This window comes from Yimella sp. RIT 621 (assembly GCF_004146205.1).
Lineage (GTDB): Bacteria > Actinomycetota > Actinomycetes > Actinomycetales > Dermatophilaceae > Yimella > Yimella lutea.
Map to the genome: position 1 here is coordinate 1 of NZ_SEIP01000008.1, position 57,671 is coordinate 57,671.

The following is a 57,671-nucleotide window of genomic DNA, read 5'->3' on the forward strand; positions in this document are numbered from 1 at the left end:
GGCACGAAGCCGCGTCCGACGGTTCCCGTGCCGGTGGGCGATCTTCAACTACTGGCGCTGGGTGAACGGCGTCGAATCCTTCGGGACGAATCTGACTGCGTACCGGCAGTACCTGATCAACCACGAGGTCGGACACCTGCTCGGCTTCCCGCACGTCACCTGCGGCGGCAAGGGTGAGCCCGCACCGTTGATGAGCCAGCAGACCCTCGGCCTCGGCGGATGCACCCCGAACGCCTGGCCCGAGAAACCCGCCGCGAAGTAGTCAGGGCACCGGCAGCAGCCTGACGCGCGACGGACGCAACAGCGTCAGCGGATCGCGGTACTCGCGCTTGCCGACGAGCAATCCCCAGTGCAGGCAGGCGCGCGGTGCGCAGTGACTCCCGTCCGATGACAGTGTTCCGACTAGGTCGCCCGCAGAAACCCGCGTCCCGGCAGCGATCCGGGCTTCCAGCGGCTCGTATGTGGTTCGCCGTCCGTCGGGGTGGGTGATGCTCACCGTTCCGCGGCCCGCGATCACTGCGGAGTGACTGATCAAACCGTCTCCGGCGGCGAGCACACCGACCGATGGGGCGGCGAGCAGGTCGACTCCGCGATGTCCGGCTGCCCAACGCTGCGGCGGCGCTTCGAACCGGCGGACCACGGACGGTTCGGGGGACAGCGGCCATCGGTAATCACCGACCGGCGTCGCCGGAACCACGACCTGCGGGGACGAGGCGGGGGCGGTCAGTCCGAACGTCGAGGTCAGCCAGACCATCGCCAGGAGAGTCTTCATCCCTGCACCGTGGGCCCGCACCACGTCGTCGTCCACCGCTGCGACAATGCGTGTGGACGAACGGGAGGGCAACCGTCAGGCTGTGGAGAACGTACGACGCAGACGGTCGATGCCCTCGGTGATGACGGCGGGCTGCTTGCAGAACGCGAACCGCACCAAGGTGGCGCCTGCCGCAGGATCATCGTGGAAAGCGGACACCGGAACAGCGGCGACGCCGGCCTTGGCCGGGAGTTCCCGGCACACAGTCAGGCCGTCCGGCCCCCATGCCGAGCAGTCGGCCACGACGAAGTAGCCGCCGGACGGAACAGCGACGGGCAGGCCGATCTCGCGCAACCCGTCGACCAGCAGATCGCGTCGGGCGCGCATGACATCGCGCAACTCGGCGAAGAAGGTGTCGGGCAGTCGCAGGCCGGTGGCGATCGCGGGCTGGAAGGGTGCGCCGCCGGAGAAAGTCACGAATTGCTTGACGGTCCGCACCGCCGTGATCAGTTCGGCAGGGCCGGTGATCCAACCGATCTTCCACCCGGTCGTCGCGAACGTCTTGCCGGCCGAGGAAATCGTCAGCGTGCGGTCGGCCATCCCCGGCAGCGACGCCATCGCGATGTGCTCTGCGTCGTAGACCAGGTGCTCGTACACCTCGTCGGTCACGACCACTGCGTCGTGTTCACGAGCGAGTTCGGCGATGAGGTCCATCTCGGTCCGGCTGAACACCTTGCCGGTCGGATTGTGCGGGGTGTTGAGCAGCACCAGCCGGGTGCGTTCGCTGAACGCGGCGCGCAGCGAGGCCTCGTCGACCGTGAAGTCGGGGAACCGCAGGACGCTGGTGCGCCGAACCGCCCCGGCGAGTGCGATCGACGCCGCGTAGGAGTCGTAGTACGGCTCGAAGGTGACGACCTCGTCTCCCTGCTCGCACAGGGCCAGGATGGTGGTCGCGATCGCCTCGGTTGCGCCGGCCGTCGCCATCACCTGGGTCGCCGGGTCGACCTCGACCCCGCGGAAGCGCCGTTGATGTTCGCTGACTGCCTCACGCAGGTCGGGAAATCCGGTCGAGGGTGGGTACTGATTGCGGCCCGCACGGATGGCGTCGACGGCGGCTTCGAGCACGGCGCTCGGCCCGTCGGCGTCCGGAAACCCCTGCCCGAGGTTCACGGCGTCGGCCGCCAGGGCCCGTTGGGTCATCTCGGCGAAGATGGTCTCGCCGAAGTCCTGCATGCGGTGCACGAGTGGGTTGCTCACCTTCGGCACCTTACGGGGGCCGCGCGATTCGGCGGTTCGTGGGCGGTGCCCCTACACTGGAAGTACGGCCCGAACTGTCGGGTCGAATTCGCGTGCTCGATCCGGCTCCGGCCGGGCGCATCCGTTCGGTCCCGTCGCTTCCGCGGCGGGTGGGAGGCGTCCGAGCACCAGGTTCACCGCAGGCACCCGTCCGTGGTGAAGAACAACTGGAAACCTCTACGAAAGGACTTCGGCATGGCCGTCGTCACCATGCGCCAGCTCCTCGAGAGCGGCGTCCACTTCGGACACCAGACCCGCCGCTGGAACCCGAAGATGAAGCGCTTCATCATGACCGAGCGCAATGGCATCTACATCATCGACCTGCAGCAGTCGCTCACCTACCTGAACGACGCGTTCGAGTTCATCAAGCAGACCGTCGCCCACGGTGGCACGATCCTGTTCGTCGGCACCAAGAAGCAGGCGCAGGAGTCGATCGCCGAGCAGGCGACCCGCGTCGGCATGCCGTACGTGAACTACCGCTGGCTCGGTGGAATGCTCACCAACTTCAACACCGTGCACAAGCGCCTTGCTCGCCTCAAGGAGCTCGAGGAGATCGACTTCGACGACGTCGCCGGTTCGGGACGCACCAAGAAGGAACTCCTGGTCCTCAAGCGCGAGAAGGACAAGCTGGAGCGCACCCTCGGCGGTATCCGCGACATGAACAAGGTGCCCTCGGCCGTCTGGGTCGTCGACACCAAGAAGGAGCACCTCGCGGTCACCGAGGCGCGCAAGCTGAACATCCCGGTCATCGCGATCCTCGACACCAACTGCGACCCGGACGAGGTCGACTACAAGATCCCGGGTAACGACGACGCCATCCGCGCGGTCACCCTGCTGACCCGCGTGGTCGCCGACGCCGTCGCCGAGGGACTCATTTCCCGTTCGGGCCAGAGCGGCGCGACCGAGGGTGCTGCGTCCGAGCCGATGGCCGAGTGGGAGCGCGAGCTGCTCGCCTCCGACGACACCACGGACAAGGACGAGGCCAAGGCGCTCGCGGAGGCCACCGAGGCAGCTGCCGCTCCGGCCGACGCTGCCGGTGCGGTCGAGGTCGAGGCACCCGCGTCCACCGACGCCCAGGCCTGACACAACCCTCGTTCAACTTCAATTCGCGAAGGAGCGAACAAACACATGGCGAACTACACCGCGGCCGACATCAAGGCGCTGCGTGAGTCGACCGGCGCCGGCATGCTCGACGTCAAGAAGGCACTCGACGAGGCCGACGGCGACCAGGCCAAGGCCACCGAGATCCTTCGGGTCAAGGGCCTGAAGGGTGTCACCAAGCGTGAGGGCCGCACGACGGAGAACGGCCTCGTCGCCGCCTCCGCCGAAGGATCGGTCGGCAACCTCGTCGAGGTGCTGTGCGAGACCGACTTCGTCGCCAAGGGCGAGAAGTTCGGTGCCCTCGCCGACCGCGTGCTGAAGCAGGCTGTCGCCGTCAACGCCAAGAACGCCGAGGAGCTGCTCAGCAGCGAACTCGACGGTCAGACCGTGCAGTCGATCCTCGACGAGGCGAACGCCACCATCGGCGAGAAGATCGAGATCAAGCGCGTCGCGAGCGTGGAGGGCGACACCGTCGTCTCCTACCTGCACAAGACGAGCCCCGACCTGCCCGCGCAGATCGGTGTCGTCCTGGCGGTCAAGGGTGACGACGCACAGACCGCTCGCGACGTCGCGATGCACATCGCAGCGTTCAGCCCGACCGTCCTGTCCCGTGAGGACGTCGACGCCGACACCGTCGCCAACGAGCGTCGTGTCGCCGAGGCGACCGCCCGCGAAGAGGGCAAGCCGGAAGCCGCGCTGCCGAAGATCATCGAGGGTCGCGTCAACGGCTTCTTCAAAGAGAACGTCCTGCTGGAGCAGGCGTTCGCCAAGGACGCCAAGAAGACCGTCGGCAAGGTCGCGGAGGAGGCCGGTCTGCAGATCACCGGTTTCGCTCGCTTCAAGGTCGGCGTCTGATCGCACAGCTTCAGCCGAAGGGGCCGGACACCGCATGTGGTGTCCGGCCCCTTCGTCATGCAATGCACCAGAATGTGTCGTCTCCGACCACGGGTACCCGACGGTGGCGAAGGTCAGCGGGCGACCTTGGTGGTGACGCGGGTCGGGCTGATCTTCAGGATCGCCTTCTCGAAGGTCTGGGTGGTGCCCGTGGAGTTCGTCACTGTCGCACCGACGGGGAACCCGACGGCGGCCTCGGCCCCGTACTTCACGAACGTCGACTGCATCGCCGGCATCACGGCGTGGGACCTGGTCTTGGACGACCAGTAGATCCATCCCCGCTGGAAGCCCTGAGTCAAGCCACTGGTTCCCGTGGGGGACACCGCGGCCCGCTTCGGCAACATTGTGGGCAGGCCGTAGGTTGCCAAGCCGCCCCCGGCAGCCCAGTAGCGGTAGTTGTCACCCCAGACGGCGAACGTGCCGCGGCTGTACTTCACAGCGATCCCGTTGGAGAACGGCACGTACCGAACACCGGATGCGTAATCGGTCTCTGCGGCCAGGGGACCGCCGAGGGACCCATTGACCCCACCGAGCTTGGTCCACAACGTCAGGATGGTGCCGTACGGGCGTGCTGCCTCGTTGATGTACTTCTGCGCGGTGGCCTGCGCCTGGTCGTACCGGTAGGGATACCCGGAACGTTCGACGGCTTGCGCCAGTTGACCCGCGGTGGAGTACCGGCTCTCGAGGGGGAGCGCGACATTGATGAACTTGTTCACCTGGTACGTCACGTCGCGCAGTTGCTCGTAGGTGCCCCACCCCATGCTCGGACGCATCTGGAAGATGCCGATGGAATCGCGGTCACCGCAGTTGAGGTTGTTGAGCCAGGACTCGACCCAGCCCGCCTCGAACATCGCGAGCATCACCTTCGCGGAGATCTTCCGGTTCTGCCCGATCTCGTACATCTTGCGAGTCACGTTGATGTCACGACCCGACGGGTAGGTGCTGCAGGCGGCCTTGGAGATTCCGGGGCTCCGCAGGCCGGTCGTCGGCGAGTAGGCGCCGACCTTGTCGTCCGTGGCAGCTGCGGATGCGGCGAAGGGGAGCAGGAGGGCGGCGGCCAGGAACGTTGACAAGCCGGCGCGGCGAGGGAAGAGGACAGTCATCGGCGGGGGCTCCGGTGGCTTCGGGGGACGGGGTCCTGGATGTGAATCGTGCGACACGCCGTGACAGTCGTTGACCAAAGTGGCTCTTGTGACTAAGGGACGGCTGGTACAGAGTGCCAGCCGTCCGCGCGGAAGGCAACCGTGGACTGAGCAGCGCTGCGAATGTGGAAGTATTTGTCGACCGCATCGTCAGGGACGGTCGCAGGATCTCCTCCGGGGGAACTCACCGACGCCCAGTCACGAACTCGGAGGCACGCATGACCGAACCCGCCATCAGCCGGACCTACAACCGAGTGCTGTTGAAGCTCTCCGGTGAAGTATTCGGAGGCGGGAGCATCGGCCTCGACCCGGACGTCGTCAAGGGCATTGCCGCTCAGATGGCGCAGGCCAACCGCGCCGGCGTCCAGATCGCCGTCGTCATCGGAGGAGGCAACTTCTTCCGTGGCGCCGAACTGCAGCAGCGCGGCATGGACCGGGTACGTGCCGACTACATGGGCATGCTCGGCATCGTGATGAATTGCCTTGCCCTGCAGGACTTCCTGGAGAAGGAAGGCATCGAGACCCGCGTCCAGACCGCCATCACCATGGGTCAGGTCGCCGAGTCGTACATCCCGCGTCGCGCGATCCGACACATGGAGAAGGGCCGCCTGGTCATCTTCGGCGCCGGAATGGGCATGCCGTTCTTCTCGACCGACACGGTCGCGGTCCAGCGCGCCCTGGAGAGCCGCTGCGACGCCGTCCTGATCGCCAAGAACGGCGTCGAGGGCGTCATGACCGCCGACCCGAAGAAGGACCCGAGCGCCACCCTCATCGACGAGGTCACCTACCAGGAGGCGATGGAGCGCGAGTTGCGGGTCATCGACCAGACCGCGTTCGCGCTCGGTGCCGAGAACAAGTTGCCGATGGTCGTCTTCGGGATGGAGGGCGAGGGCAACATCACCCGAGCCCTGCAAGGTGAGAGGATCGGGACGTTGGTGGTTCCGGCCTGACCGGACCACATCTGAGCATTGTCAGAACGACTTTCCGTACGAAGGAGCACGCGCGCGATGGACGGCAGTATCGAAGAGAGCCTGTTCGAGGCCGAGGAGAAGATGGACAAGGCCGTCGAGGTGGCCAAGGAGGACTTTTCCGCCATCCGCACCGGCCGGGCGAACGCCGCGATGTTCAACAAGCTCACCGTCGACTACTACGGTGCGCCGACCCCGCTGCAGCAGCTGGCGTCGTTCCAGACACCCGAGGCACGCACCATCCTCGTCCAGCCCTTCGACAAGGGCTCGATGGCCGCGATCGAGAAGGCGCTGCGCGAGTCCGACCTCGGCGTCAACCCCAGCAATGACGGAAACGTCATCCGCATCGTCCTGCCGCAGCTGACCGAGGAACGCCGCCGCGATTACATCAAGATCGCGCGCGACAAGGCCGAGCACGCGCGCGTCTCGGTGCGCAGCGTCCGCCGCAAGGCCAAGGAGGAGATGGATCGTCTGGTCAAGGACGGCGACATCGGTGAGGACGAGGGCAGCCGCGGCGAGAAGGACCTCGAAGCACTGACCAAGAAGCACGTCGACGTCATCGACGATCTGCTGAAGCGCAAGGAAGCCGAACTGCTGGAGGTCTGATCGACCTCCGCGTCCGCTCATGAGCCACACCGCACCGAAGCGTCCGCCGCAGCCCGACCAGGCTGCGGCGACGTCGGTCACCCGTCGCTCGGCGCGTGCCGGCCGGGGCGCCACGGTGGCTCACAACCCGACCCCGAAGGCCGGACGCAATCTCTACGCCGCGATCGGTGTGGGGCTCGGCCTGGCGGCGCTCGTTCTGGTGTCGTTGTTCGTTCGCAAGGAAGCCTTCGTCGTTCTGGCGACCGCCGCGGCGGTCGTCGGCACCTGGGAACTGCTGCGCGCAATGGCGCACGGCAACATCCACCCGCCGGCGGTCCCGACGCTTGCCGGCGCGGCGATCATCCCGCCGGTCGCGTACGCGTTCGGTCCGCAGGCTCTCGCAGCCGCAGTGGCGCTGACCTTCGTCGGGATTCTGGTCTGGCGCTCGATCGGGCGGGTGCGTGACAGCGCCGCCGATGTCGCGGGCGGCATCTTCACCACCTTGTACGTACCGACTCTCATCTCGTTCGCGATCCTGCTCGTCCACCCGGCCGACGGACCGCAACGCATTGTCGTGTTCATCCTGACCACTGTCTGCTCCGACATCGGTGGGTACGCGGTCGGGGTGGTGTTCGGCAAGCACCCGATGGCACCGACGGTGTCTCCCAAGAAGTCCTGGGAAGGGTTCGCAGGATCGTTCGCGTCCTGCGTCCTGGCCGGTTCGCTCGCCGTCCACTTCCTGCTCGATGGACGTTGGTGGATCGGCGCGCTGATGGGTTGTTGCCTGGTGGTCGCCGCCACCATAGGCGACCTGTGCGAGTCGATGATCAAGCGAGACCTCGGCATCAAGGACATGAGCAATCTCATCCCCGGTCACGGCGGTCTGATGGACCGTCTCGACTCCCTGGTGATCGCAGCACCCGTCACCTGGGCCATCCTCACTCCCTTCGTAGCGGTGAACTGAAACATGTCAACTGATCTGCCCACCCCCTCGACCCGCAAGCCGGTACCGGGGCAACTCACCTTTACCGCGCCCCGGCGCGGCAAGCCGCCGGTGCACCTGGCCGATCTCGACGAGGCCGGCCGCAAACAAGCGGTCGAAGCATTGGGGCATAAGGGTTTTCGTGCCAAGCAGCTCTCGACGCACTACTTCGAGCACCTGGTCACCGACCCGGAGCAGATGACCGACCTGCCCAAGGGCGGGCGCGACGAGCTCGTGTCGGCGATGCTCCCGCAGCTGCTCACGCCGGTGCGTTCGCTCGAAGCGGACAACGGCCGCACGATCAAGCAGGTCTTCCGGCTCTTCGACGGAGCACTCGTCGAGTCGGTCATCATGCGCTACCCGGGTCGCGTCACGATGTGCATCTCCAGCCAAGCCGGCTGTGGCATGAACTGCCCGTTCTGCGCCACCGGCCAGGAGGGGCTCACCCGCAACCTCACCACCGCCGAGATCGTGGAGCAGGTCGTCGCCGGTGCGCGCTACCTGCGCAGCGGACAGCTTGCCGGCGGCAACAGCGAGGACCGCGAAGCCCCGTTGCGCGTTTCCAACGTCGTCTTCATGGGTATGGGGGAGGCGCTGGCCAACTACCGGCAGGCGGTGAACGCGATCCGCCGCCTCACCGAGGCGCCGCCGTCCGGTCTCGGCATGAGTGCGCGCGGCCTGACGATGTCGACGGTCGGCCTGGTGCCCGCCATCGACAAACTGGCGGCCGAAGGCATCCCGGTCACCCTGGCGCTGAGTCTGCATGCCCCTGACGACGAACTGCGCAACGAACTCGTCCCGATCAACACGCGCTGGTCGGTGGACGAGGCGCTCGACGCCGCGTACCGCTACTACCAGACCACCGGTCGGCGGGTCTCGATCGAGTACGCGCTGATCAAGGACATCAATGATCACGCCTGGCGGGCCGACCTGCTGGGAGAAAAGCTGAACGCCCGCGGCAAGGGTTGGGTGCACGTCAACCCCATCCCGCTCAACCCCACGCCCGGTTCGAAGTGGACGGCATCCCGCAAGGGGGTCGAGCAGCAGTTCGTCGAGCGACTGCGTGCGCACGGTATCCCGACCACGGTGCGCGACACCCGCGGCTCCGACATCGACGGAGCCTGCGGACAGCTGGCGGCCTCGACCGCCTGAGCCGTACGGACGGGCACAGACGGGCACAGACGGGCACGGACGGGCACGGACGGGCACGGATGCCGCTAGCGTGGGCGTCATGTTGCCCCAGGATCTGCTCATCGACGGCATCGGACGCAGCCAGGAGGTCGCACACGGTCTCGTGGACGAACTCGACGCCGCGTCGCTCAACCGTCGTCCCACGGACGAAGCGAACTCGATCACCTGGCTGATCTGGCACCTGGCCCGTCAGCAGGATGTTCAGATCGCCGACCTCGCCGGCGCCGAACAGGTCTGGACCCGCGACGGTTGGGCGCAGCGGTTCGGTCTCGATCTGCCGGACGAGTCGATGGGGTACGGGCACACTGCGGCCGACGCCGCGAAGGTGCGGGTCGACGACCCGGCACTGCTGACCGGCTACCTGGATGCGGCCGTGGAGACAACGTGCGCTTACCTGCGTGACCTGGACGGGTCGAGCTGGGACGACGTCGTCGACGAAGCCTGGGACCCGCCGGTGACCCGTGCGTCCCGCCTGGTCAGCATCGTCGACGATGCTGCTCAGCACGCGGGCCAGGCCGCCTACGTCCGGGGACTCCTGGCCTGATCCAGCAGGATCGCCTGCGCTTCGTCGATGGTGTCGACGAGGTGGAGTGAGTCGCCCAGGGGCGACTTCGCGCCCAGTGCCTGCAGGGCGGGCCAGACCGGGATGGTCCGGGTCCACTGCTCGCGGCCGACCAGGACGAGGGGCGGGCCGGGCTCGGTGCCGTAGTAGAGCCGCGTCGTCACCTGGAAGATCTCCTGAACGGTGCCCGCTGCTCCCGCGAGCACGACGATGCCGGCGTTGCAGATCGCGAGGAGGATGTCCTCGCGCAACGCGTTGCTGAAGTACTTCGCGATCGCCGAGCCGAACAGGTTCGGCGGCTCGTGCCCGTAGAACCACGTCGGGACGCCGAGCGAGCGGTGGGTGTCGGTCGGCACGTGACGCTCGCGCACCTTCCACGCTGTCGACGCCCACCCGTCGATACTTTGTGCGAAGTCCGGTTCGTCGGCGAGGTCGATCAGCGCTTGTTGCAGTTCTTTCGAATCACCGAGCAGCGCACCGAGATTCGCGGCCTCCATGGCTCCGGGTCCGCCGCCGGTCACCACCGTGACCCCGGCGTCCGCGAGCCGGGCCCCGAGTCGCGCGGCATCCTCGAACTCAGGCGTCCCACGGCGCAGCGCGTGCCCACCCATCACGCCGACCACGTGACGTCCGTGCACCCACTCCTGCAACGCGTCGGTGATGCCGTCGTCGTGCATGGCGCGTTGCAGCGTGGCGTACGCGTCGTGAGCGGAGCGGGCGTCGCGGCTCCAGTGGTAGGCGCGAGCATCCGGTGTGTTCTCGTAACCGCGGGCAAGCAGGCCCTCGTACAACTCGGTGTAGTCGTACAGCGCAGGCCGGAAGGACGAGACGGGCAGCGACGGATCGTCGTGGAAGATGACAGCGCCGTGCCTGCGCAGATGCTCTTCCAGTTTCGGACCGATCACCCCACCGAGTACGACGACGCCTTCGAAGTCGTTGCGGCGCAGCAGATCTGACTCGCGCGTGGTCAGGTCGAGACCTTGCAAGCGGGCGTGGTGGAAGTGTCCGACAGGTTGCTCGAGCAGCCTGTCGAGCGCGGGGAGCGTTTCGACTTCGTGCGGGTTCACGTCGTCCATCCTGCGTGATCGAGCCCGCTCGGAGGTTGTTCCGCGCACGGCACGCCGGGATTCTGGGGCGGCTGCCCCAGGGGCTGAGCCAGAATGTCGGTATCGGCCAATAGCCTGCCGACATGATCTCCACCGTCGCGGTCGCCGGCTATCGCTCGCTGCGTGACATCGCCCTACCGCTGTCGCGGCTGACCGTCGTGACCGGCGGTAACGGCTCCGGTAAGAGTTCGCTGTATCGCGCCCTGCGTCTGCTGGCCGACTGCGGCACGGGTGATGTGGTGGGCTCACTTGCCCGGGAAGGGGGTCTGCAGTCGGCGCTGTGGGCCGGCCCGGCCACCCTCACCGCCGCGCGCCGGGGTGCACCGGTCGAGGGTCTGATGCGCAACGGCAAGCGAGTCAGTCTGCAACTCGGTTGCGCCACAGACGATTACGGTTACCTCGTCGATCTCGGCATTCCGCAACAGTCAGGATCATTCTTCGATCGCGACCCGGAGATCAAGCGTGAGGCCGTGTTCTCCGGGCCGGTCATGCGTCCGGCGACGACGGTCGTCCGGCGTCGCTGGCACACGGTCGAGCAGCGCGACGGACGGGTGTGGGCCGAGGTCGGTGAACTGCCGACCTACCGCTCGATGCTCACCGAGTTCGCCGATCCACGTCGGCATTTCGAACTCGCCGCGCTGCGCGCCCAACTGCGCACCTGGCGCTTCTACGACGGCTTCCGCTCGGACGCCGACGCCCCGGCCCGAGCACCGCAGGTCGGCACGCGCACCCGGGTGCTGGCCGGCGACGGCCACGACCTCGCGGCAACCGTGGCAACGACGCTCGAGGCGGGATTCGAGGACCTGCCTCGAGCCGTCGCCGACGCCTTCGACGACAGCACCATCGACGTCGAGGTCAACGACGGATTCTTCCGGTTGGTGCTGCAGCAACCCGGGATGCTGCGTCCGATGAGGGTCGGCGAACTGTCCGACGGCACCTTGCGATTTCTGCTCTGGGCGGCCGCGCTCACGAGCGTCGATCGGCCTTCGCTCATGGTGCTCAACGAGCCCGAAACCTCTCTGCATCCCTCGCTGATCCCAGCCCTGGGACGGTTGATCCGAGCCACGAGCCGGCACACTCAGGTCATCGTCGTCACCCACAGCGACCTGCTCCTCAAGGAACTCGATCCGACGCCGTTCGAGCCGGACGAACCGGTCGAGGAACGCGTGCTCATCGAGCTCTACAAGGACTTCGGTGAAACGTTGGTGCGCGGGTTCGGCCTGCTCAGTACACCCGCCTGGGAGTGGGGCAGCCGCTGAGCACGTCGCGCACCACGGCGGCCGGGTCGTCCGCGTCCATGATCGAGCGCACCAGCGCCACGCCGGCAACTCCAGCGCTCATGAGGGCCGGCACATCGGCCGGTGTGATGTCGCCGATCGCAACGACCGGCAGCGAGGTCGCCGCCACGATCGGCGGATAGCCCTCGACGCCCAGCGGGTCACGCCCGGAGTCCTTGGTCGGGGTCCGCCGGAAGGGTCCGGCACCGATGTAGTCGATCCACTCCTGCTGCTGCTGCGCCCACCGGGCGAGTTCGACGGTGCCGGTCGTCAGTCCGATGACGGCCTCGTCGCCGAGCATGGCCCGGGCCGCTTCGGCGGGCAGATCGTCCGTACCGAGGTGCACCCCGTGCACCGGCGCGCCGTGCAGGCGGGCGGCGTGCGCCACATCCGTGCGGTCGTCCACCAGAACCCTCGTCGCCGGCGCAACTGCGTGCACGGCGTCGGCCACCGCGATGGTGAGGTCGAGCAGTTGCCTGGTCGTGGCCTGTTTTGCCCGCACCTGCACGACGCCTACTCCTGCTGCTGCGGCGTCCGCAGCAATCTCGACCGTGCGACGCGAGGTGCCCGACGTCACCAGGTAGCATCGCAGATCCAGGGACGTGCTCAGCCGCTGCACCATCGGGTGCTCACCTCCAGATGAGTTGGTCCGATCCGGTCGAGAGCGTCCAGCAGCTCCACCTTGAAGCTGCCGGGGCCGGCGCTCTTGCGGGCGGCGTCCTCGGCGGCGGAGCTCATCAGGGCGACAGCGGTGAGGGCCGCATCGAGGGGGGTTGCCACCGTGATGAACGCCGTGACCAGCGCGCTCAGCAGGCAACCGGTTCCGGTCACCTGGGTGAGGCGTGCGTCGCCGCCGGTCGATCCGATGACCCGGTGCCCGTCGGTGATGACGTCCAACTCGCCGGACACGACCACGACACACCTTGCGTCGTGTGCCAATCGGGCCGCATCGTCGATGACGGCCCGGGAGGAGCACGTGGTGTCGGCGCCACGAGCGCCACCGTCCGCCCCGGCCAACGCGCGGATTTCGGACGCGTTGCCTCGGATCGCTCCCGGATGGTGGCGAACAAGGTTGCGCGCCAGGGGAGTTCGCACCGGAGTCGGTCCGACGACCGCAGGGTCGAGTACCCATGGACGGCCGCCGTCACGGGCAGCTGCGACCGTCGGCAGGATCGCTGCCGCGGTCTCCTCGCCCAGAGCAGCGAGGTTCACCAACAGCGCGTCCGCGCCCCGGACGAGGGTGGGTGCCTCGCCGATCGTGGCGGTCATCAGTGGACGGGCACCGGCGGCGAGCAAACCATCGGCGACGAACGGCGCGGATACGGCTCCGGTGAGGCAGTGGACCAACGGGGCCTTCACTCTCATTGCGTCCAGGATCGATGCAACATCAGGAGTGTGCATGGGCGGTCCCCTTCGCAGCAGGATGAAGGTCGAGTTGTCGGATGTCGTCGCGCGGCCCCAGGTGCCCGCAGGAAGCCACGAGCAGACCGGCGAGCACCAGCAGAGCAACGACAGCCGTCCGATGACCGATCGCGTGCTGCAGTTGCGGCAACCAGAAGGGATGCAGCGCGGGGACGATGATCGACAGGCTGTAGGCCGTGCCGTAACCGGTCGACCTGATGGCTGCCGGAAAACCTTCGGCGAGATAGGCGCCGACGGGTCCGTAGCCGCAGACCGTGATGACCTGCAACAGACAGGCGAGGGCCATCGCGCGCCCGATCTGGGAGGTGCCGACCAGCTCGAGCCAGACCAGCGGTCCACTCACCGCCGCCAGCAGACCCCACAGGACGAAGAACCGTCTGCGGCCCACTAGGGTCGACAGGTGACCGGTGCACGCCATGACCATCGCCTGCGCGACGGCGGCCGCGCCCATGATCCAGGCCGCGGTCGTGGTGTCCAGGCCGACGCTGCGACGCAGCTCGTCCGGCAACGCGATCACGACCAGGTTGGTCATGATCCACAGGCCGGTCATCAGCCCGAACAGTTGCCAGAACGAGCGGCGGTGCTGTCCGGTGAACAAGTCCCGCAACCCGATTCGTGAGCTTGCGGCCGCTGTTGCGCGGTCGGCGACCTGGCGTCGGTAGAAGTGCAGCAGAGTCAGGGAGGCAACGCCGCCGGCGACGAAGGGTACCCGCCAACCCCAGGTTTCGTAGGCGCCGGGATCAAGCAGCGACAGCAGCGCCCAGGTGGTGAAGGCGATCGTCGCCTGCGCCCACGGTGCCATCGACATGATCAGCCCTGAGTAGAGACCGCGCAGGCGCGGACGCGACCATTCCATCGCCAGCGGGATGGCGGCCGAGTACTCACCGGCGATGAACACGCCACCCAGGAAGCGCATCGCCAGGATCCACCAGATCGCCGCCGCGCCGATGACCTCATGGGTGGGGGTCACCGCGATACCGAGGGTGCACGTGGCGGTTCCACCGATCGCCACGGTCGCGGTTCGGGTACGTCCGAACCGGTCGCTGAGCCGGCCGAAGACGACGCCACCCACGGGTCGTCCCAGCAGCATCGCCATCACGACGATCGTCGCGCCGGCAGTGCCACCGTGCGGGCCGGTGATGGCCGGAAGGGCAGGGGCCAGCGCGACGAGGGGCAGGAAGATGTGGAGCTGATCCACGAAATTGCCGGCCACTCCGCCCCGCAGGGCGGCGCGGCCCTGCGGGGAGAGGGTGTCGGTGTGTTCGCGGTCGGTGGCCGCTGCGCTCACTGGGCCGCGTCGACGTAGACGCTGGCGCCGAGCTCGATGAACTCGCGCGACTTCTCCCGCATCCCAGCCATTGCCGACTTGTGTTGATCCCGGATGTCCTGGCTGATCCGCATCGAGCAGAACTTCGGTCCGCACATCGAGCAGAAGTGCGCCGTCTTGGCGCCTTCGGCCGGCAGCGTCTCGTCATGGAAGGCGATCGCTGTGTCGGGGTCGAGCGAGAGCGCGAACTGGTCGTGCCAGCGGAACTCGAAGCGTGCCTTCGACAAGGCGTCGTCGCGCACGCGCGCTCCGGGGTGTCCCTTGGCGACATCGGCCGCGTGCGCCGCGATCTTGTAGGTGATGACCCCGGTCTTCACGTCATCTCGGTTGGGCAAGCCCAGGTGCTCCTTGGGGGTGACGTAGCACAGCATCGCCGTGCCGTGCTGGGCGATGACTGCGGCACCGATCGCGGAGGTGATGTGGTCGTACCCCGGCGCGATGTCGGTGACCAGCGGACCGAGCGTGTAGAACGGCGCTCCGTGGCACCAGTCCTGTTGCAGTTCAACGTTTTCCGGCACGAGGTGCAGGGGCACGTGTCCCGGGCCCTCGACCATCACCTGCACGTCGTACTCCCAGGCGCGCTCGGTGAGTTCGGCCAGGGTGCGCAGTTCGGAGAACTGGGCCTCGTCGTTCGCATCGGCGACCGATCCGGGACGCAGTCCGTCGCCGAGGCTGAATGCGATGTCGTACTGGGCGAAGATCTCGCACAGCTCGTCGAAGTGGGTGTAGAGGAACGACTCCTCGTGGTGTGCCAGGCACCAGCCGGCCATGATCGACCCGCCACGACTGACGATTCCGGTCACGCGTTCGGCGGTCAGCGGGACGTACCGCAGGAGCACCCCGGCGTGGATCGTCATGTAGTCGACCCCCTGTTCGGCCTGCTCGATCACGGTGTCGCGGAAGATCTCCCAAGTCAGGGCCTCGGCGCGCCCGTCGACCTTCTCCAGGGCCTGGTAGATCGGCACCGTGCCGATCGGCACGGGGGAGTTGCGGACGATCCACTCGCGGGTGGTGTGGATGTCGTCGCCGGTCGACAGGTCCATGACCGTGTCGGCGCCCCAGCGCGTCGCCCAGCTGAGCTTGGAGACCTCTTCCTCGATGGAGGAGGTGACCGCCGAGTTGCCGATGTTCGCGTTCACCTTGGTGAGGAACCGGCGGCCGATGATCATCGGCTCCGACTCCGGATGATTGATGTTGGACGGGATGATCGCGCGACCCGCCGCCAACTCCTCGCGAACGACTGAGACGTCGACGTTCTCGCGCAGCGCGACGTAGCGCATCTCGGCCGTCACTTTGCCCTGACGCGCGTAGTGCATCTGGGTGACGGTGCGACCAGGCTTGGCGCGCAACGGATTTCGTCGCTCACCGCGCCATTCGTCGGAAGCTTTGCCGCGACGGACGGCGGAGCGTCCGTCGTCCTGCAGGGTGCGTTCGCGACCCTCGTAGGTCTCGACATCGTCGCGGCTTTGGATCCAGCCGGAACGAGTGGCGGGTAGGCCGGCGGCAGGATCGCTGCCGGGTCCCGCGGTGCGGTAGACATGCACATCGGGATTCGTTGTGCCGTCGGGGGATTCGTCGAGGCTGATCGCGGTGACGGGCACGCAGATGTCGCCGTCGACGAGGTGGTGCAGGCGGTGCTTGGGATGAATCTCGGACATCGAGATCTCCTCACTTCCTTCGCCGGAATGACCCGGGCAGGTTCGGACGGTCCGAGCGGCGTCAGCTCGATCTCAGCCCTCTGCCGAGGGCTCCCGTGTGGGTGTCGCCACCGTAACCCATGTCACTTACGGTGTCGCACATGGTCCGTCCACCAGCTGTCGTCTCGATCGCCGGAAGTGACCCGAGTGGAGGTGCGGGAATTCAGGCAGATCTGAAGACCTTCGGCGCACTCGGTGCGTACGGCATGAGCGTTCTCACGGCACTGACTGCGCAGAACACGATCGGTGTGCAGAAGGTGTTACCAATCGATTCGGAATTCGTTGCGGCACAGCTCGACTCGGTGACAAGTGACGTGCGTGTCGACGGTGTAAAGATCGGTGTTCTGGGCTCAGCGGGGGTCGCTGAGGTGATCCGCCCGACGCTCCTGCACATGCGTGATCGCGGGGTGCCGATCGTGCTCGATCCGGTGCTGGTCGCAACCTCCGGAGACCGCCTCGGCGACGCGTCGGTGACGTCTGTGCTGCGTGACCTGCTGCCCGTTGTCAGCGTTGTGACACCGAACCTGTCGGAGGCCGCCGCATTGACCGCCACCCCTGTTGCGACCGACGAGCGGGGGATGCGCGATCAAGCCAGGAGCCTGCTCGACCTCGGTGTGCCCGCGGTGCTCATCAAGGGTGGCCACCTCGACGGCGACGCGGTCGACCTGTGGGTCGACGCACACGGCTTCGAACGGTTCGCAGCCCCACGCATCCCCACGTCCAACACGCACGGCACGGGCTGCAGCTTGTCGTCCGCGCTGGTCGCCCTGCGTCCGCAGCGGCCCGATTGGCACACCACCGTGACCGACGCAAAGGTCTGGCTGACCGACGCGCTGCGCGCGGCCGACTCGCTCGAGATCGGCGCCGGTCACGGGCCGGTGCACCACTTCCACCGATGGTGGTGACCGCCGCTGAGCGACCGATTCGGGCCGTCCGGCGCGAGTCGCAGCGGCCGGAGTGTGGCCGATGACACACTCGCGCCATGGGTGCTTACAGCGACGAGTATCAGCGCAGCATGGCCGACCCCGAGGGCTTCTGGCTGGACGCGGCATCGGCAGTGCACTGGTTCAAGAAGCCGACCCAGGCGCTCGACGACACGAACCCTCCGTTCTACCGGTGGTACCCCGGCGCCCAGACCAACATCTGTTACAACGCGCTCGATCGCCACGTGATCGAGGGCCGGGCCGACCAGACGGCGTTGATCTACGACAGCCCGGTCACCGAGGTCCGGTGCAGCTACAGCTACGCCGAGCTGCTCGATCTGGTCGGGCGGGCGGCCGGCGTGCTGAAGGCGCTCGGTGTCGGCAAGGGCGATCGTGTGGTCGTGTACCTGCCGATGATTCCCGAAGCGGTGATCACGATGCTGGCCTGCGCCCGGATCGGTGCGGTGCACTCGGTCGTGTTCGGCGGTTTTGCGCCGGCCGAGCTCGCCGCCCGCATCGACGACGCGCGGCCCAAGGTCGTCGTCACCGCGTCGTGCGGCGTGGAGCGGACCCGCGTCATCCCGTACAAGCCGATGGTCGATGAGGCGATCGAGCGCGCCGAGCACAAGCCCGATCGCGTACTGCTGGTGCAGCGTCCGCACCTCCAGGCCGAGACGGGGGAGCGCGACATCGATTGGGCGGCGGCGATGAAACCGGGCGCCGTCGAGCCGGCGGGCTGTGAGACGGTCGCGGCAACCGACCCCCTCTACGTGCTGTACACCTCCGGCACGACCGGCAAGCCGAAGGGCATCGTGCGCGATCACGGTGGATACCAGGTTGCGCTGCAGTGGTCGATGACGAACGTCTACGGCATGGAACCGGGTGACGTATGGTTCACCGCGTCGGACGTGGGGTGGGTCGTCGGCCACTCCTACATCGTCTACGGACCCCTCATCGCCGGCTGCACGACGATCGTGTTCGAGGGCAAACCCGTTGGTACACCAGACGCTTCGACCTTCTGGCGGGTCATCGCCGAATACAGCGTGAAGGCGTTGTTCACCGCGCCGACCGCCTTCCGGGCGATCAAGAAGGAAGACCCGGATGCGGCGTTGATGGCCGGCCACGACCTGTCGTCGTTCCGCACCCTCTTCATGGCCGGCGAGCGTCTGGACCCCGACACCTGGCAGTGGGCCACCGACAAGCTCAGGGTGCCTGTGGTCGACAACTGGTGGCAGACCGAGACCGGCTGGCCGATCGCGTCCAACCAGATGGGGCTCGAGCAGTTGCCGATCAAGCCGGGATCAGCGGCGGTGCCGACCCCCGGCTACGACGTGCAGATCCTCGACTCGATGGGTGAACAGGTGCCGCCGGGCACCGAGGGCGCGGTCTGCATCAAGCTGCCGCTCCCGCCCGGCACACTTCCGACACTCTGGCAGGACGACGCCCGGTACGAGTCGTCGTACCTGTCGGCCTACCCGGGCTACTACCTCACCGGCGACGGCGGCTACATCGACGACGAGGGCTACCTGTTCGTGCTCGGCCGCACCGACGACGTGCTCAACGTGGCCGGCCACCGTTTGTCGACCGGCGGCATCGAAGCGGCGCTGGCCGGCCACCCTGCGGTCGCGGAGTGTGCGGTGATCGGTGTTGCCGATCCGTTGAAGGGTCAGGTGCCGCGGGCGCTGGTCGTGTTGAAGGCCGGCGACAAGTGGGCCAACCTCGACGATGCCGGGCTCGCACAGTTGCGCACCGAGCTCGGACAGCGGGTGCGCGAGGAGGTCGGCGCCATCGCCACCCTGCAGCAGGTCGACGTCGTCGCCGCACTGCCCAAGACCCGGTCGGGCAAGATCCTTCGCAAGACGATGCGCCAGATGGCCGACGGCCAGGACGCGCAGGTGCCCTCGACCATCGAGGACCCTTCCGTGCTCGACGCCCTCGCGAAAATCCTCGGGCGACAAGGCACTTCGCAGGGTTAAGGCACTTCGCAGGGTTATGGTCGCGGAGCGAGCCGTACCTCGGGTGAAGACGCAGGTCACCGCCCGGACGGTCGGGTCGCAGCGATCCTCTCGTTGCCCTCGGGGTCGGCGAAGATCCCCCGTGCACTGCGGGCCCGTGCACTGCGCGGTGCGGGCGCCGAACGGCAACGCAATTGTGAGTCAGCGAACCTCGCGCGGTTGCTCCATCGGGCCGAATCCTGTGTGCCACAACCGATCTGCGAGATCGAGTGCGGCTGCGGCCCACGGTGTCATCCGCTCCCCGTGCGCGAAGTCGATGGGAGTGAACCGCACCAACGCGCCCATCGCTGCGGGTCCGAGTTCGAGGGTGCCGACAGCGGTGGCGTCGTCGTCGCAGGGGCGTAGATCATCGGGGGTGCCGCACACGAACATCGCGGTCGTCGCCTGTGGCGTCACCGCGTCCGTCGCCAGATAGGCGGAGCCGGCGCGGTTCGCGTCGGCTGCGTCGAGCAGCTCGGTCTCGACGGCCTCGAGGTCGACGTCGAGGTTCGCGCCGGAGCGGACGGTCTGGTCGAGGAGGTTGAGTGGCACGTCGGCCGTGCCCTTGTTGATGGTGTTGATGCCGCCGGAGAAGCGGGGGTTGAGCTCATGCGGACGGAAACCGTCGGCCGTGAGGATGCCGTCGATGCCGAACGCGCCGCGGTAGCGATGTTCTCCAGCAAGCGCCTCACCGACGCGTCGTGCAGCGGTGCGCATCTCGTCGCGCTGCGCCGAGGTCGGATCCCACCACGTGGAAATGCCGGCTTGCACGAATCGGTGCCCGCCCGCTGGGCGCAACATGCACAGCTCCACCGGCCGCAGCACGAGCACGCCCCGGTCGGTGACGATGCCGTGAATGCTGCACGGCTGACCCTCCAGGAAAGGCATCACCCGCGCACGCTCGCCGGCTGCGGCCACCTCGCGGAAGACGGTTGACGGGTCGGTCCCAGGACGCACCCACCACACTTTGGCGGCGCCGCCGTTCATGCCCTGCGACGCGTCCGCCGAAATCACCACGCCGGCGCCGCGGTCCAGACGAAGAACGCTGTCGCGCAGCGATTTCGAGTCCGCGGAGACCACCTCCTCGGGAGGTGTCCGGAGACCGGCAGCCTCGAAGATCGCGCCGCACAACGTCTTGTCCTCGAGCGACTCGTCGGCCAGGGATCTGCCGCCGATGACGTCGCGTCCGAAGACCTTCGCGTCACTCGCCGTCGGAGTCGCGTTGAGCACGAGCGCGGTGCCCTCCGGGTCGAAGCTGTCGACCGCAGCGAGCACGTGAGCGGGCGGGTTGTTGAGCACGTGTCGCCACCCTGCCAACTCATCCATCACCGACAGCACAGGCGCTTCGTAGGTCGCGCGGACGACGGTGAGGTCGTCGCCGCTGGGGAGGAGGCCGGTCCCGTCACCGAAGGTGACGATCAGCTGTTCGGTCACCCCGAGGGTGCGGTAGTGCTCGACCCGCGGGGTCGCGGATGCCAGCACCGGCGCGAACACCACGAGCTTGCGTCCGCGCAGTCGCTCGGCCTCTTGCGTTCGCAGCAGGTTGACCAGTCGGGTGAGTGCCTCGTTCACACCAGCGGCTCGGCCTCGATGGTGAACCCCTGCGCGCGCAGCCGCTCGACGTAGGGCATGCCCAATGCCGTTGCGGGAGTGAGCAATCCACCCTGGCGTCCATCCGGGAGTGGGAGTTCGTCGCGCTGCAGTGCCAAGGCGAGGCCGGCCTCGCCGAGCATCACGCACGTCGCCGCGTACCCGGGGTCACCCTGCGCGGCGACGATCGAGTGCCACTTCTTACCGGTGGTCGTCGTGGTGCGGATATCCATCTTGAAGAAGCCCTCGTTGCGGGCCTTCTCGCTCGGTCCGGTGCCGGGCGCCGGCACAACCTTCTTGACCACCGGTCGAAGCACGCCGACGTTCATCGCGGCGAGCGCACCGCCGAGGCCGGCTGCGACGGCGTACCCGGTCAGGCGTCCGTTGATGCCCTTGCCGGTCTTCATCACCTCGCGGTAACGGAACGACCGGCCGTACGGGTAGCCGGCCAGGGCGTTGCTGCGGCGCACGATGCGGGTGTTGTAGGTGGCCATGACGAAGGGGGCGGTCCACGCACCGAGGTCCTTGTCCTCACGAACGGCAGCCGAGTCGCTCCACTCGCCTGACGGTTCGTTGCCGCGTTCAGGGGAGAGGCCGAACTTGTCGGTGACCACCTTGCGGCGTTCCTTGTCACCCTTGATCGCGTCGACCTGACCCATCATCGAGGCAACGGTGCCACCGCTGACGCCACCCTTCATCGACGCGTACGTGGTGGTGTCACCGAGTTCGCCGTCGCCGGCTTCACGCACGGCGTTCGCCAGTACGAACACACCGATGTCGGAGGGCACCGAGTCATATCCGCAGGAGGGGACGATGCGCGCTCCGGAGCCATTGGCGCGCTCGTCGAAGGCGTCGATCGCGTCGCGGTGGAAGAGCACCTCGCCGGTCAGGTCCACGTAGTCGGTGCCGGCATCGGCGCAGGCCTCGACCAGCGGCAGGCCGTAGGAGGCGTACGGTCCCACGGTCGTGATGACGACCTTCGTCCGCTCCACCATCGCCTTCAGCGACGCCGGGTCGGAGGAGTCGGCGGTGAGCAACGGCCACTCGCGCGCTGCTGCGGGCAGGTCGCCGCGACTGTCGGCGAGCTTGGTCTCGCTGCGGCCGGCGAGGCCGATGCGGGTGCCTTCCGGGGCGTGCTTGGCCAGGTGGGCGGCGGTGAGCTCACCGACGAAACCGGTGGCGCCGAACAGGACGATGTCGAACTCGCGGGTACGGGAATCCATGGCCCAACCGTAAGGTGTGCGCCCGGCCCGGTTGTCGAACCGGCGCCTAGGATGGCATGACGCAGGCCTCATCAACCATCAAGTCTGCGGACAATCCCGTCACCTCGAGGAGCCGACACCCATGGCGCTCAGCGCTTTCGACCTGTATTCCATCGGCATCGGACCGTCGTCCTCTCACACGGTCGGTCCCATGCGCGCGGCGAGGATGTTCGTCGACGCACTGGAGCAGGACGGCCGGTTGGACGATGTCGTCCGGGTACACGCCCAGTTGTTCGGTTCGCTCGGTGCCACCGGACACGGCCACGGTTCCGGCAAGGCCGTGCTGCTCGGCCTGGAGGGGGAGGACCCCGAGACGATCGATGTCGACACAGCCGATGCACGCGTCCAGAACATGAAGGTGCGCCGCATCGTCCGGCTCGGCGGCACCCACGTGGTCGCGTTCGACGCGGACAAGGACCTCGTCCTGCACCGTCGCAAGTCGCTGCCGACGCACCCGAACGGCATGCAGTTCGACGCGTTCGACTCCGACGGTGAGGTCATCGCCAGCCGCGTCTACTACTCCGTCGGCGGCGGCTTCATCGTCGACGAACACGCCACCGGCGCTGATCGCGTCGTGCAGGACGACACCCCGCTTCCGCTGTACTTCACCACCGGCGAGCAACTGCTCGAGATTTGCGAGCGCGAGAGCCTGTCGATCAGCGAGGTGATGATGCGCAACGAGCAGGTCTGGCGTTCGGAGCAGGAGATCCGGGACGGACTGCTGCGCATCTGGAAGGTCATGCAGCAGTGCGTCATGAACGGGTACGGCCGCGAGGGCGTGCTGCCCGGAGGTCTGAAGGTGCCGCGCCGTGCACCCGGCCTGTACCGCGACCTCACCGCCGACGGTGCGCGGATGGACCCGCTGCACGTCATGGACTGGGTCAACCTCTACGCGCTGTCGGTCAACGAGGAGAACGCCTCGGGTGGACGCGTGGTCACCGCCCCGACGAACGGCGCAGCCGGCATCATCCCGGCGGTGCTGCACTACTACCGCGACTTCGTGGAAGGAGCGGACGACGACGGCGTCGTGCGCTTCCTGCTCACTGCCGCCGCGATCGGGATCCTGTTCAAGGAGAACGCTTCGATCTCCGGCGCCGAAGTCGGTTGCCAGGGCGAGGTGGGCTCCGCCTGTGCGATGGCGTCCGGTGCTTTGTGTGAGGTGCTGGGCGGTACGCCTGAGCAGGCCGAGAACGCCGCTGAGATCGGTATCGAACACAATCTGGGTCTGACCTGTGACCCCGTCGGCGGGCTCGTGCAGATCCCGTGCATCGAGCGCAACGCGATCGCGTCGGTCAAGGCGATCAACGCAGCTCGCCTGTCGCTCAACGGAACCGGCACCCACCACGTGAGCCTCGACAAGGCGATCAAGACGATGCGCGACACCGGGCGCGACATGTCGATCAAGTACAAGGAGACTGCCCGCGGCGGTCTTGCGGTCAACGTCATCGAGTGCTGACTTCGTCGCGAATGAGGGGCAGATCGGCCTCGTGAACCAGCTGCGCTTCGGCGTCGAATTCAACCTTCGTGGCCGGTTGCCTTCTCCACAGCGTTGGTCGCAGGCGGGCACCACCCGAGCAGCATTGCAGTATGAAGTTGCGTGCGAGTCCGTGTGACGCGCGGATGTCGCCGCGCTCGACAAGTTCGCCCGTGCTGCGGGCCTCGAATCGCGCTTTGCGGCGACTCGTTGCCGGGGGCTTCCTGACCAAGGTTGTTAAGAAGGTGCCCAGAGTGGGCAAGCTCTCAACAGCCGCATCACCGGCTCTCGTCGCTGCAGCACGGCTCGCCGACGCGCTCAAGGACGCGAACGAGCAGGCCCGGGCCAACCGTGACGTACTCGCTGCGACCCTCACGCAGTTCAAGCTCGACTTGGAGCGTGGGGTTGAGGAGCGACTGCTGTTGAAGAGCCGGAAGTGACGGCCGTTTCTCCCGCGCGGACGGGCTGATCTGGTTGACCGGGGGCAAGTCGTGGGGTTTCCGCTTCGTCTTGGACGGCGGCCTGCCCGACCCGTTGCCGGAGTACGAGCGAGCATTCGAGCGAGTTGATCAGGACGAGTCCACCGCGTGTGATCGGGTGGCCGGCGTCGTGGCTCTCCGTTTCTCGGATCCGCAAGAGCGCCGCGACGCGTCTGGACGTGTCATCCCGCACGATTTCGTGGTGCCAGACGAACTTGGACTCGCTATCGAGACAGTGGACGACGGAATGGAGATTGTCTGGCCCCTTGTCTCAGACTGGTTCGACCGAGTCTGGGACGCGGCAAAGCCGGCCGACACGTAGCCTCATCTACCGGTTCGAGGCCGGCGCGGAGCGTTCGTTCGAGCAGTTTGCGGGCGGCGTTGGGTGGCGGCTTCCGGTGCGAGCGCGGCGTTGGGCCGGCCGCTGAATGCTAGGGCTGAGAGGTCAGCCCGCCGTCTGTTCAGAAAGTGCCTGCAGGGCTAGCGGAATCAGCTGCTCGGACGCCTCCGAAAGTGCGGCCATGCAGCCAGCGGCATAGCTCTTCACGTTCTGCGACTGCGACACCCCGTCGAGTGGTCGCCAATGCACCCAGGCCTGGGCTTTCCGAGTCATGCCGAGAGCGTGCGCCGCGCTTTTCGTGCTGGAGTAGATCTGCTCTCGCTGCCCGGGTGCCAGGTTCTCGTCGATCGCCCACAAGGCCAGCCGGGGGTAGGGATGCCCGTCTCCCTTCACCCCGAGCAGATTTCTCTTCGTCCAGGCCAGCTCGGTCGTGACAGGGGCTGCGGCGGTGTCGCGCTGGTCGTGATACGCATGAATCGTGGTCCAGCCGTTGTGGCCCAAGACGATCTCGAAGCCCAATCGCTGTGCTGCCGCGATCAACTCGGCGTGTAAAGCGGCCGCAGCATCAGGCTGCAGTGCCTTCCACTCTGCGATTGTCTGGCGATTTCGGACGAAGAAATCGACCTGTTCATCTCCTGAGTGCCCCTTCGCCAAGCTGATTGCACGTTCAGCATCGCCAGCGGTGACGGCTTCTCGTATCAGTTCGTCGAACCGACCTTCGAGGCACGCCCATTCCTCAATCTGATCGCGATGGCGGGCGAAGACTTCGATTTCGTGCGCGGACATTCAGAGGGCTCCGATCGTTTCGAGAAAATCACGTGCTCCAGCGGAAGCTTCGAGACCCTGCTCGGCGATGGCCTGCCGAATCGCCGCGGCGAGGTCCCGCCATCGGCATGGAACCCAGGATTCCTTGCTGTCAACGGCTGTGTACGGCGCGTAGCCGTTCGTGGTCAGGAAGACCAACGTGGGGGAGTGCTCGCCCCAGAGGGCGGCGAGCCGATCGGCCTGGGTCGGCTGCTCGCCGGCGTGCACCTTCGCCTCGACAACGATCGTCCGTGCGCCCAGGTTGAGCACGATGTCTGCGCGAGTGTTCTCTCTGATCTCCTCGACCTGGATCTTCACCTCGTCATCCGACGCAGTGACGGGTTGGCCGATGTAGTGGAGGAATGCGTTGAGTGCGGCTCGGTCGAGGTGGTGGCCGCCCGTCGGGTCCAGCAACCACGCGAGACCGCGGCAAAGGGGAACCTCCTGGTGCTGAAGACCGAGGGCGGTGAGGAGTGTCCGGCTGCCGCTCTGCCATTCGAAGGCACTCCACTCATCGAGGAGCTGGCCGAACCTCGTCTCCGCGTCATCGTCGGCGACGCCACGCCACTCCGCGAGGACCGAGTCGAAAGCAGATTGCGCGTCGACAGCAGATTGCGCTGAGTCACCGCTTTGAGCCATGGCCGTCATCTTGCCGTGTGGCGCGGCGCCGTGTGCCGGATCGCGATGATCAGACACTATCGCCGTAACTGTCGTACTGACAAAAATCAAGGAGCGCAGAGAAATGGTCTAGGAGACATAAAGTTGCGAAGGGGACCCACTATGACACCCACCACCACACAGCGCTCAACCAGATCGCGAAGGCGTTCGTCGACTGGCGGCGCCCACGGTGCGAGCGACATCGGCAACCAGACCGCCGCGGTGCTCGGCGCCGCTGAGTCCTACGCGCACGTCGGGGCTCGTATCTCCGACCGCAGCGTCGACGAGCCCGACTACCCGTGGGCCATGTGCCTGCGCAAGGAGTCGGACGACTACGCCGCGAAGCACTCGCGGTCGGCCGGCAACGGCGCGCTTATGCGCAACGGCATCGTCGGGCTGACGAGGTTGCGCGACCTTGACGCGACGGAGCGGGCGGCGGTCGCCGTCGCGTCGCTGACCCACGCCGATCCGTTGGTTGCCGACTCGTGTGTGCTGCACGCAGAGGCGATCCGGGTGACGGTTCTGGAGGGGCGTCTCGACCTGCGTGCGGGCCTCAATCTCGTTCCGCAGGAACGACGTTCGCAGTGGGAGCAGTGGATCGACAGCGCCGACTTCACACCCGGTGGTCGAGTAGCGAGGGAGGGCTACCGGCCGAGCGCGATCGAGACCACCTCAACGCACGTCGACCATCGAGGTCTCGCCAACCCTGCTGCATCAATTGAGGCCAATGGCTCCACGTTCGGCGCACTCCGCGCCGCTTGGGCCGCGATCACCTCAACCGACGACGGTTCGTCGGGCCACGCGCGACGTGCGCTGATCGCCGCGGTGCGCGCCGGCCACGACGCCGACACTGTCGCCGCGATCACCGGTGCACTGATGGGTGCGCGGTGCGGCGTCTCCGGACTGCCCGCGGCCTAGCGGCGCAGGGTGCACGGCTGGCCGGTTCAGCGCGAACGCGACCTGATCGAGCTCGCGCTTCGGTCGGCGGGCGAGTGCGACGTCGACACCTGGCCGGCGCGCGATCATGAGATCGGATTCGGCACGCCGCTCGAGGTGCCCGTGTCGTGGTCCGACCGGCTGACCGTCGGCAACGAGGCGGCGCTCGCGACAACGAACGCAACCGCCGTCGTGTCGCTGTCGCGCATCGGTCGAGCTGAAGACCGTGGCACCGAGAAGCACGCGCAGGCGTGGCTTGTCGACAGCGACGACCCGTCGTCGCACACCGACCTTGCGCTCGGCTTGCACGACGCCGCCGACGCAGTGGAGGAGTTGGTGCGGGAGGGCGAGACCGTCTTCCTGCACTGCGTGTACGCCCACCACCGCACGCCGTCCGTCGCGTTGTTTCACGCGATGAAGTACGGCGGCCTTCGGGAGCGCGATGCTGTCGAAGCGGTGCGAGAGGCGTTGGGCCAGAACGATTTCGACGATCTGCTGTGGCGACCGCACTTGAGGAGGGGATGCCATATGCACGGTGACATGAGCGAGTTCGCACACAGGCAGGAGCGCGCTTCCGCGCGATGATGATCGGGCTCGCGCTCGGTGATGCGACGTTGGCGCCGGACGGTCAGACGTTCATCGCTGGAGCGGCCACCGACCTCGCGATGCGCCAACTGCACGCGGTAATTCGCGCGTGGCGACCGCCGGACTCGCGTGCCGAGTCGACGCTCATTCAAGCCACGATCGATGACCTGCAGTCGTTCGTCTACAACACCGACGAGCCGACCAGCGTGCAGCTGGAGCCGCGCCCGTGGTTCGGCCAACCCGCTGTTCCACAAGCGGCGGGGCAACCCGCGAGCCACGGTGGAGGCCGTGAACGACGGTCTGAAGTACTTCGGTGGCACGTCCAAGGGCGTCCACGGGTTGCTGCGAGCAGCGCCGCTGTGTGCTCTCGCGCTCATCTCGACGGCCCATGAGCTGAAGGAAACGGTGTCGCTTTCGGTGAGCCTCACGCAGGACACGCACTACGTCGCGAACCCGGCGATCCTCTTCCGCCAGCTGTTGGCTCGGCTGGCGACCTCGCCGACGACCGAGTGCCTGGACGTCATCGTCAATCTGTTCTCCGAGGCGCCGGTGACGAAGGTGGACGACTACTTCACAACGGCCGGCGGCGAGGTCGACCTCGACTACCTGCGAACGATCGCCGCGAACGGCCGTGCCCACCGCGTGCTCGCCGCCGGTATGTACCTCGCCACCTGCGACGCCGAACTCGACGGCGCGATCGGTTTCGCGGGCGAGACCGCCGACGCAGACGGGGTCGCCGCGGTGGCGGGTGCGCTGATCGGTGCGTCGACAGGTGTCACGCCGTGGATGGACGAGCAGTTCGCCAAGCACGAATACGCATGGCAGATACAGATGTCGCTGCGCGATCTGTTCGTGGTGGCGCTGACGACGGACGAGCCGTTGGTTGCGATGGCGGTGCGATATCCAGCGTGGTGAAGGTCGAGCGGTTCCAGCGAATGCGCCTGGGCTCGTTCGATTTTCGCTGATTCGTCGACGCGTTGTCGGTGGGTGGGTGATGATGACCTCTCGCACTTAGGGAGGAAATACATGAGTACTGGCGACGCGCCAGAGAAGTTGACGTACGAGGATCTGAACCTTCCGGAGTCGCTGCAACCACGGAACGAAGCGTGGGCTGGCGCCCTGCTCAAGTACTACTACTTCTGCGAAGCCCGGCCTCGCCACCCGCTGTTCAGTGGTTGTCAGTGGGATGCCTGGGACCCTTCGGGTACCCGGGCAAGTTCGCAGAACACCTTCACCTCGGACGACCTGTCATCGCTGTCGCTGTTGGGGGTAAACCTCCCCGGAGACGCGGCGGTGCAGATTCTCGTGAAGCAGAAGGATCGCTTCGATCAGCTTCTGTCGGCCATCGGCGACGACCTGGACCTTGTCGACGTCGACGACGTCAGCGAGTCGGGAAAGAAATACGGCCCGGTGTGGGCGCTCTGGCACGAGCTTCGGAAGCTCCACAACGTGGGCGCGACCAAGACCGCGAAGCTGATCGCCCGAAAGCGCCCACGACTTGTGCCCGTCTATGACTCGGTGCTGAGGGAGACCGTGTTTCCGTCGGGTAAGCAGTGGCAGCCGCTGCACGCGGCACTACGGCAGGAGACGCCGCACCGCCGCCTCCACGACCGGCTCGAGGACCTGCGCCAGGATGCAGGGCTCGGCAGTGAGGTCAGCCCGTTACGGGTGTTCGACGTGCTGGCCTGGCTTGAGGGATCGGGGAAGGCGAAGGCGGTCCCACGCCCCTAACCACACCTCCGCGTCGGCGAGGCTGTCGGCGGTCGGTCGCATGATGCGGGGTATGACGCACATCGCTGAGTTCCTCCGACCGTCGGCAACCCCTGGTGAGCCACGCACGACCTGGTCGACGGGGTCGGCGGCCATCGACGAGATCGTCTGGTTCGAGCCCGGTCGTGTCTGGGTGGTCGCAGGGGTCGGCACGTCGCAGCTGCTCTGCCAGTGGGCATACGACCTTGCCGTAGTCAACTGCCTGCCGGTGAACTTCATCGGCACTCGTCAGCAACCGGAAGGCGCATACCGGCATTGGTTTTCGCGGAACGCCGCAGCCTACGGCCATGCAGTGAGCGAGCCGCCGCTCTCGGCTGCCGGGCTCGATGTTCAGCGGGGCGATCCGAGCGAGCTCGTCGACGCCTGGCTCGTGGGGGCTTGCGAAGGGCCCGGGGTGATCGTCGCCGAGACCGCGGGTTGCAGCTGTGTCAGCACCGACTGGTTTCGGCCGCTCTTGTGGGCTGGACGCCTCGTCATAGTGGCGGTGCCACGCGCTTGTTGCTTCGACTGGCATCCACCGGTCGGAGATCCACTTGAGTCGCACGGTGTCTGGATGGCGGCCGCTGACGTCGTCCTTGACCTCAGCCGCGGTGACCACGACTTCGTTGACGTGACGATCCACAAGAACCGGGGCGGTGCGACGGGAACCGTGACTGTTCGGTTCTCGCCGAACAGCGGTCGGTTCCATGATCTTTCGGAGGCCGACCTCGGCGGTCGTTCGGTCCCGCTTCCCGGGTTGGCTTAGACGCTCGGTTTCAGGTTGCCTGAGTGGTTTGCGGTCTTCTGACACTCCGCCGCTGCGTACGGCATACCGGTGCATGCCGCGTTGCTCGTGATCATCGCCAGCAGCCGGGACTCAGACAGGAGGGGAACCATCGAATGACGCTCACACTCGCCCCAATCCTCGCCAGCGCTGGCATCGACCCGGCTGAGGCAATCGTGATCCGCCACTCGTTCGTGCTTGCCCATGCCGACGGCGAACGCGGTCTCCACGCCGACTCGACTGACGACGAGATCCTCGCCTACACATCGCGGCAGTCCGCGGATACTCGGACCTTCCCGGCAGCCCCGCCTCGACAGTGGGTCATCTTCATGAAGGAAGGCGCAGACCGGGCTCGCCTCTGGTCGGTCGTCGACAACCATGGTGAGACTTACAACGACGGCACGCTGCGTGGGTTCGACCTCAGGGTCTCCGACGATCTGGCCAATCTCAGGAACCGACTGGTCATCTCGTGGCCGGCGCCGCGAGCGTGGCGGGTGCACGGCACCACCGCAGTGGGGTACCGCGTGGCAGAGATCGCCGACGCGCGTCCGCTGCGCTTCCCGGGGTTTGACAGGCTCATCGTCGACCGCGTGCAACTCCAAGCGCTGACGCGAGAGCACCGATACACGGGATGGCGCACCGCTCTCGCCTAGGTCAAAGGCATCTACCTGATCACCGACACCCGTGACGGGCGCCAGTACGTCGGTAAGGCCGACGGCGCCGAGACGATTCTGCAGCGGTGGAGCGACTACGCCACGACTGGTCACGGCGGCAACGTTGAGCTCCGTGGGCTCGATCCCGCAACCTTCCGCTACTCGATCCTGCGTGTCTTCGATCCGGCAACGCCCACGCGCGTCATCGATGAGGCGGAGAGTCATTTCAAGCAAGCTCTCGACACGCGCAAGCATGGACTCAATCGGAACTGACCCACATCGCGCCTGAGACGATGACGGCTCACCGCGTCTGCGAGGCAAGGGGATTGCATGGAGCCTGGGCTATACGAGCGACTGGTCGACGCCGGCCTCGCACGCGCTCTCGACGATCTCGACGACGACCTCATCGCTCACCTCAAGGACGTACCCGACGCTGACCTCCGCCATGTGATCAGTCGGCACGTCGCGACAGCTCTCGTCCGCCAGATCACCCCAGAGCTGGCCAATCAAATCCTCGCCGGCCTCGACGACGAGGACGACGCGCAACTGCCGCCGGGCAAGACACGGCAACTCGTCGGCATCGAGCGCAAGGTCACTCTCGGCACCCGGCGGTCGTACGCAACGCGTCCCACCACGCCGCTGTCTGAGGCGGCGCTGCTCACTAACTCGCACGGCGAGCCGTCGCTCGGTGCCGAGCTTCGGGCAGAGCTGGTGAGCGCCGACTCGGTCGACCTGCTGTGCGCCTTCGTGATGTGGCCAGGCATCCGCTTGCTCGAGGACGAACTGCGAACTCTGCGCGCCCACAACGTGCCGATCCGTGTCATCTGCTCGACCTACACCGGCTGCACCGACCGTCGCACCCTCGACCGCCTGGTCAACGACTTCGGCGCCCAGGTGAAGGTGCACTACGAGATCCAACGGACGCGACTCCACGCGAAGGCATGGTTGTTCCGGCGTAACACCGGGTTCAACACCGGCTACGTCGGCTCCTCGAACCTCTCCAGCAGCGCGCTGCTCGAAGGCGTCGAGTGGAACGTCCGCATCTCCGAGGTGGCCACGCCGACGCTCATGCGGAAGTTCGACGCGACCTTCGAGTCGTATTGGAATCACCCGGCATTCGAGACCTACCTGCCCGAGCGCGACGCCGAGCGACTCGACCTCGCGCTCGCCAAGGCCGGCAACCGGGAGCAACCAGACGACACGATCAGCATCTCCGGACTTGCCGTCCACCCGTTTCCCCACCAGAAGCTGATCATCGAGCAAATCGAGGCCGAGCGGGTGGTGCACGACCGGCATCGCAACCTCGTCGTGGCCGCGACCGGCACTGGCAAGACCGTGATCGCCGCCCTCGACTACCAGCGCCTCTGCCAGGGGAGCGAGCGGCCACCCTTACTGTTCGTCGCGCACCGCGCAGAGATCCTGCTGCAAGCCCGGCGCACCTTCCGAGAAGTGCTGGGCGACGGCGGTTTTGGTGAGTTGTGGGTCGACGGCAGGCGGCCGACGCACGGTCGGCATGTCTTCGCGTCGGTGCAGTCGTTGGCGCGGCTCGATCTTGCCGAGGTCAACCCGGCGGCCTACGACGTCGTCGTGATCGACGAGTTCCACCACGCTGAGGCGCCGTCGTACCAGCGGCTCATCAGCCACTTCCAGCCGCTCGAGCTGCTCGGCCTCACCGCGACCCCAGAGCGCGCGGACGGGGTGAACGTGGCCGACTTCTTCGGAGGCCGCATCGCCGCGGAGTTGCGACTCTGGGACGCGCTCGAAGCCGACCTGTTGACGCCGTTTCACTACTTCGCGATCGGCGACACCGTCGATCTGCGACACGTGCGGTGGGTGCGCGGCGCGTACGACCAAGCCGAGTTGGAGCGGTTGTTCGCCTCGAATGCCGATCGTGCACGACACGTGCTGCGATCGGTGCGAGACAAGGTCGGCGACTTAACGCAGATGAAGGCCATCGGCTTCTGTGTGTCGCAGGAGCACGCACGGTTCATGGCGCGCCAATTCAGCGAGGTCGGTGTGCCGTCGGTTGCCGTTGTCTCTGGTCCGGATTCGTTCGATCGCAGCGCGGCCGTGCGGCAACTCGTCAGTGGCGAGGTGAAGGTGATCTTCACCGTCGACATTTTCAACGAGGGCATCGACATCCCCGCGGTCAACACCGTCATCTTCCTGCGACCGACCAAGAGTGCGACGGTGTTCGTGCAGCAACTCGGCCGTGGACTGCGCTTAGCCAACAACAAACCGGTGCTGACCGCGCTCGACTTCGTCGGCCATCAGCGCGCCGAGTATCGCCTCGATCGCAAGCTGCGTGCCATTGCCAAGCGCATGACCCGCGCCGAGCTCAAGGTCTCAGTTGATCGCGGTTTCGATATCCCCGGCGGGTCGCAGATTGTGCTCGACGACGTCGCCCGCGAGGCGGTGCTGGAGAACATTCGGGCCGGCGTCGGCTCGTCGTGGAAGTCGATGACGGCGGAGCTGCGGTCGTCGACTGTTACCGGGCTGGCCGAGTTTCTCGACGACGCCGGGCTCGAGCTCAGCGACGTGCTGCGCAACAACAAGTCGTGGACCACGCTTCGCCGAGACGCGGGGGCAGCCCTCCCGCCGCCCGGCCCGCGCGAGCGGGAGTTGGTGAAGCGGGTGCGCGCCTTCGTGCATGTGAATGATGTGCGCCGGCATCGCGCCTACCGAGAGCTTCTCGCCGACGGCTTTGACTGGTCGGCGGCGTCGGACGATGCGCGACTGTTTGCGCCGATGCTCGCAATGTCGTTGTGGCCGAGCGGTGGTGGCTTCACGTCGGCCAAGGATGCGCTCGATGCTCTGGCTGCCGAGCCGGCGATCCGTGGTGAGCTGACCGAGGTGCTCGACCACGCTCTCGATCAAGCGCATTGGACGAGTTCGGCTTCGGTCACCAGCAGCGGTGCTCCCGCGCTGGCGCTGCACGGCAGCTACACGCGCGAGGAACTGCTCACCGCGATCGGGTATGCCTCGTTCGAGCGGCGCAACTTTCCGGCGCATGCGGTCGCCGGCGTATACCGCGTCGATGATCGGTACCTCGACGCGTTGCTGGTGACCACCGTGAAGACCGACTCTGGGTTCTCACCGACAACCATGTATCGCGACTACGCGATCTCGCCCACCCTGTTCCACTGGGAGTCGCAGTCGACAACGCGCGAGGCTTCGGCGACCGGGCAGCGGTACATCAACCACGCCCGCTCGGGCGACTCGATCCTGTTGTTCGCTCGTGAGCACAAAGTGACCGAGTTCGGCGGCGGTGCGCCGTACGTGTTCCTCGGGTCGGCGGAGTACGTGCGGCACGAGGGGGAGCGGCCGATGGCGATCACCTGGCGGCTTGGGGAAGCGATGCCGGAGGGTGTGTTTGCGTGGGCGCGGTCGGTGTAGCCCTAGCGTGCGTTTACCAGCATGGTCTGCGTCGCTGCCCAGAAGACGGACGGTGCGAGGTAAAGGAACAGTGCAGCCGGCCCAGGGTTCGTGATCTTGACTATGAAGGCAGCAAGAACGGTTCGGGATCGTCCATGCAGGCCCAAGAGGCCCAGCAGTGCGGCGGCGGCTCGAAAGCGCGCCGTCCAGCCGCTGCGCATCATGACCCACGCGATACGAACCCCCATGACTGTGAGCCCGATGAGGAATACATCGCCGAGCAGCCCGAAACACGCCTGTGCCAGAGCATCCAACTGACCCGCGGCACCACCCGTTGATGCCCCATCGAATTCTGCCTGCGCGCCGACGGCGACGAAGGCACTCACTCCAACCAGCGTTGCGCCAACCATGAATCGCCAGAGCCAGGCGAACTGCTCAGCAAGGGCAGATCTGGTGGCGAGCGGCGGTGGGGGCGGCAGCACAACCGCGATGCCTAGCCCCGTGACCACCACAACCGCTGTGAGCAGGATGATCGTCCCGACGAACAGCTCCGGCACCTTGATCAATACCCCGACGAGGGCGGTGGCAATTGTCACGCCGCCGACGTAGAGCCACAGTCGATGGACATGGCGATGCCACTCTGCGCGATTTGCTGCGGCGCGCCTTCCAGTGACTGTCATGTGCTGTCCCTCTCGGTCGTGACTCACTTTCCCTGTCGGCACCGACAACGACATCGATGCCGACCCGAGCCCGTCGTCCGGCCCCCATGCTCGGACGACGTCCCCGGTCCAACTACGCCTGCGACGTGAGGTGCCACTGCCTGCAATAGGGGCACTTGTAGCTGCGCTGCTCGCGCCGCCGGCACTCCGAGCCGTTCTCATTGGCTCGAGTCCGAGCAAGCTCTGCGCTCCACAGAGCGGGGATCGTCGCCGCGTGGTCGGGGAAGCAGATCTTGTCGGTGACGGCGCACCGGCGGTGCGGAGTGAACTGCCTGCGCTTGCTCGGTCGCATAGGTCAGCTCACCGCTTCGTCCAGGCGTTGCAGCCGCGCGACTCGAAGAACTTGTCGGTCGCCTTGACGGTGACAAGCGACTGGCCCGAGCTGTTGCTGTTGTCGATGATGTTGTCGAACCCGTCCGATCCGCTGAGGCGTGCCCAGTAGCAGTTGCCGCTGTCCGGTGCTGTCGAGATGTACGTGCCCGGCTGCACGTCCACGCCGACCTGGAACGTGCCATCGCCGGGGATGCTCGAGCCGTCCTGCGTGGTGGCCGGTGCCGCTGACTCGGTCACGGTGACCGTCTCGGCGGGTGCAGCCGCTGCCGTCTCATAGACGGTCTGTGCCGGCTCGTGAACGGTGACGGGTGATGCGTCGGCGGCCGTCGTGGCACCCGACCCGGACGACGAGCCGGCAGCGATGCCGAGAACGAACGCTCCGATGGCGGTGCCGCCGTACTTGAGCCACGTGTTCCGGCGCGACTTACGCGCCGGCGCGGAATTTGTCTGGGGTTGCTGCAGGACCTGGTTGTGCATGTCTGCCTCCGTGTAGGCACGCCCGTTGCGTGCAATGCGGCAAGACTTGCTAATCCACGGCAATCCGAACACAAGAAACACTGATAAGGGGGCTTATCAGTTAAAACAAGCAGAAGTGAAGGAAGCGTCGTAAGGTTCAACCCATGACCACCACCTACCCGGCGCCAGGCCCGCTACGCATGTCGCTCGCCGACGTCGCGCGTGCCGCCAAGGTGCAGCGTCCGGTGGTCAGCATGTGGCGGTCTCGAAGCGCCGGGCGTGAGGTGCCGTTCCCGCAGCCCGCGACCGCAGATGGCGCGGATGAGCTGTGGGATGCCGCTGCGATCGCCGACTGGTTCCGCCGTAGCGAGGCGCAGCTCGGGCATCTTCCCGGCAACAACGACTCCGTGATCGACGATCTGCCGCGTTTCACGCGCATCGATCCCACGGTCGTCGGCGACCTCAACACCGACACACTGGCAGCATTGCTCGCTCTCGCGGCTATCACCGGCTCCGACCTCGGCGATCTCACGCTCACAGAAGTCACCAACGTGGCCAGAAGCATCGACCCCCACGACGTATTTCTGCTCACGGAGATCGTCGGCGCACCCATTAACGCGACGGCGCTGGGCATTTGCGACGAACTCTCCAACGCGTCGTACTCCGCACGAGCGGCGCTCGAGGCTCTTGTCGCCGACGAGACTCGGCGCTCCGGCGGCTACGCGGCGCAGTTCGAGAAGCTCCTCGCCGCGAGCGTCATCGCCGCCGGTGGAGCGCTCGAGATCGACCCGCTGCGGTTGACTCTCCTCAGCCCCGCACTCGTCGGAGTCGCCTTGGCCGTGGCCGACCGCGAGCCGCTGGCAGACATCAGGTTGGTCGACTGCCGCGACAGAGCGACGCGGAGCGCACTTCGCCGCCTGCACGCGGCCGGCATCGACGCCGACCTCGCAAGCGACGACACGGTGACCGGACCGGGCGTGCTGCTCGGCGACGTCCGCGACCTCCCCAACCGTGACGCGCTCGATGCCGTTGACGACAGCGTGCTCCAACTCGGCGAGCACAACCTCGCGCTGTTCGTCGGCGCATCAGCCGCTTTGACCAACTCGCTCACTGACCCTGCCGATGTGAAGCTACGCGACTCCTGGCTGCGTTCCGGTCAGCTCCGGATGGCCGCCCGGCTTCCCGCAGGCGTCATGACCCACCGGCACAGCGGGCGGCTCTCACTTCTGCTACTCGGGGCGAATCCCGTTACGGTGCCACAGAATCGGTTGGGTGTGGTGACGGGAGACCTGGGCGACCGGGTGCTCGCCGAGCTGTCGATCGACGACTTCGTGACCGACCTCGTAGTCGCGACGAGCGCGCACATCCTCGGCCGCGCGCATGTGCTGAAGTCGGCCCGGTTGGTGCCGGTGCCGTCCCTGCTCGCTGGCGACGGCGACCTGGTGCGCCGGGTGGTCACCGACGCCGATGCCGACCCGTCCCGCGGCGTCGACCGGTCGATTGCCTTTCGGGCGGACGAGATGCGATCGGGCTGCGGCGATCTCGCGGAGGGCTGGCAGGTCGTACCCGAGGCACGTCCGACCACAACCAAGGCTTGCACCATCGAGCACGCCATCAAGGAGGGCTGGCTGCGGCTGGTTCCTGGCAACCGCATCCGCGACGACCTTCTTCACGCTGGGAGCAGCGGCGTCCGCGTGCTCGGCGTGCCCGAGCTGGGCGGAAGTGCGCCACGGCGCATCGACCGGGTCGAACTCGAGTGGCGTTACGAATCGGCGCGACTCACCCAGCCCGACGACGTCGTGTTCGCTCCGGCGCACGGTGCGATGGTCGATCGCGTCGGCGACGCACTGGCGCTCACTCCGTTGCGGGTGCTGCGGGTGACCGACGAAGGGCTCGCCGCCGGGTTGAGCCCGGAGGTGATCGCCCGCGACCTTTCAGCGCAATCGGCGCCGGCGCGTGACGTGAAGCTGATGCGGATCCGTCCGATCGCAGCCGGGCAGGTCGCGGCCATTGCCGACCGGACCAGCCAGATCGCCACCCGCAGAGCTCAATTGCAGCAGGAGCTGGAATCTCTCGAACAGCTGGAAAGTACGTTGGTGGAGTCGGTGGCATCCGGCTACGCCCGAATCGAATCCACCACACCCGACACGAAGGACTGACGTGCCCCCGAAGAAGAAGGTCGACGCTGCGCCGTCGACTATGAAGGAACTGAAGGCGACGCTTTGGAAGGCCGCCGACAAACTGCGCGGCTCGATGGACGCCTCGCAGTACAAGGACGTCGTGCTCGGGCTGATCTTCCTGAAGTACGCATCGGACGCGTTCGACGAGCGCCGCGCACAGATCGAGGCCGACCTCACGGCCGAGGGGTGGAGCACCGAACAGATCGGACAGGTCATCGACGACTTCGAGGAGTACCGCGGTAGCGGCGTCTTCTTCGTGCCGCCGACTGCACGCTGGAGCTACCTCGCCGAGAACGCGAAGGGCTTCGACGACCCCCAGCTGGGGCGAAGGGTGTCGATCGGCGAGTTGGTCGACGACGCGATGCAGCTCATCGAGGGCTCGAACCCGACCCTGCGCGGCACGCTTCCGAAGACTTTCAAGAGTGAAGTGGTCGACCAGCGCCGCCTCGGCGAACTGCTCGACGTGTTGAACTCGGCCCGGTTCACCGGCGACGGGTCGACGAAGGCGCGGGACCTGCTCGGTGAGGTCTACGAATACTTCCTCGCTGAATTCGCCCGGAGCGAAGGCAAACGCGGCGGCGAGTTCTACACCCCGGCCGGCGTCGTGCAGGTGCTCGTGCAGGTGCTCGAGCCGCACCGCGGACGCGTCTACGACCCGTGCTGCGGGTCGGGCGGCATGTTCGTGCAATCGGAGCGGTTCCTCGCCGCGCACGGTGAGGAAGCCTCCGACCTCGCGGTCTACGGCCAGGAGAACAACGAGCGCACTTGGCGGATGGCCAAGATGAACCTCGCCATCCACGGCATCGACACCGGCGGGCTCGGCGCGAAGTGGGAGGACACCTTCGCCCACGACATCCACCCCACGCTCAAGGCCGACTTCGTGATGGCGAACCCGCCGTTCAACATCAAGGACTGGGCGCGCAACGAATCTGACAGCCGGTGGACCTACGGCGTGCCGCCGAAGAACAACGCCAACTACGCCTGGATGCAGCACATCCTCAGCCACCTCGACTCCAACGGTCGAGCCGGCGTCGTCATGGCCAACGGTTCGCTGTCGAGCAACACCGGCGGTGAGGGGCAGATCCGCGCGGCGATGGTCGAGGACGACGTGGTCGACTGCATCGTCGCCCTGCCGACGCAGCTGTTCCGCAGCACTGGCATCCCGGTGTGTGTGTGGTTCTTCTCGAAGAACAAGGCTGCGGGACAAGGCGGTTCGGTCGATCGCACCGGCCAGGTGCTGTTCATCGACGCCCGCGAACTCGGCCACATGGTCGACCGCGCCGAGCGCGCGCTGTCGGACGAGGACATCGCTCGAATCGCCGACACGTACCACTCGTGGCGGGGTGCAGCTTCCGCGTCCGGTGAGTACGCGGACGTGCCTGGCTTCTGTAAGTCGGCGACGCTCGCGGAGGTGAAGGAAGCCGGCTACGCCTTGACGCCTGGTCGGTATGTGGGAGCGCCCGAGGCAGAGGACGACGGCGAGCCGATCGGCGAGAAGGTCGCCCGGCTTACCAAAGAACTCCTCGCAGCGATGGACGAGTCGGCGCGGCTTGACGTTGAGGTCCGCAAGCAGCTGGGGCGGCTGTCGTGAGGACAACGATCGGCGAGCTAGCCGCAGCGGGCGTCTTGAGCTTTGGCGACGGATATCGGACGCGTCGCGATCAACTTCGCGAACCGGGGTACCGCATTCTGCGAGTGGCCGATGTTGCGGATGGAGTCGTCAACAGAACTGGGCCCGACTTCGTGTCGGAGGAGTTGACTGCTCAAATCGGATCGAAGCTCTCGGAGCAAGGTGACATCCTGCTGACAACGAAGGGCACAGTCGGTCGAGTAGCTGAGATGCCCGCTGGCGAGCGCGTCGTGTACTCCCCGCAGCTCTGCTACTTCCGGCTGAATGACGAGGACCGCCTCTCTCGACGTTTCCTGTCCCTGTGGTTCCGTTCAGCTGAGTTCGTCCGTCAAGCGTCACATCGGGCGAACAACACTGACATGGCGCCGTACATCAACCTGGCGGATATTCGATCGCTGGAAATCGAGGTGCCTCCGATCGCGACGCAGCGGGGGATTGTGGAGGTGCTGGGGGCGTTCGACGACAAGATCGCCGCCAACCGGCGGGTCGTTGCCGTTAGCGGCGAGCTGATGGATACCGCACTGTCCGAAGCTCTGGCATCCGGATCAACGACCAAGTCCGTTGGCGACATTGCCGATTTCCACAACCGAAGGAGGGTTCCGCTCTCTGGTCGCGAGCGTGAACTTCGGGTGGGGGGAGTTCCGTACTACGGAGCTGCCGGGCTGGTTGGATTCGTGGACGATCAGTTGTTCGACGAGCCGCTTGTGCTAGTCGGCGAAGATGGAACCGTCGTGACGGACGACGGAACGGCTGTTGTCCAGTACGTATGGGGCCCCAGTTGGGTGAACAACCACGCCCACGTTCTGACTGGGCGAACGGTGTCTACGGAGCTACTCGCAGTGATTGCCCGTCGGACGCGAGTTAGCGATCTCGTTACGGGGGCGGTGCAGCCGAAGCTCAGCATGGGCAATCTCAAACGAGCGCAAGTGGTGGTTCCAACCGAGGTCGCCGCAGTTGAGCACACTATTCACGCGCTCTCAGGCAGCGCTCGAGCACTGTCGGACGAGACTGCTCGCCTCGCCGCGACCCGCGATGGACTGTTGCCCCTGCTGATGTCCGGAAAGCTCACCGTGAAAGGCGCGGAGAAGTGTGCCGGGGAGGTGCTCTGACCGATGGTCAAGGACGGAAGCGAAGCCCAGTGGGAGGAACTGGTTCTCGAGCATCTGGCCGAGATCGGATGGGAGCCGGGCAGTGGCCCGAGCGTCGCGCCGGGTTCTGGCGGCCGTGCAAGCTGGCACGACCTGGTGCTGTACGACGTGTTCATTGACGCGTTGCGGCGCCTCAACCCGCACGTGCCGGCGCAATACCTGGAGCAGACAGCAGCCGACATCCTGGCCCCGAAGTCGAACGATGCGCTGGCCGAGAACTTCCGGTTGCACCAGATTCTTGTCGACGGGTGGACTGGCACGTCGTACGTCGATCATGAAGGGCAACAACAGAATCCGACCATCCGGTTGATCAGCACGAACGAAGCCGAGAACCGGTGGCAGGCGATCAACCAGCTCACGGTTCGCGATCGTGATCGGGAGCGCCGGTTCGACGTCGTGCTCTACGTGAACGGGCTGCCGCTGAGCGTTATCGAGCTCAAGCGTGCCGGCGCGGCCAAGGCAACCGTGCAAGCGGCCTACCAGCAGTTGATGACCTACGTGTCGGAGTTCCCGACCGCGTTCGCCACAGTGTGTTTCGTGGTGGCCAGCGACGGCATCGGCGCTCGCTACGGCACGCCGTTCACGCCGTACAACCACTTCGCCACCTGGAACGTCGACGACGACGGCCGCCCGGTCGAACTCGACGACACCGACTACTACGGGAACTCGCGCACGGGCTTGGAGGTGCTGCTCGACGGCGTCTACAACCCGGAGCGGTTCCTGCAATTGCTGCGCAACTTCACCGCTTTCGATCGCGGCAAGAGCGGTGTGACCAAGCGCATCGCGAAGCCGCACCAGTACTTTGCGGTCACGAAGGCCGTCGGCACCACCGTCGACGCGGTGCGAGGTGACGGGCGGGCCGGCGTCGTGTGGCACACGCAGGGCTCGGGCAAGTCGATGGAGATGGAGCTCTACTCGGCGGCGGTGATGCGTCGTCCGGAGCTGCACAACCCCACGATCATCGTGCTCACCGACCGCACCGAACTCGACGACCAGCTCTTCGGCGCTTTCTCCTCCAGCACCTTGTTGCCGGAGAGCCCGAAGCAGGTGGGCAGTCGTGAGTCCTTGCGGGAGGAATTGGCGCAGCGCAAGACGGGGGGCATCTACTTCACTACCTTGCAGAAGTTCGGGCTGTCGAAGGAGGAGAAGGACGCGAACAAGCGTCACCCCCTTCTGTCGGAGCGGCGCAACGTCGTGGTGATCGCCGATGAGGCCCACCGCAGCCACTACGACCAGCTCGATGGCTACGCGCGTCACCTCAAGGACGCGCTGCCGAACGCCACGCTGATCGCGTTCACCGGCACCCCGATCGCGACGAAGGACCGCAACACGCGTGCGGTCTTCGGTGATCACATCGATGTCTACGACCTCAACCGGGCGGTCGATGACGGCGCGACCGTGCCGGTGGTGTTTGAGCCGCGACTGATCGAGGTCAAGCGTGCCGACGGCATGACCGACGACTCGATCGACGAGGTCGTCGACGAGGCCACCCGCGGGCTTGACGATGCCGAACGCCGGAAGGTAGAGCAGTCGGTGGCCGTCATCAACGCGATCTACGGGGCCCCGGAGCGCGTGCACACCCTGGTGACCGACCTCGTCCAGCATTGGGAGGTGCGCCGGGAGAACATGAAGCCGTTCATCGGCGGCCCGGGCAAGGCGATGATCGTGTGCGCTACCCGACGGATCTGCGCGCAGGTGTACGACGAGATCGTCGCGACGCGACCCGACTGGCACGACGACGCGATCGACAAGGGGCGGATCAAGGTCGTCTACTCCGGTGAGCCGAGCGAGCAGGATCCGTTGATCCGCAAGCACATTCGCCGTCCGAGCGAGCAGAAGACGATCAAGGAGCGCTTCCGTACCGCCGACGACGAACTCGAGCTGGTGATCGTCAAGGACATGATGCTCACCGGCTACGACTCGCCGCCGCTGCACACGCTCTACCTCGACCGGCCGATCAAGGGCGCGCTGCTGATGCAGACGCTCGCCCGGGTCAACCGCACCTTCCGCGGCAAGCCGGACGGCCTGCTCGTCGCCTATGCGCCGGTCATGGAGAACCTCAACGACGCGCTTGCCGAGTTCACCCATGCCGGCGACCGCGACCAGCGCGACGCAGTCGGCCGCACGGCGCAGGAGATGCTGGAGGTTCTGCTCGACCGCCTCGCCGAGCTTGACATCCTGACGGCGGCGACGAACTGGCGCACAATTCACGGCTCCGACCCGAAGTCTGGCTGGCTCAAGGCCGTGCTAGCGGTGACGAACTACCTGCGCAGCCCGGCGACGGAAGGAAACCGTGGGGAGGACCCGTCCGAAAGGCCTGTCGCAGAACGATTTCGGGGGCTCGCACACCAGTTGGCCAGGGCGTTCGCGCTCTGCGCCCAGTTGCCCGGCGCGGCCGCCCGACTGGCCGACATCCGCTTCTACAACGAGGTGCGGGTGTGGCTGGCGAAGATCGAGGCGCAGGAGCGCGAGGCGAACGGTGAAGTGGTGCCGGAGGAGGTCGCCACCCTGCTCGCGAAGGTGCTCGACGATGCGACGAGCACCGGCGAGGTCTACGACATCTTCGAGCGGGCCGGCATGGAGCAGCAATCCATTCACAAGCTCAGCAAGGAGGTGATCGCCGAGCTGCAGGCCGAGAGTCCGCACGTGCTGATCGACCGGCTGCGTGCCCAGCTGCTGAGCGACGTTCGCCGGTCGGCGAGCAACAGCCTCGTCGCGCAGCGCGCGTTTAGTGAGCGGCTCACCGAGCTGATGAACCGCTACACGAACCAGCAGCTCACCGCTGCCGAGGTCATCGCCGAACTGATCAAGATGTCGAAGGACGTCGCCGAGCACGAAGACCGTGGCGCGCAGTTCTCACCACCACTCGACCGGGACGAGCTGGCGTTCTATGACGCGGTCAGCGAGAACGACTCCGCCGTTCAACTCATGGGCGACGACGTGCTCGGCGCGATCGCGCGCGACCTCGTCTCGGTGATGCGCAGAGACATGCGGACCGACTGGACCGTGCGGGACGACGTGCGTGCGAAGCTACGCGCCTCGATCAAGCGATTGCTCATCAAGCACGGGTATCCGCCGGACAAGCAGCCCGAGGCGATTCGGACGGTCATCGAGCAGATGGAGGCGATGGCGCCGAGGTTTGCGGAGGAGCGTCGGAATGTGGGGGTGAGCTGATGCCGCGACCGAGGCCTACATCGATTTACCACTTCACGCGGGTGGAACACCTAGCCAGCATCGTTGCGCACGGGCTGGTGGCTGATTCGATTGCGCAGGAAGGCCTTCTGACGGTGGAGATTGGCAACCGGGGCATCAAGGCGAACCGTCGGGCGCGCGGCGTGCCCTGCCATCCCAACGGCGTCGTGGCCGACTACGTACCGTTCTACTTCGCCCCGCGTAGTCCGATGATGTATTCGATCCACCGCGGCAACGTTCCGGAGTACAGCGGCGGCTGCGGGCGGATCATCTACCTAGAGTCAACACTAGAGACGGTGGTGGACCATGGACTTGATCTGGTGGTCACTGATCGGAACGCAGCTCTTGCCGTTGCGTCGTACAGCGTGGATGAAGAGGAGTTCGACGACCTCGTCGACTGGCCCCTGATGCGCAAGACGATGTGGAACAACACCGTTGACGAGCCGCAGCGGATGGAGCGCAGGATGGCCGAGGCGCTCGTGCACCAGATGGTTCCTATCGAGTGCATCCTTCGGGTCGTGGCGCCGACTCAGTCCGTTGCAGACGAGGCCGCTCGGACTGTGGGTACGCTTGGTATTCCGGTAGATGTCATACCGGAGTGGTACTTCTAGGGTCATGGAGCACGCGATGATCACCGAGACCGAGGGAAACCTCCTTCGGGCAGACGTCGAGGCCCTCGTCAACACGGTCAACACCGTTGGTGTGATGGGCAAGGGCATCGCCTTGCAGTTCAAACGGGCCTACCCGGAAATGTTCAAGGCCTACTCCCGTGCCGCGAAGGCAGGCGAGATCCAGCCCGGCCGCGTGCACGTGTGGGAGACCGGATCGCTCACCGGCCCGCGCTACATCATCAACTTCCCAACGAAACGGCACTGGCGCTCGCCGTCGCGTTTGGAAGACATCGAGACGGGGCTGGCTGACTTGGCTCGCGTCCTCAGCGAGCGTGGTATCACCTCAGTCGCTGTACCCCCACTTGGCTGCGGGAACGGCGGCCTGCCCTGGGCAACGGTGCGTCCTCTCATCCTGGATGAGCTCGGCGGGCTCGATGTTGAGGTACAGCTCTTCGTGCCGGCGGGTGCGCCGAAGGCGACCGAGATGATCGACCGACGGCCGCCGCGGTCGTTGACACCTGCCCGTGCTGCCTTACTGAAGATCGTCCGCGACTACGAGGGTGTTGCGTTCGAACGACCATCGTTGATCGAGATCCAGAAGCTGATGTACTTCCTTCAGGCAGCAGGGCAGCCACTCCGCTTGAACTATGGCAAGGGGATCTATGGGCCGTACGCCGACAACCTGCGCTTCGTCTTGGTGGAACTCGAAGGTCAGTTCCTGACGGGCTATGGGGACGGTGGCGCGAAGGTGCAGGAAGCCGAACCGATCCAATTGTTGTCGGATGGTGGTGACGAAGCCGAGCGGTTGATCGCTGCTGATCCGGACCTGACTGAGCGGATCGAACGAGTCCTGAGCTTGGTTCGTGGGTGGGAAACCCCCTACGGGCTCGAACTCCTGGCGTCCGTTCATTGGCTGGCAACCGCGGGGGAGAACCCCGTCGCGGATGAGGAAGCGGCGTTTCGTCAGCTCTCAACGTGGACTGCTCGCAAGCAAGCTATGTTCACCGCCGAGCACGTGGCAACTGCGTGGCGGACGCTTCAGGACCATGGTTGGTTGCCCCAGCTGGCGACGACTCGAGGGTGAGCGAGCGGCAAGCGCGAATGGTCGACTCCGACCGCTGGGCCGGGCGGGCATAGTCGTACCTCACCTGGGTGCTCCTACGAGTTGCTCTGCTCCGTGGGCGGGGCCGACTTCACCTGGCGATCGAGACCGACATCGTCTTCCGGAGGAGTCCCACGGTAATCCATCCCTTTACCCCTGCGAAGTGTCCTGCGGCTCAACGTACTTGGACCAGCGCTGGTCCATCGGGGCTGACGTGCCGTAGTGAGCACGCGATCGTCGAGGGTGCGGTGAGGCGCCCATTTGATAGAGCCGTGATTCGAAGAACCCCTAGCTCATCGTCAGCGGTGCCCGATAGCCTCAGCCTCGAACGACCGGGGACAAGGGGCACCATGATTCGCAACTCGACAACGCACGCACAGCGCACCGACCTGGCGACGGGCTGGACGCCGTGATAGTGCCAATCGGCGTCGCGAACACCTACGACCGCCCGTACGCACTTGTCGACGTCGAAACAACCGGCCTGACGGCGAGTCGCGACCGCGTGGTCCAGATCGCGATCGCCCAGATGGAGCCGAACGGTGTCGTGACCGATCAATGGTCAACGCTGATCGATCCCGAGCGTGACCCAGGCCCTGTCGAGATTCATGGCATCACCCGGGCAAGGTTGCGCGGTGCACCCAGGTACGCCGATGTCGCTCCGCGGATCCACGAGATGCTCAGCCTGCGCGTGGTCGTGGCGCACAACGCTCGGTTCGACTGGGACTTCCTTGCCCACGAAGCGCACCGAGCCGGGCACCGCTTTCCCGCCGACACCAGACTGTGCACCTGCCAGTTGTCGCAGCGGTTCGACCTGCCGGTGGCCGATTTCAGGTTGGCGAGCCTGTGCGACTACTGGGGCATCAAGCAACACCGTGCCCACGATGCCGAGGACGACGTGCGTGCGCTCGTCGAGCTCACGCGTCATTCGCTCGCGTTGGCGCACCGGCTGGGATTGCCGTTGCCCTACGCGCGGCCACGCCCCCTCGGCGGATACCCGCCGGTTGCGCCCCGCACGCCCTGCATGTGGCGGTATCCCGGCCGGCACGTGCCCGGCCAACCACTGCGCCAAGGAATGACGGTGGTGTTCACCGGTCAGACGCACCGCGACCGGGCGATGCTGATCGAGACGGCAACCAGGTGCGGCCTCGACGTGATGAACTCGGTGAGTTCACGCACCAGCGTCCTCGTGTCGAACGGCGAGCTCGGCACGCGCAAGGCGGATCTCGCGCTCAAGCACGGCACCAGCCTGATGACCGAGGAGCAGTTCATGGGGCTGCTCGACTCGGTCGAACCCGGTGACCCGAGAACGATGGCGCAGGTTGTCGTGCAGACGATGCCTGACGCGGTGCCCGTGCTCAGCCCACCGAGACCGCGCGCCAAAGTGGCTGCCCCCGGGCGGTTCTCGCGCAGGCGCGTGATCATCCTCGGCGGCTCGCACGATGAGGCGGCCGACGTGCGAACCCGTGTGCAGGAGGTTGGTGGCACCTGCGCGGTGAACCTCACCGTCACCGTGACGGACTTTGTCGCGCTGGCGGACGCCGAGAAGGACGCACGCATCTCCAAGGTCAAGGATCGAGCTCTGACCGAGCTCGACCCTGTGACACTCGAGCCTGTCGGTGCCTCGCAGCCCAGCGCGAATGACGAGGCGCAGCAACTCGATTCGGTGGATGTGGTGTCGCTCCCGCGAGGTGGCGTCACCGATATCGCGCACCTCGACTTCACCGTTATTGCCACCTGGGTCGCTGCCGAGGCGGTCGGCGAAGTCGACGTCGTCGCATTCGTCACGGATCCGACGGGCAGCGTCGCGCGCGACGAGGACTTCTGTTTCTACAACCAACCGACCCATCCGACCGGCCTCGTCGACCTCGACCTCGCAACGCCCGACCAGGCGTCCGTCGACGTTCGGGCAGGGGCACTTCCGATCGATTCACGAATCACCCTTGCCACCGCGATCGATGGTGATGGCACGTTCGGAGACCTCGGCGCTATTGAGCTGAGCGTGCGATCGAGCGACGGCTCGTTGCTGGCGCGCGCGACGCTCGATGCGGCCGCCGACGAAACGAGCATGCTTCTCGCTGAGGTGTATTGGCGTAACGGGGCGCTTCGGTTCCGAGCGATCGGTCAGGGCTACCAACGGCGCCTGGCTGGGCTTGCCGTCGGCTACGGGGTCGACATCGAGGAGGACGTGGAGTAGCCGCGGAGGGTCAGGCGAGGCCATGCTGCGTCGCCCACACTGCGATCCGGTTGCCACGTGCCGCAACGAAAGTCATGCACGCCTGTCCGGCGGATGCACTCAAGCGTCAGGTCGCTGCGGTCCTTGATGCGCGGGTGGAAGCCCTTCGCGCCGTTGATCGTCACCTTGCCGCCGATCCGGTTAGCAGGAAACGCGAGGTGCCCGCCGATGGTTCGGTAACTCCGAGCAAATCGGTTGAGGAGCGAGGGGCGAATCTCGTTTACCAGGGCAGCCTCAGAACGTTAGGCGGAGTCGCCCGTGCATCGGACGTGGGTGCTTTCATGACTTCGTGCCCTTCGACCTCACCGAACTCCGCGCGATCGTGCCCCAGGTGTGGGCGCTGAGCGACCCTGCGCACTCGGAGGTGAGGGTGTCGCTCGGTCGAAACCCGCAGCGGTGGTGGCGGCGCCGGATCCGGGTGGACGGTGTCGCGATGCGGCGGCATCCTGCGGTGTGGCCGCTGTTCGAAGGGAAAGAGGGGTTTGAGCTAACCATCCGTGCGGACGGGTCGGTGCGGTTCGTGCCCGAGTACCCCTCGCCGCACGTGTTCGGACACCTGGGCTCGGGACCGCTGGAGATCGTCCGTGACCCGGACGCTCGTCCCCCCGGGCGGGTTGCGTCCGCGGCCGCACAGAACGTTGGGGGCGGAAGATCGCGACATCGGTTACCTGCGGAAGTTGTTCCGTCCGGGTGACGCGGAGGAGGTCGGACGGAGGCGTGCGTCGATCGAGGAACAGGAGCGCCGATCGGGTCCGCTGCCCGCTCAGGCGCGGGCCTTTGCGGAGGTGTCGGCGGGACACTCGAGCATCGATCCGGCGGTTCCGCACACTCCGCTCGCGCAGGAGTTCGTGGGGGCGGGGATGTGGGGGCCACTCAGCGTCAAGACCCGCGATCCGCAACGCTGGGCCGGGTGGTGGCGCACCAGAGTCGACCTCGAAACGCGTCGCTTCCCGGTCGGTGTGCAGCCGGCGGTTGTGTCCGAGCACTGGCTTCCGGTCGGCGATCCCGACGAGCGCGGCATGTACTGCGTCGACATGGTGCCCGGCGACGGTGGCACGGTCGGCCAGTTGATCTTCCTGCCCGGCGACCAGTGTGTGGGTGCGCAACTGGTTGCCGACTCACTCGCGGCGGCCTTCCGCGGCGACCGGCCTACGCCGCAAGGCTTCCTTCCACCGATGACGATTCCCGACCACATCGTCACCTGCATGACGGCGGCGGAGCTCGAAAAACGCCTTGCCGCAGGCGAACTGCCCCCGACACTGCAGGCCGTTGCGCTCGAGGACGGTCGGGCGCGGCTCGACGTGGTGAACGCGCTGCTTCGGTATTGGGGACTGCCGCAGGTGGATACGTTCGAGTGGGCGTGGCGGCAGGGGCTGACGTCACGCCCCGGTGCCTGACGCTGAGGGGGTGCGAGCCGCTGCTGAGCCCGTCATAGCGCCAGTCGCCGCGCAATCCTCCATGGGAGGCAAAGCGGCACAGACCATGGCGGTGGGTGCGACAATCACCGCATGCACGAGTACTCGGGGTCCACTGCCACGGGCATCAGCCAAGAGCTCGCGACGCTCATCGCGCAGGCGGAGCGGGGTGAGCCGTGCCCTCGCGTCACGCTGCTCACAGCGGCCGGTCTCGTCCAAGGGATTCCCGCTTCCCGCAGCAGGGCCCTTGAGGCCCGACGCGCCGCTGTACGCGAGGCTCTCAGGACATCTGGGGTGAAGTCTCTGCTCAATCGAAGAGGGCCGGCACCCGAAGAGCTCGCACGGCCGATGCTCCAGTACATCGACAACTGCCCCCCGACGCCGGGGCACATGCACCTGGTGCCGGCCGCTGTGATGCCGCTGCAAGGTGCGGCATTGAACATGCCGACGATGACCGTAAATCTGAGCCACGTCGTCTCATGGTGGCTTGGACTGGCGGATGTCAGCCCTCAGAGGTCGCCGGGGTCTGCGGTCGGATTCGTTGTCGACTTCTGACCCGCGTTGACCACTTGGGTTCACGATCACCTGCGAGTCGTCACAGTGCCGGTCGATGACGCGGACACACTGGGTGGGTTGGAGTCGGCGGCACTTGCGTTGATGGACCCCCGCTTAATCTCGATAAGGTTCAACGGAATTCGCTGTGTTCTCGACTGTCCGAGCTCGGGAAGAAGTACAACCGGCGCCGACGGTAGATAGTTCCGAATCTTCCTCACGCCGGCGGAAGAGCTGCGGCGAGCACTCCTCGCATCCGGGCGACGTCCGTCGTTGTGAGTGGTGCTTCGCCGAGAAGGTCATCGCGAAGAAGTTTGACCAGTCGCTTCGGCCACAGCACGTGAACCCCTCGCGTGGAGAAAGCCCCGCCGACAAGCGGCCAATCGGCGTCGACGAAGCAGAGCGCACAGACCACGCGCAGGTCACCGACAAGATCTCTCACTATCGCGGCCTGATCGAGTGCGCCGTCCACCAGTGCGGTGCAGTCACGCCGTCCCACGATGAGCCTCTCCACGCGACGCAGAATGCCGCCTTCGACCCTCACCTCGAGGCGTCCCTTGTACCGCTTGGCATCGATGACCCACACCCCAGCAGTTGTCACGACAAGGTGGTCGATGTTGGTGCGTGTGCAGGGAATGCGGCGGTCGTGCAGCACCGCTACGGACGCGCCGGATAGGCGCGGCTGCCCAGTCGGCGAACTTAAGTCCCAGGCAGCCCGCTCGTCGCAAAGCCTGCCGCCCCGCAACCCGTATTTGCGCAGTCCTGGCGTCTCTTTGAAATGGAAAGCCCGGGCTCCACGATCGTGGAGCCCGGGCTGGATATGTCTGGTGTCAGAGCTTCCCGCTGTAGATGCCGTCTGCGCGGTCGAAGCGGTCCATCGAGTTGACGGTCAGGGTGAAGTCCTGGCCGGGCGTGTAGCCATAGGCGACGTTGTACGTGAGCGACTTGCCGGGCAGGATCTTCGCCGTCGGCAGTTCGATGCCCTTGGCGGAGTCGAAGACCTTGTCGGTCTGCTGATCGCCGGAGGTCGCACTCTCGTTTAAGTTGAACGACTCGTACACCTTGTCGGTACCGTTCTTGATGACCACGGTCAGCTTCACGAACTTCTTGAACTTGCTGTCCGTAACCGCGTATTCCGACGGGGTGAACGGCACGGGCTTCGACACCGTCACCGCGAGCTTGTCGTCCCAGGTGAACGTCGAGCCGAACGGCTTCGTAAGTGACGATCCGTCCGACGCAGCCGAGGTCTCACTGGACTCGGACGCGGCCGGCGACTCCGAACTTGACGCCGACCCGTCGGTGCTCGACGACTCGGCCGACGAGGATTCGGATGTCTGGGTCTCAGCAAAACTGCTGGTCGACGAGGACGACGACACGTTGGTCGTCGAGTTGCAGCCCGCGAGAAGGGGCACAGCAATAAGAGCAGCAACGATGCTGAGGCGCTTCATGTTTTCCTCCCTTGGTAGGGCCCATCCCTTGTGCCCCCAGCGGAGACTAGCTCCTTGATCGCTCAACAAGTGATGTCGTGCCCGACTTGTGATCTTGGTCGGCCGCGAGCCAGGTTTCGCGGCCGGCGCCGTCAGCGCTTGGCCGTGTAGACGGCGTCCGGGCGGTCCTTGCCCAGGAATTCAACTGACAGTATGTGGCTGGGCCACAGAAGGGCTCGCTGGCGTCACAGATCTCGGCTACCTCGTTGCCTGTAAACGCAATCTGGCCAACAGCAGATCGAGCCCGGCCGCGAACTGGTCGCGATCCTCGTGCTCCGCGAACTCCTCGAGGATGTGGTGCATGAACGGGAACTCGACCGGGTCGAGCGCCCGCCACGGAGCGACGGCGTGCTCGAAGTACTCCTCCCGGCTCATCGTGCCGTCGAGCACCTCCTGCGGGGGTTGCTGCCCGATGTCGGCGGCGCTGCCGACAACGAACCCGAGCACCGCCGGCACCGCGAGGAAGCTCTGCATGGGAGTGAGCTCGAGCCGCAGCACCTGTTCGCCGAAACGTTCGTAGGGCTGCAGGCTGTTGGGCTGGCTGATCGTGTTGCGCATGAAGTAGTCGGGCAGCCACGGGCGCGCGGCGATGGCGTCGAACGCGACGAGCGCCATCGTGCACAGGTTGTCGATCGGGTCCGCGTTGCCGATGAACTCCTCGGTCTGCTCGAGGCCGCGGTGATCCTCAGCGGCGTCGTCGCGATCCTGCCCGCCGTCGCCCGCCCCGCCACCGATGCAGCGCCGGGCCTCGATGCGCACCTCGTGCTGGTACTGCACCTGCTGCACGACTGGACCTTCCTGGTCGGCCCCGGTCTGCTGAATCCGATCAACGCCGCGCTGCTCGCCACACTGCTGCTGCGCCGTCGGTTGGTGCCACGCATCGTGCCGTGGCTCGGCCTCGGCGGCGCGGTGGTGGTCGCTGCGATGAACCTCGCCGTCATGTTGGGCTCACCAAGCCTGTGCTTGTGCTCGCGGTGCCGCTGTTCGCCTGGGAAATCGCTTTGGCCGCAACGCTTTTCGTTCGCGGTCTCAAGCCACCGGAGCAAGCGCGCCCTGTCGACCATGCGGTTCCAGTGGCGGCGTGAACGTCGGTGCAGGTCAGCGCGTGTCGACCCGCACGCTGCTCATCACGGCAGCACTCCTGGTGGCGGCCGTCGCGTTCCTTCCGTGGCCGCTGGCCCAGCGGATCACCGACTCACCATGGTCGGGGCCTGGCGACCTTGCCCACGTGGTGGCGGACGCCTTCGTGATCGCCAACGTCCAGGGCGCCTTCGCCCCGCTGTCGTCGGTCTTGTCGTTCCTGCCGCAGGTGTCGGGCACCGAGGTCGCGGTCGCAGCACGCGCCGTGCGGCTCGATGTCTCGGCAGCGAGCCTCGCCCCCTCGACCAGTGCCCTGGTGTGCGACTTCGCGGTCTACCACGCCGTGCTCGCCGTCGCTGCAACCTGCCTCGTGATCGCCCCCTGGTGATGGCCGCGCAGCTCTGGGCGATCTCGGCACCGATGGGACTCCGACAGTCGTGACCGACGAGCCGGCGGGCGGATTCGGGCGCACTGTGCAACCTGGGTCACACTGCGCGTGCAAGGGACATAGGCTCGGAGATGTTCGAATCCGAAGAACAGGGAGGGCCCTCGTGGTCAGGCAACTGAAGAACTTCATCGACGGAAAGTTCGTCGAGGCGCAGACCGACCGGACGCAGGACATCGTCAACCCGGTCGACGCCCAGCTGGTCGCCAAGGCGCCGATCTCGGGCGAAGCCGACGTCGACGCCGCGTACGAGTCGGCGAGCAAGGCGTTCGCGGGGGAGTGGGGCGAGACGACTCCGAGCGAACGGCAGCAGGCATTGCTCAAGTTCGCCGACGCCATCGAGAAGCGTGCGGACGAGTTCGTGAAGCTCGAAGCCGAGAACACCGGCAAGCCCTACGCGCTGACGACCTCCGAAGAGATCCCGCCGATGGTCGACCAGCTGCGCTTCTTCGCCGGCGCTGCACGGGTGCTCGAAGGTCGCGCGTCGGCTGAGTACATGAAGGGTCACACCAGCTGGATCCGCCGGGAACCGATCGGTGTCGTCGGCCAGGTGACGCCCTGGAACTACCCGATGATGATGGCGATGTGGAAGATCGCCCCGGCGCTCGCCGCAGGCAACACCGTCGTCCTCAAACCGAGTGACACCACACCCGAGACCACCCTTTTGCTGGCCGAGGTCGCGTCCGAGTTCCTCCCCGCCGGCACCTTCAACGTGGTCACCGGTGACCGGAACACCGGACGCTTGATCGTCGAACACGAGATCCCGCAGTTGGTCGCGATCACCGGATCGGTTCGTGCCGGTATGCAGGTCGCCGAGTCGGCGTCCAAGGACCTCAAGCGTGTTCACCTCGAACTCGGCGGAAAGGCGCCGGTCATCGTGTTCGACGACGCCGACATCGAGGCTGCGGTCGAAGGTATCGCGACCGCCGGTTACTTCAACGCCGGACAGGACTGCACCGCGGCAACCCGTGTGCTCGCGTCCCCGAAGATCCACAACGACTTCGTCGCGGCGCTCGCCGACTACGCCCGGAGCAACGCCAAGGTCGGTCTGCCCGACGACGAGGACGCTTTGTTCGGCCCGGTCAACAGTGCCGGCCACCTGGAGAAGATCACCGGCATGTTGTCCCGTCTGCCGGGCCACGCCAGCGTCGCCACCGGTGGTAACCGTGTCTCTTCGCTCGGTGAGGGCTTCTTCCTCGAGCCGACGGTCGTATCCGGTCTGAGGCAGGACGACGAGGTCGTGCAGGACGAGATCTTCGGCCCGGTCATCACCGTCCAGCAGTTCGACGACGAGGCCGAGGCCATCGCCTGGGCGAACGGCGTGAAGTACGGGCTGGCGTCGTCGGTCTGGACCAAGGACTTCGGACGCGCGATGCGGGTCAGCAAGGCGCTCGACTTCGGCTGCGTGTGGATCAACACTCACATTCCGTTGGTCGCCGAGATGCCGCACGGCGGCTTCAAGCACTCCGGCTACGGCAAGGACCTGTCGATGTACGGGTTCGAGGACTACACCCGCGTCAAGCACGTGATGGCCAACCTCGATTCCTAGGCCAACCGAGCCCCATTACTTGCCACCGAACCCATTGCGCATGCGTAGTGGGTTCGGTGCATTTCAGTAGGTGCGGTGGATGTCGCGCGATGGCGATGCCGGACTGCGCTCGACAGCCCTCATCCGTCCGGTCACGACAACACCCTGGATGTAATCCGGCTCACTTCGGCGCAATACTGGATCCCATGAGTGAATCGACAGTTTCCCAGGTCAGGAACCAACTCTTCATCGGTGGCGAGTGGCGCGACGCCGAAGGTGGACGAACGCTTGACGTGCACAACCCCGCCACCGAAGAAGTGCTTGCGAAGGTGGCGGACGCGTCCGTCGCAGATGGTGAGGCAGCGCTTGCGGCCGCCGCTGCGGCACAGTCCGATTGGGCCAAGACCGCGCCGCGTGATCGTAGTGAGATGCTGCGCAGGGCGTACGACCTGTTGGTCGAGCGCACCGACTACTTCGCCGAGCTGATGACGCTCGAAACGGGAAAGCCGCTCGCCGAGGCGAAGGGCGAGGTTGCGTACGGCTCGGAGTTCTTCCGCTGGTTCGCTGAAGAGGCCGTGCGGATCTCCGGGCGTTGGTCGACCGCGCCCAACGGCGCGACCCGCCTGGTGACGATGAAGCAGCCGGTCGGACCCTCGCTGATGATCACGCCGTGGAACTTCCCGCTCGCGATGGGCACTCGCAAGATCGGTCCGGCACTCGCGGCGGGTTGCACGATGGTGATCAAACCCGCGTCCGAGACACCGCTGACGATGCTCGCGCTCGCGCAATTGATGCAGGAGGTCGGCGTGCCCGCCGGCGTCATCAATGTCATCACCACGTCCGACTCCGGCGGTGTGATGGAACCCCTGATCCGCGATTCGCGCGCCCGCAAGCTCACCTTTACCGGTTCCACGAACGTGGGACGCAAGCTGGTCGAACAGTCCGCCGAGCAGCTGCTGCGCGTCTCGATGGAGCTCGGTGGCAACGCCCCGTTCATCGTGTTCGAGGACGCCGACATCGACAAGGCCGTCGAGGGCGCGATGCTGGCCAAGATGCGCAACATCGGTGAGGCCTGCACCGCGGCCAACCGGTTCTTCGTGCACGAGTCGGTGGCGACGGAGTTCAGTGAGAAGTTCGCGGCCAAGATGGACGCGATGACCGTCGGCAACGGCATGGACGACGGCGTCACCGTGGGTCCGCTCATCACCGCGAAAGCCGTTGCGGGAGTTCAGGAACTGCTCGATGACGCCACGTCGCGCGGCGCCAAGGTGGTCACCGGTGGCAAGCCCGCCGAGGGCAAGGGCCACTTCTTCACGCCGACAGTGCTGACCGACGTGCCGGGCGACGCCCGGATGACGGCCGAGGAGATCTTCGGTCCGGTCGCCGGTATCCAGACCTTCACCGACGAAGACGACGTCGTCCGCCGCGCCAACGAGACAGAGTTCGGACTCGTCGCCTACTTCTTCACCCAGGACTTCTCCCGAGCGATCCGCATGAGTGAGGCGCTCGAATACGGGATGGTCGGGGTCAACCAGGGCATCGTGTCCAACCCAGCCGCGCCCTTCGGCGGCGTCAAGGCGTCCGGTTTCGGTCGTGAGGGCGGCTTCGAAGGCATCGACGAGTACCTAGAGACCAAGTACGTCGGCCTGGCTCTGTGAGCCTGCGCTCGATCGTGCGTGGGATCGGGCGAGATTCTCGCTCGCGGGTCGCCGTCGCGGCCGCCGGCTTGGTGGCGGGCCTGCATTTGGTCTCGCAACTGGTCGTGCCCGACAGTTTGGTCAGCGACATCACCCAGGTGCTGCTGATGCCTGCGCTGGCCGCAGTGCTGCTCACCAGCACGACCGACCGGGGATCGTTGGTTCGTGGTGTGACCGTCGCGCTCTTCTTCGCCTGGCTCGGTGACACGCTGCCGCGGTTCGTGGACGGTGACCCTGCCTTCCTCTGCCTCGTCGCAGCCTTTCTGGTGGCCCAGGGCGCCTACATCCGCGCGTTCTGGCCGCATCGGGATGACGCGCCGCCGTGGCGGCGGTGCTGGCCGCGTCTGCCGTACCTGGCTGCGTTCGCCGTGCTCGTCGTGTGGTGCGCCCCCGGTGCCGGCGTGATGCTTGCTCCGGTGATCGTCTACGGGCTGGCGCTCGCGGTGATGGCGATGCTCTCGACCGGACTCGGCGCTCACGCGGGCATCGGTGGTGCGATCTTCATGCTGTCCGATTCGCTCATCGCGCTGGACGCGTTCGCTGACGTCGACCTGCTCCACCGCAGCTTCTGGGTGATGCTCACCTACTTCGCTGCGCAGGCGCTGATCGTCGCCGCCGTGATCGATCGTTCCGACCGTCCGAGTGCGCCCCTGGGGATAACCGAAACGCGTCAGGCGTAATCGTCCTAGCCTCCCTCTCGTCGACGGACGAAAGGGATGTTCATGAAGTACTCGGTCGATCCGCTTGACCTGCAAGCGAGTTCACGTCAGTTGCGACAGGCCACCAACCAGGTGCTGCAGGTGCCACTGCGGTGTGCGCAACGCGTTGGTCGCGGTCGACGGTGCCTGTGGGGACGAAGGATGCTCCAGCCTTTCGTTCAACCTCGCCACGAAATGGGAACTGGCACTGGGGATGCTCGTCGACGGTGGCGGCTGCCTCGCTGACAGCCTCGCGACGGCGGGTGGTGCGTACAGCCGCAACGAAGCACTCGTCCTCGCTGCGATGCGATCGGTGCAGTGATGCGGCGTCCGATCGAGGGTGATCCCGGCGTTCTGCGCAAGGCGGCAACCGCATTGACCGGGCGGGCGGACGAACTGAGCGTGCAACGAGGCAGTCAGCGCAACGCGGTGCACGCCGGGCTGGCGAACTGGAACGGGAGTGGGTCCATGTCGTTCGCGGGTACGTTCGTGACCTACGGCAAGGACGTCGATCGAGCGGTTGCTGCGCTGCGTATCGTCGCGGGTGTGGTGCGTACGTATGCCGGCACCCTCGACCGCCATCAGGCCGAGGACAGGGAACTGCGTCGGAAGATTGTCGCCGCGGAGTTCGACGTGCGGGTGTTGCGGTCCGAGATTCGGGTTGCCACGGATCCGTTGAGCACGGCCCAAGCACAGAAGGAACTGACGAAGGCGCAGGGCGCCGTCGGTGATCTCACGCGACAGCACGACGATCTGTGGCTGAGGCATCGCCGTGCTGTGTCGACCTTCCGTACCGGGCTCGAACGCGCTGACCCGCCGGAAGCGTTGTGGCACTTGGGTGCTCGCCGCGTCGGTCTGGCGAAGGCGTCCATCGCGGCACTCACAAAAGGCCGTGCCGCCGTCACCGTCATCCACCTCGAACGCAAGCCGACCCTCACGCCGAACCAGACCGCCGCGCACACGAAAGCCACCCAGAAACTGCAGAAGGGTTTCATCACCGGCAACCTCGACCGGGTGCCGGGTGGTGGAAGAGTGGTACGACTGCTCGGGCCGCTGGCTCCGGTCGTCGGGATCCTCGACGCTGCGCGACCGGGCATCAAGGACGTGAAGACCGGTGGTGGCTACACCGGGTGGCGCGACGCCGGTACCCGCCTGGCGGGATTGGCACAGATCGGCGGCGTCATCGCGATGCGTACCTCTGCTCGGCTGCCCGGTGCCATCGCGATCGGGACGTGGGTGGTGTGGAAGGGCGCGAATGC

53 protein-coding genes, 1 pseudogene and 1 riboswitch (1 of these 55 running past the window's edge) are annotated in these 57,671 nt (G+C 66.3%); of the genes and pseudogenes, 37 read left to right on the top strand and 17 right to left on the bottom strand.

The genetic code is table 11. The features are described from left to right. Nucleotides 1-262 (top strand): DUF3152 domain-containing protein (locus tag EU513_RS08815; RefSeq protein WP_129625536.1); only part of this gene is annotated, 262 nt, incomplete at its 5' end. Here the strand turns inward: EU513_RS08815 and EU513_RS08820 are convergent. Both EU513_RS08820 and EU513_RS08825 read right to left on the bottom strand, forming a co-directional pair. Then, entirely contained in the window at nt 263-772 is a 510-nt protein-coding gene (locus EU513_RS08820; RefSeq protein ID WP_240795983.1) for a M23 family metallopeptidase, read from the bottom strand. 75 nt (nt 773-847) lie between these two features. After that, nucleotides 848-2,008, bottom strand: a complete 1,161-nt coding sequence (locus EU513_RS08825; RefSeq protein WP_129625537.1) for a pyridoxal phosphate-dependent aminotransferase — start codon at nt 2,006-2,008, stop codon at nt 848-850. Between the two features lie 234 nt (nt 2,009-2,242). On the opposite strand from EU513_RS08825, the gene rpsB reads away from it, so the two are divergent. Together rpsB and tsf are read left to right on the top strand one after the other, a co-directional pair. Continuing rightward, complete coding sequence (gene rpsB / locus EU513_RS08830) at nt 2,243-3,130, top strand: 30S ribosomal protein S2 (RefSeq protein WP_129625538.1); 888 nt, start codon at nt 2,243-2,245, stop codon at nt 3,128-3,130. Nucleotides 3,131-3,175: 45 nt separating this feature from the next. Next, nucleotides 3,176-4,003: a translation elongation factor Ts gene (tsf, locus tag EU513_RS08835; RefSeq protein ID WP_129625539.1), complete on the top strand. Its 828-nt coding sequence runs from the start codon at nt 3,176-3,178 to the stop codon at nt 4,001-4,003. A 113-nt stretch (nt 4,004-4,116) separates the two neighbouring features. Here the strand turns inward: tsf and EU513_RS08840 are convergent, their stop codons facing one another. Continuing rightward, nucleotides 4,117-5,145 (bottom strand): LGFP repeat-containing protein, encoded by a 1,029-nt coding sequence (locus tag EU513_RS08840; RefSeq protein ID WP_129625540.1) that lies wholly within the window; start codon nt 5,143-5,145, stop codon nt 4,117-4,119. A gap of 257 nt (nt 5,146-5,402) precedes the next feature. Between EU513_RS08840 and pyrH the strand changes: the two genes are divergently transcribed. From pyrH to EU513_RS08865, 5 genes are all read left to right on the top strand, one after another. Further along, a complete protein-coding gene (pyrH, locus tag EU513_RS08845; protein ID WP_129625541.1) occupies nt 5,403-6,134 on the top strand; it encodes a UMP kinase in 732 nt (243 codons plus the stop codon). A gap of 57 nt (nt 6,135-6,191) precedes the next feature. Further along, nucleotides 6,192-6,758 carry a ribosome recycling factor gene (frr, locus tag EU513_RS08850; RefSeq protein ID WP_129625542.1) on the top strand — a complete coding sequence of 189 codons (567 nt, stop codon included), beginning with the start codon at nt 6,192-6,194 and terminating at the stop codon, nt 6,756-6,758. 19 nt (nt 6,759-6,777) lie between these two features. After that, complete coding sequence (locus tag EU513_RS08855) at nt 6,778-7,701, top strand: phosphatidate cytidylyltransferase (RefSeq protein ID WP_129625543.1); 924 nt, start codon at nt 6,778-6,780, stop codon at nt 7,699-7,701. A gap of 3 nt (nt 7,702-7,704) precedes the next feature. Then, nucleotides 7,705-8,871: a 23S rRNA (adenine(2503)-C(2))-methyltransferase RlmN gene (gene rlmN, locus EU513_RS08860; protein ID WP_129625544.1), complete on the top strand. Its 1,167-nt coding sequence runs from the start codon at nt 7,705-7,707 to the stop codon at nt 8,869-8,871. 79 nt (nt 8,872-8,950) lie between these two features. Continuing rightward, nucleotides 8,951-9,454 carry a DUF664 domain-containing protein gene (locus EU513_RS08865; protein ID WP_129625545.1) on the top strand — a complete coding sequence of 168 codons (504 nt, stop codon included), beginning with the start codon at nt 8,951-8,953 and terminating at the stop codon, nt 9,452-9,454. Here EU513_RS08865 and EU513_RS08870 read toward each other — a convergent pair. Continuing rightward, entirely contained in the window at nt 9,430-10,548 is a 1,119-nt protein-coding gene (locus EU513_RS08870; protein ID WP_129625546.1) for an LOG family protein, read from the bottom strand. The two genes, EU513_RS08865 and EU513_RS08870, sit on opposite strands and share 25 nt — an antisense overlap. Before the next feature lie 113 nt (nt 10,549-10,661). Between EU513_RS08870 and EU513_RS08875 the strand changes: the two genes are divergently transcribed. Then, on the top strand, nt 10,662-11,837 hold the full coding sequence (locus EU513_RS08875) for an AAA family ATPase (protein WP_129625547.1): 1,176 nt from the start codon (nt 10,662-10,664) through the stop codon (nt 11,835-11,837). Here EU513_RS08875 and EU513_RS08880 read toward each other — a convergent pair. The 4 genes from EU513_RS08880 to thiC all read right to left on the bottom strand — a co-directional run bounded on the left by EU513_RS08880 (nt 11,803) and on the right by thiC (nt 16,262). Beyond that, nucleotides 11,803-12,477 (bottom strand): thiamine phosphate synthase, encoded by a 675-nt coding sequence (locus EU513_RS08880; protein ID WP_129625548.1) that lies wholly within the window; start codon nt 12,475-12,477, stop codon nt 11,803-11,805. The two genes, EU513_RS08875 and EU513_RS08880, sit on opposite strands and share 35 nt — an antisense overlap. Continuing rightward, nucleotides 12,462-13,220 carry a hydroxyethylthiazole kinase gene (gene thiM, locus EU513_RS08885; protein WP_240795985.1) on the bottom strand — a complete coding sequence of 253 codons (759 nt, stop codon included), beginning with the start codon at nt 13,218-13,220 and terminating at the stop codon, nt 12,462-12,464. Before thiM ends, EU513_RS08880 begins: the two co-directional genes overlap by 16 nt. Before the next feature lie 22 nt (nt 13,221-13,242). Then, a complete protein-coding gene (locus tag EU513_RS08890) occupies nt 13,243-14,565 on the bottom strand; it encodes an MFS transporter (RefSeq protein ID WP_205744723.1) in 1,323 nt (440 codons plus the stop codon). Next, the gene (gene thiC / locus EU513_RS08895) at nt 14,562-16,262 is read right to left on the bottom strand and encodes a phosphomethylpyrimidine synthase ThiC (protein ID WP_129625550.1); all 1,701 of its coding nucleotides are present in this window, start codon (nt 16,260-16,262) and stop codon (nt 14,562-14,564) included. The genes EU513_RS08890 and thiC overlap by 4 nt, the downstream gene beginning before the upstream one ends. Then, nucleotides 16,260-16,369, bottom strand: a riboswitch (TPP riboswitch). Its footprint overlaps the gene before it by 3 nt. Nucleotides 16,370-16,402: 33 nt before the next feature. Between thiC and thiD the strand changes: the two genes are divergently transcribed. Together thiD and EU513_RS08905 are read left to right on the top strand one after the other, a co-directional pair. Beyond that, nucleotides 16,403-17,206, top strand: coding sequence for a bifunctional hydroxymethylpyrimidine kinase/phosphomethylpyrimidine kinase (gene thiD / locus EU513_RS08900; RefSeq protein WP_129625551.1), 804 nt, complete (start codon nt 16,403-16,405; stop codon nt 17,204-17,206). A gap of 77 nt (nt 17,207-17,283) precedes the next feature. Next, complete coding sequence (locus tag EU513_RS08905; RefSeq protein ID WP_129625552.1) at nt 17,284-19,200, top strand: propionyl-CoA synthetase; 1,917 nt, start codon at nt 17,284-17,286, stop codon at nt 19,198-19,200. A gap of 180 nt (nt 19,201-19,380) precedes the next feature. Here the strand turns inward: EU513_RS08905 and EU513_RS08910 are convergent, their stop codons facing one another. Together EU513_RS08910 and EU513_RS08915 are read right to left on the bottom strand one after the other, a co-directional pair. After that, nucleotides 19,381-20,790, bottom strand: a complete 1,410-nt coding sequence (locus EU513_RS08910; RefSeq protein ID WP_129625553.1) for a hypothetical protein — start codon at nt 20,788-20,790, stop codon at nt 19,381-19,383. Then, nucleotides 20,787-22,031, bottom strand: a complete 1,245-nt coding sequence (locus EU513_RS08915) for a trans-acting enoyl reductase family protein (protein ID WP_129625554.1) — start codon at nt 22,029-22,031, stop codon at nt 20,787-20,789. The genes EU513_RS08910 and EU513_RS08915 overlap by 4 nt, the downstream gene beginning before the upstream one ends. 121 nt (nt 22,032-22,152) lie before the next feature. Between EU513_RS08915 and EU513_RS08920 the strand changes: the two genes are divergently transcribed. Together EU513_RS08920 and EU513_RS08925 are read left to right on the top strand one after the other, a co-directional pair. Continuing rightward, the gene (locus tag EU513_RS08920) at nt 22,153-23,526 is read left to right on the top strand and encodes an L-serine ammonia-lyase (protein WP_129625555.1); all 1,374 of its coding nucleotides are present in this window, start codon (nt 22,153-22,155) and stop codon (nt 23,524-23,526) included. 272 nt (nt 23,527-23,798) lie between these two features. Beyond that, nucleotides 23,799-23,984 carry a hypothetical protein gene (locus tag EU513_RS08925; protein ID WP_129625556.1) on the top strand — a complete coding sequence of 62 codons (186 nt, stop codon included), beginning with the start codon at nt 23,799-23,801 and terminating at the stop codon, nt 23,982-23,984. Nucleotides 23,985-24,468: 484 nt separating this feature from the next. Here EU513_RS08925 and EU513_RS08935 read toward each other — a convergent pair whose 3' ends face one another. Beyond that, nucleotides 24,469-25,149, bottom strand: a complete 681-nt coding sequence (locus EU513_RS08935; protein WP_129625557.1) for a hypothetical protein — start codon at nt 25,147-25,149, stop codon at nt 24,469-24,471. Then, on the bottom strand, nt 25,150-25,806 hold the full coding sequence (locus tag EU513_RS08940) for a PD-(D/E)XK nuclease family protein (RefSeq protein ID WP_168990221.1): 657 nt from the start codon (nt 25,804-25,806) through the stop codon (nt 25,150-25,152). Nucleotides 25,807-25,947: 141 nt separating this feature from the next. Between EU513_RS08940 and EU513_RS08945 the strand changes: the two genes are divergently transcribed. From EU513_RS08945 to EU513_RS08975, 8 genes are all read left to right on the top strand, one after another. Beyond that, the gene (locus EU513_RS08945) at nt 25,948-26,742 is read left to right on the top strand and encodes an ADP-ribosylglycohydrolase family protein (protein ID WP_168990222.1); all 795 of its coding nucleotides are present in this window, start codon (nt 25,948-25,950) and stop codon (nt 26,740-26,742) included. A 9-nt stretch (nt 26,743-26,751) separates the two neighbouring features. Beyond that, on the top strand, nt 26,752-27,345 hold the full coding sequence (locus tag EU513_RS08950) for a dual specificity protein phosphatase family protein (RefSeq protein WP_129625560.1): 594 nt from the start codon (nt 26,752-26,754) through the stop codon (nt 27,343-27,345). Nucleotides 27,346-27,633: 288 nt separating this feature from the next. Then, entirely contained in the window at nt 27,634-28,260 is a 627-nt protein-coding gene (locus tag EU513_RS08955; protein WP_129625561.1) for a hypothetical protein, read from the top strand. 111 nt (nt 28,261-28,371) lie between these two features. Beyond that, a complete protein-coding gene (locus tag EU513_RS08960; protein ID WP_129625562.1) occupies nt 28,372-29,076 on the top strand; it encodes a DUF6308 family protein in 705 nt (234 codons plus the stop codon). Nucleotides 29,077-29,323: 247 nt separating this feature from the next. After that, nucleotides 29,324-29,860, top strand: a complete 537-nt coding sequence (locus tag EU513_RS08965) for a hypothetical protein (RefSeq protein WP_129625563.1) — start codon at nt 29,324-29,326, stop codon at nt 29,858-29,860. A gap of 134 nt (nt 29,861-29,994) precedes the next feature. Continuing rightward, nucleotides 29,995-30,531: a hypothetical protein gene (locus EU513_RS08970; RefSeq protein WP_240795986.1), complete on the top strand. Its 537-nt coding sequence runs from the start codon at nt 29,995-29,997 to the stop codon at nt 30,529-30,531. A 15-nt stretch (nt 30,532-30,546) separates the two neighbouring features. Continuing rightward, the gene (locus tag EU513_RS16360) at nt 30,547-30,804 is read left to right on the top strand and encodes a GIY-YIG nuclease family protein (RefSeq protein ID WP_255407455.1); all 258 of its coding nucleotides are present in this window, start codon (nt 30,547-30,549) and stop codon (nt 30,802-30,804) included. 57 nt (nt 30,805-30,861) lie between these two features. Continuing rightward, a complete protein-coding gene (locus EU513_RS08975) occupies nt 30,862-33,927 on the top strand; it encodes a DUF3427 domain-containing protein (protein ID WP_129625564.1) in 3,066 nt (1,021 codons plus the stop codon). Between the two features lie 2 nt (nt 33,928-33,929). On the opposite strand, the gene EU513_RS08980 is transcribed toward EU513_RS08975, so the two are convergent. Then, nucleotides 33,930-34,586, bottom strand: a complete 657-nt coding sequence (locus tag EU513_RS08980; protein ID WP_129625565.1) for a hypothetical protein — start codon at nt 34,584-34,586, stop codon at nt 33,930-33,932. Between the two features lie 339 nt (nt 34,587-34,925). After that, nucleotides 34,926-35,435 (bottom strand): hypothetical protein, encoded by a 510-nt coding sequence (locus EU513_RS08985; RefSeq protein ID WP_129625566.1) that lies wholly within the window; start codon nt 35,433-35,435, stop codon nt 34,926-34,928. Nucleotides 35,436-35,578: 143 nt separating this feature from the next. On the opposite strand from EU513_RS08985, the gene EU513_RS08990 reads away from it, so the two are divergent. From EU513_RS08990 to EU513_RS09030, 9 genes are all read left to right on the top strand, one after another. After that, on the top strand, nt 35,579-37,573 hold the full coding sequence (locus EU513_RS08990) for a hypothetical protein (RefSeq protein WP_129625567.1): 1,995 nt from the start codon (nt 35,579-35,581) through the stop codon (nt 37,571-37,573). Between the two features lies 1 nt (nt 37,574). Further along, complete coding sequence (locus EU513_RS08995) at nt 37,575-39,185, top strand: class I SAM-dependent DNA methyltransferase (RefSeq protein ID WP_129625568.1); 1,611 nt, start codon at nt 37,575-37,577, stop codon at nt 39,183-39,185. Beyond that, complete coding sequence (locus EU513_RS09000) at nt 39,182-40,333, top strand: restriction endonuclease subunit S (RefSeq protein ID WP_129625569.1); 1,152 nt, start codon at nt 39,182-39,184, stop codon at nt 40,331-40,333. The genes EU513_RS08995 and EU513_RS09000 overlap by 4 nt, the downstream gene beginning before the upstream one ends. A 3-nt stretch (nt 40,334-40,336) precedes the next feature. Further along, complete coding sequence (locus EU513_RS09005; protein ID WP_129625570.1) at nt 40,337-43,546, top strand: type I restriction endonuclease subunit R; 3,210 nt, start codon at nt 40,337-40,339, stop codon at nt 43,544-43,546. Continuing rightward, nucleotides 43,546-44,175 (top strand): DUF4433 domain-containing protein, encoded by a 630-nt coding sequence (locus tag EU513_RS09010; protein WP_129625571.1) that lies wholly within the window; start codon nt 43,546-43,548, stop codon nt 44,173-44,175. Before EU513_RS09005 ends, EU513_RS09010 begins: the two co-directional genes overlap by 1 nt. A gap of 16 nt (nt 44,176-44,191) precedes the next feature. Beyond that, nucleotides 44,192-45,259, top strand: a complete 1,068-nt coding sequence (locus tag EU513_RS09015; RefSeq protein ID WP_129625572.1) for a macro domain-containing protein — start codon at nt 44,192-44,194, stop codon at nt 45,257-45,259. 427 nt (nt 45,260-45,686) lie between these two features. After that, the gene (locus EU513_RS09020; RefSeq protein ID WP_129625573.1) at nt 45,687-47,471 is read left to right on the top strand and encodes an exonuclease domain-containing protein; all 1,785 of its coding nucleotides are present in this window, start codon (nt 45,687-45,689) and stop codon (nt 47,469-47,471) included. A gap of 623 nt (nt 47,472-48,094) precedes the next feature. After that, nucleotides 48,095-48,907: a hypothetical protein gene (locus tag EU513_RS09025; protein ID WP_129625574.1), complete on the top strand. Its 813-nt coding sequence runs from the start codon at nt 48,095-48,097 to the stop codon at nt 48,905-48,907. A gap of 111 nt (nt 48,908-49,018) precedes the next feature. Further along, on the top strand, nt 49,019-49,480 hold the full coding sequence (locus tag EU513_RS09030) for a hypothetical protein (protein ID WP_129625575.1): 462 nt from the start codon (nt 49,019-49,021) through the stop codon (nt 49,478-49,480). 214 nt (nt 49,481-49,694) lie between these two features. Here the strand turns inward: EU513_RS09030 and EU513_RS09035 are convergent, their stop codons facing one another. The 3 genes from EU513_RS09035 to EU513_RS09045 all read right to left on the bottom strand — a co-directional run bounded on the left by EU513_RS09035 (nt 49,695) and on the right by EU513_RS09045 (nt 51,741). Then, on the bottom strand, nt 49,695-50,132 hold the full coding sequence (locus EU513_RS09035; protein ID WP_240795988.1) for a nuclease-related domain-containing protein: 438 nt from the start codon (nt 50,130-50,132) through the stop codon (nt 49,695-49,697). A 175-nt stretch (nt 50,133-50,307) separates the two neighbouring features. Next, on the bottom strand, nt 50,308-50,925 hold the full coding sequence (locus EU513_RS16125; RefSeq protein ID WP_129625577.1) for a hypothetical protein: 618 nt from the start codon (nt 50,923-50,925) through the stop codon (nt 50,308-50,310). Between the two features lie 237 nt (nt 50,926-51,162). Beyond that, nucleotides 51,163-51,741 carry a TetR/AcrR family transcriptional regulator C-terminal domain-containing protein gene (locus EU513_RS09045; protein WP_370447354.1) on the bottom strand — a complete coding sequence of 193 codons (579 nt, stop codon included), beginning with the start codon at nt 51,739-51,741 and terminating at the stop codon, nt 51,163-51,165. Between EU513_RS09045 and EU513_RS16665 the strand changes: the two are divergent. From EU513_RS16665 to EU513_RS09075, 7 genes and pseudogenes are all read left to right on the top strand, one after another. Beyond that, nucleotides 51,643-51,849, top strand: a pseudogene (locus EU513_RS16665) (DUF4386 family protein); the annotation flags it as partial. The gene EU513_RS09045 and the pseudogene EU513_RS16665 sit on opposite strands and share 99 nt — an antisense overlap. A gap of 196 nt (nt 51,850-52,045) precedes the next feature. Beyond that, entirely contained in the window at nt 52,046-52,432 is a 387-nt protein-coding gene (locus tag EU513_RS16365) for a hypothetical protein (RefSeq protein WP_240795990.1), read from the top strand. 163 nt (nt 52,433-52,595) lie between these two features. Next, a complete protein-coding gene (locus tag EU513_RS09055; RefSeq protein ID WP_205744724.1) occupies nt 52,596-54,038 on the top strand; it encodes a gamma-aminobutyraldehyde dehydrogenase in 1,443 nt (480 codons plus the stop codon). A gap of 185 nt (nt 54,039-54,223) precedes the next feature. Then, nucleotides 54,224-55,675 carry an NAD-dependent succinate-semialdehyde dehydrogenase gene (locus tag EU513_RS09060; protein ID WP_129625578.1) on the top strand — a complete coding sequence of 484 codons (1,452 nt, stop codon included), beginning with the start codon at nt 54,224-54,226 and terminating at the stop codon, nt 55,673-55,675. Beyond that, nucleotides 55,672-56,394: a lysoplasmalogenase gene (locus EU513_RS09065; protein ID WP_205744725.1), complete on the top strand. Its 723-nt coding sequence runs from the start codon at nt 55,672-55,674 to the stop codon at nt 56,392-56,394. The genes EU513_RS09060 and EU513_RS09065 overlap by 4 nt, the downstream gene beginning before the upstream one ends. Nucleotides 56,395-56,527: 133 nt before the next feature. Then, a complete protein-coding gene (locus tag EU513_RS09070; protein WP_129625579.1) occupies nt 56,528-56,734 on the top strand; it encodes a hypothetical protein in 207 nt (68 codons plus the stop codon). Beyond that, nucleotides 56,734-57,671, top strand: the 5' portion of a protein-coding gene (locus tag EU513_RS09075; protein WP_129625580.1) for a WXG100 family type VII secretion target. Its footprint extends 259 nt past the window's final position; only the first 938 of its 1,197 coding nucleotides appear in the window; the start codon lies at nt 56,734-56,736; its stop codon lies off the right edge, out of view. The genes EU513_RS09070 and EU513_RS09075 overlap by 1 nt, the downstream gene beginning before the upstream one ends.

Coding starts and splice junctions, on each gene's coding strand:
- EU513_RS08820 (WP_240795983.1), bottom strand. CDS start 772: ATGAAGACTCTCCTGGCGATGGTCTGGCTGACCTCGACGTTCGGACTG.
- rpsB (WP_129625538.1), top strand. CDS start 2,243: ATGGCCGTCGTCACCATGCGCCAGCTCCTCGAGAGCGGCGTCCACTTC.
- tsf (WP_129625539.1), top strand. CDS start 3,176: ATGGCGAACTACACCGCGGCCGACATCAAGGCGCTGCGTGAGTCGACC.
- EU513_RS08840 (WP_129625540.1), bottom strand. CDS start 5,145: ATGACTGTCCTCTTCCCTCGCCGCGCCGGCTTGTCAACGTTCCTGGCC.
- pyrH (WP_129625541.1), top strand. CDS start 5,403: ATGACCGAACCCGCCATCAGCCGGACCTACAACCGAGTGCTGTTGAAG.
- frr (WP_129625542.1), top strand. CDS start 6,192: ATGGACGGCAGTATCGAAGAGAGCCTGTTCGAGGCCGAGGAGAAGATG.
- EU513_RS08855 (WP_129625543.1), top strand. CDS start 6,778: ATGAGCCACACCGCACCGAAGCGTCCGCCGCAGCCCGACCAGGCTGCG.
- rlmN (WP_129625544.1), top strand. CDS start 7,705: ATGTCAACTGATCTGCCCACCCCCTCGACCCGCAAGCCGGTACCGGGG.
- EU513_RS08865 (WP_129625545.1), top strand. CDS start 8,951: ATGTTGCCCCAGGATCTGCTCATCGACGGCATCGGACGCAGCCAGGAG.
- EU513_RS08870 (WP_129625546.1), bottom strand. CDS start 10,548: ATGGACGACGTGAACCCGCACGAAGTCGAAACGCTCCCCGCGCTCGAC.
- EU513_RS08875 (WP_129625547.1), top strand. CDS start 10,662: ATGATCTCCACCGTCGCGGTCGCCGGCTATCGCTCGCTGCGTGACATC.
- EU513_RS08880 (WP_129625548.1), bottom strand. CDS start 12,477: ATGGTGCAGCGGCTGAGCACGTCCCTGGATCTGCGATGCTACCTGGTG.
- thiM (WP_240795985.1), bottom strand. CDS start 13,220: ATGAGAGTGAAGGCCCCGTTGGTCCACTGCCTCACCGGAGCCGTATCC.
- thiC (WP_129625550.1), bottom strand. CDS start 16,262: ATGTCCGAGATTCATCCCAAGCACCGCCTGCACCACCTCGTCGACGGC.
- thiD (WP_129625551.1), top strand. CDS start 16,403: ATGGTCCGTCCACCAGCTGTCGTCTCGATCGCCGGAAGTGACCCGAGT.
- EU513_RS08905 (WP_129625552.1), top strand. CDS start 17,284: ATGGGTGCTTACAGCGACGAGTATCAGCGCAGCATGGCCGACCCCGAG.
- EU513_RS08915 (WP_129625554.1), bottom strand. CDS start 22,031: ATGGATTCCCGTACCCGCGAGTTCGACATCGTCCTGTTCGGCGCCACC.
- EU513_RS08920 (WP_129625555.1), top strand. CDS start 22,153: ATGGCGCTCAGCGCTTTCGACCTGTATTCCATCGGCATCGGACCGTCG.
- EU513_RS08935 (WP_129625557.1), bottom strand. CDS start 25,149: ATGTCCGCGCACGAAATCGAAGTCTTCGCCCGCCATCGCGATCAGATT.
- EU513_RS08940 (WP_168990221.1), bottom strand. CDS start 25,806: ATGGCTCAAAGCGGTGACTCAGCGCAATCTGCTGTCGACGCGCAATCT.
- EU513_RS08945 (WP_168990222.1), top strand. CDS start 25,948: ATGACACCCACCACCACACAGCGCTCAACCAGATCGCGAAGGCGTTCG.
- EU513_RS08960 (WP_129625562.1), top strand. CDS start 28,372: ATGAGTACTGGCGACGCGCCAGAGAAGTTGACGTACGAGGATCTGAAC.
- EU513_RS08970 (WP_240795986.1), top strand. CDS start 29,995: ATGACGCTCACACTCGCCCCAATCCTCGCCAGCGCTGGCATCGACCCG.
- EU513_RS08975 (WP_129625564.1), top strand. CDS start 30,862: ATGGAGCCTGGGCTATACGAGCGACTGGTCGACGCCGGCCTCGCACGC.
- EU513_RS08980 (WP_129625565.1), bottom strand. CDS start 34,586: ATGACAGTCACTGGAAGGCGCGCCGCAGCAAATCGCGCAGAGTGGCAT.
- EU513_RS08985 (WP_129625566.1), bottom strand. CDS start 35,435: ATGCACAACCAGGTCCTGCAGCAACCCCAGACAAATTCCGCGCCGGCG.
- EU513_RS08990 (WP_129625567.1), top strand. CDS start 35,579: ATGACCACCACCTACCCGGCGCCAGGCCCGCTACGCATGTCGCTCGCC.
- EU513_RS09005 (WP_129625570.1), top strand. CDS start 40,337: ATGGTCAAGGACGGAAGCGAAGCCCAGTGGGAGGAACTGGTTCTCGAG.
- EU513_RS09010 (WP_129625571.1), top strand. CDS start 43,546: ATGCCGCGACCGAGGCCTACATCGATTTACCACTTCACGCGGGTGGAA.
- EU513_RS09015 (WP_129625572.1), top strand. CDS start 44,192: ATGATCACCGAGACCGAGGGAAACCTCCTTCGGGCAGACGTCGAGGCC.
- EU513_RS09030 (WP_129625575.1), top strand. CDS start 49,019: ATGCACGAGTACTCGGGGTCCACTGCCACGGGCATCAGCCAAGAGCTC.
- EU513_RS16125 (WP_129625577.1), bottom strand. CDS start 50,925: ATGAAGCGCCTCAGCATCGTTGCTGCTCTTATTGCTGTGCCCCTTCTC.
- EU513_RS09060 (WP_129625578.1), top strand. CDS start 54,224: ATGAGTGAATCGACAGTTTCCCAGGTCAGGAACCAACTCTTCATCGGT.